General features: G+C 46.0%; 46 protein-coding genes (2 of these 46 only partly in view). 34 read left to right on the top strand and 12 right to left on the bottom strand.

Translation table 11 applies throughout. The annotated features are described in order from the left end of the window. The 21 genes from CPIN_RS23620 to CPIN_RS23525 all read left to right on the top strand — a co-directional run. Window positions 1-947: the 3' portion of a nucleotide sugar dehydrogenase gene (locus tag CPIN_RS23620; protein WP_012792366.1), read on the top strand. It extends 382 nt beyond the left edge of the window; 947 of the gene's 1,329 nt are visible here — the last part of the coding sequence; its start codon lies beyond the left edge, outside the window; its stop codon occupies window positions 945-947. Window positions 948-984: 37 nt separating this feature from the next. After that, window positions 985-2,136: a DegT/DnrJ/EryC1/StrS family aminotransferase gene (locus CPIN_RS23615; RefSeq protein WP_012792365.1), complete on the top strand. Its 1,152-nt coding sequence runs from the start codon at window positions 985-987 to the stop codon at window positions 2,134-2,136. Window positions 2,137-2,144: 8 nt separating this feature from the next. Further along, entirely contained in the window at window positions 2,145-2,717 is a 573-nt protein-coding gene (locus CPIN_RS23610; protein ID WP_012792364.1) for an acyltransferase, read from the top strand. A 1-nt stretch (window position 2,718) separates the two neighbouring features. Then, window positions 2,719-3,744 (top strand): Gfo/Idh/MocA family protein, encoded by a 1,026-nt coding sequence (locus tag CPIN_RS23605; protein ID WP_012792363.1) that lies wholly within the window; start codon window positions 2,719-2,721, stop codon window positions 3,742-3,744. A 33-nt stretch (window positions 3,745-3,777) separates the two neighbouring features. Beyond that, window positions 3,778-5,064, top strand: coding sequence for an oligosaccharide flippase family protein (locus tag CPIN_RS23600; protein WP_245552139.1), 1,287 nt, complete (start codon window positions 3,778-3,780; stop codon window positions 5,062-5,064). A gap of 7 nt (window positions 5,065-5,071) precedes the next feature. Continuing rightward, entirely contained in the window at window positions 5,072-6,382 is a 1,311-nt protein-coding gene (locus CPIN_RS23595) for an O-antigen polymerase (protein WP_012792361.1), read from the top strand. Next, on the top strand, window positions 6,382-7,449 hold the full coding sequence (gene wecB, locus CPIN_RS23590; protein WP_012792360.1) for a non-hydrolyzing UDP-N-acetylglucosamine 2-epimerase: 1,068 nt from the start codon (window positions 6,382-6,384) through the stop codon (window positions 7,447-7,449). Before CPIN_RS23595 ends, wecB (CPIN_RS23590) begins: the two co-directional genes overlap by 1 nt. Window positions 7,450-7,475: 26 nt before the next feature. Next, window positions 7,476-8,633: a glycosyltransferase family 4 protein gene (locus tag CPIN_RS23585; RefSeq protein ID WP_012792359.1), complete on the top strand. Its 1,158-nt coding sequence runs from the start codon at window positions 7,476-7,478 to the stop codon at window positions 8,631-8,633. 59 nt (window positions 8,634-8,692) lie between these two features. Then, window positions 8,693-10,183, top strand: coding sequence for a right-handed parallel beta-helix repeat-containing protein (locus CPIN_RS23580; protein ID WP_012792358.1), 1,491 nt, complete (start codon window positions 8,693-8,695; stop codon window positions 10,181-10,183). Window positions 10,184-10,224: 41 nt separating this feature from the next. Continuing rightward, entirely contained in the window at window positions 10,225-11,361 is a 1,137-nt protein-coding gene (locus CPIN_RS23575; RefSeq protein ID WP_012792357.1) for a glycosyltransferase, read from the top strand. A gap of 6 nt (window positions 11,362-11,367) precedes the next feature. Beyond that, complete coding sequence (locus tag CPIN_RS23570) at window positions 11,368-12,405, top strand: polysaccharide biosynthesis protein (RefSeq protein ID WP_012792356.1); 1,038 nt, start codon at window positions 11,368-11,370, stop codon at window positions 12,403-12,405. After that, entirely contained in the window at window positions 12,374-12,832 is a 459-nt protein-coding gene (locus CPIN_RS23565) for a cupin domain-containing protein (protein ID WP_012792355.1), read from the top strand. Before CPIN_RS23570 ends, CPIN_RS23565 begins: the two co-directional genes overlap by 32 nt. Further along, window positions 12,829-13,947 (top strand): polysaccharide biosynthesis C-terminal domain-containing protein, encoded by a 1,119-nt coding sequence (locus tag CPIN_RS23560; protein ID WP_012792354.1) that lies wholly within the window; start codon window positions 12,829-12,831, stop codon window positions 13,945-13,947. The genes CPIN_RS23565 and CPIN_RS23560 overlap by 4 nt, the downstream gene beginning before the upstream one ends. Window positions 13,948-13,970: 23 nt before the next feature. Next, on the top strand, window positions 13,971-15,122 hold the full coding sequence (gene wecB / locus CPIN_RS23555) for a non-hydrolyzing UDP-N-acetylglucosamine 2-epimerase (protein ID WP_012792353.1): 1,152 nt from the start codon (window positions 13,971-13,973) through the stop codon (window positions 15,120-15,122). A gap of 1 nt (window position 15,123) precedes the next feature. Beyond that, window positions 15,124-16,347 carry a glycosyltransferase family 4 protein gene (locus CPIN_RS23550; protein ID WP_012792352.1) on the top strand — a complete coding sequence of 408 codons (1,224 nt, stop codon included), beginning with the start codon at window positions 15,124-15,126 and terminating at the stop codon, window positions 16,345-16,347. Further along, entirely contained in the window at window positions 16,344-17,267 is a 924-nt protein-coding gene (locus CPIN_RS23545; protein WP_012792351.1) for an NAD-dependent epimerase/dehydratase family protein, read from the top strand. Before CPIN_RS23550 ends, CPIN_RS23545 begins: the two co-directional genes overlap by 4 nt. Then, window positions 17,264-18,226 (top strand): MraY family glycosyltransferase, encoded by a 963-nt coding sequence (locus tag CPIN_RS23540; RefSeq protein ID WP_012792350.1) that lies wholly within the window; start codon window positions 17,264-17,266, stop codon window positions 18,224-18,226. The genes CPIN_RS23545 and CPIN_RS23540 overlap by 4 nt, the downstream gene beginning before the upstream one ends. After that, window positions 18,227-18,772, top strand: coding sequence for an acetyltransferase (locus CPIN_RS23535; RefSeq protein WP_012792349.1), 546 nt, complete (start codon window positions 18,227-18,229; stop codon window positions 18,770-18,772). 42 nt (window positions 18,773-18,814) lie between these two features. After that, window positions 18,815-20,011, top strand: a complete 1,197-nt coding sequence (locus CPIN_RS23530; RefSeq protein ID WP_012792348.1) for an acyltransferase family protein — start codon at window positions 18,815-18,817, stop codon at window positions 20,009-20,011. Window positions 20,012-20,451: 440 nt separating this feature from the next. Then, window positions 20,452-20,589, top strand: coding sequence for an FkbM family methyltransferase (locus CPIN_RS39680; RefSeq protein ID WP_083781138.1), 138 nt, complete (start codon window positions 20,452-20,454; stop codon window positions 20,587-20,589). A gap of 536 nt (window positions 20,590-21,125) precedes the next feature. Next, window positions 21,126-22,574, top strand: a complete 1,449-nt coding sequence (locus CPIN_RS23525) for a T9SS type B sorting domain-containing protein (protein WP_187294683.1) — start codon at window positions 21,126-21,128, stop codon at window positions 22,572-22,574. A gap of 69 nt (window positions 22,575-22,643) precedes the next feature. On the opposite strand, the gene CPIN_RS23520 is transcribed toward CPIN_RS23525, so the two are convergent. Further along, complete coding sequence (locus CPIN_RS23520) at window positions 22,644-22,964, bottom strand: SWIB/MDM2 domain-containing protein (RefSeq protein WP_012792346.1); 321 nt, start codon at window positions 22,962-22,964, stop codon at window positions 22,644-22,646. A 282-nt stretch (window positions 22,965-23,246) separates the two neighbouring features. Here CPIN_RS23520 and CPIN_RS23515 point away from each other — a divergent pair, with 282 nt between their 5' ends. Then, window positions 23,247-23,657, top strand: coding sequence for a hypothetical protein (locus CPIN_RS23515; protein ID WP_148230627.1), 411 nt, complete (start codon window positions 23,247-23,249; stop codon window positions 23,655-23,657). Between the two features lie 55 nt (window positions 23,658-23,712). Next, window positions 23,713-24,480: a ThuA domain-containing protein gene (locus CPIN_RS23510; protein WP_012792344.1), complete on the top strand. Its 768-nt coding sequence runs from the start codon at window positions 23,713-23,715 to the stop codon at window positions 24,478-24,480. 500 nt (window positions 24,481-24,980) lie between these two features. Here the strand turns inward: CPIN_RS23510 and CPIN_RS23505 are convergent, their stop codons facing one another. Next, window positions 24,981-25,916 (bottom strand): hypothetical protein, encoded by a 936-nt coding sequence (locus CPIN_RS23505; RefSeq protein ID WP_148230626.1) that lies wholly within the window; start codon window positions 25,914-25,916, stop codon window positions 24,981-24,983. Between the two features lie 538 nt (window positions 25,917-26,454). Here CPIN_RS23505 and CPIN_RS36960 point away from each other — a divergent pair. After that, window positions 26,455-28,002 carry a sigma-54 interaction domain-containing protein gene (locus tag CPIN_RS36960; protein ID WP_012792341.1) on the top strand — a complete coding sequence of 516 codons (1,548 nt, stop codon included), beginning with the start codon at window positions 26,455-26,457 and terminating at the stop codon, window positions 28,000-28,002. Window positions 28,003-28,221: 219 nt separating this feature from the next. Here CPIN_RS36960 and CPIN_RS23495 read toward each other — a convergent pair whose 3' ends face one another. The 4 genes from CPIN_RS23495 to CPIN_RS23480 form a co-directional block, all read right to left on the bottom strand. Beyond that, on the bottom strand, window positions 28,222-28,911 hold the full coding sequence (locus CPIN_RS23495; RefSeq protein ID WP_012792339.1) for a response regulator transcription factor: 690 nt from the start codon (window positions 28,909-28,911) through the stop codon (window positions 28,222-28,224). Between the two features lie 873 nt (window positions 28,912-29,784). Further along, window positions 29,785-31,071, bottom strand: coding sequence for a nucleotide sugar dehydrogenase (locus CPIN_RS23490; RefSeq protein ID WP_012792338.1), 1,287 nt, complete (start codon window positions 31,069-31,071; stop codon window positions 29,785-29,787). A 10-nt stretch (window positions 31,072-31,081) separates the two neighbouring features. Then, window positions 31,082-31,849, bottom strand: a complete 768-nt coding sequence (locus CPIN_RS23485) for a tyrosine-protein phosphatase (RefSeq protein WP_012792337.1) — start codon at window positions 31,847-31,849, stop codon at window positions 31,082-31,084. 29 nt (window positions 31,850-31,878) lie between these two features. Then, on the bottom strand, window positions 31,879-32,358 hold the full coding sequence (locus CPIN_RS23480; protein WP_012792336.1) for a free L-methionine (R)-S-oxide reductase MsrC: 480 nt from the start codon (window positions 32,356-32,358) through the stop codon (window positions 31,879-31,881). 309 nt (window positions 32,359-32,667) lie between these two features. Between CPIN_RS23480 and idi the strand changes: the two genes are divergently transcribed. After that, entirely contained in the window at window positions 32,668-33,183 is a 516-nt protein-coding gene (idi, locus tag CPIN_RS23475; protein WP_012792335.1) for an isopentenyl-diphosphate Delta-isomerase, read from the top strand. Between the two features lie 37 nt (window positions 33,184-33,220). Continuing rightward, on the top strand, window positions 33,221-34,186 hold the full coding sequence (locus tag CPIN_RS23470) for a (-)-gamma-cadinene synthase (RefSeq protein ID WP_012792334.1): 966 nt from the start codon (window positions 33,221-33,223) through the stop codon (window positions 34,184-34,186). Between the two features lie 384 nt (window positions 34,187-34,570). Here the strand turns inward: CPIN_RS23470 and CPIN_RS23465 are convergent, their stop codons facing one another. Next, a complete protein-coding gene (locus CPIN_RS23465) occupies window positions 34,571-35,611 on the bottom strand; it encodes a hypothetical protein (RefSeq protein ID WP_012792333.1) in 1,041 nt (346 codons plus the stop codon). 137 nt (window positions 35,612-35,748) lie between these two features. Here CPIN_RS23465 and CPIN_RS23460 point away from each other — a divergent pair, with 137 nt between their 5' ends. Next, a complete protein-coding gene (locus CPIN_RS23460; RefSeq protein WP_012792332.1) occupies window positions 35,749-37,398 on the top strand; it encodes a sodium/sugar symporter in 1,650 nt (549 codons plus the stop codon). A 121-nt stretch (window positions 37,399-37,519) separates the two neighbouring features. Here CPIN_RS23460 and CPIN_RS23455 read toward each other — a convergent pair whose 3' ends face one another. Continuing rightward, window positions 37,520-37,717: a hypothetical protein gene (locus tag CPIN_RS23455; RefSeq protein WP_044219537.1), complete on the bottom strand. Its 198-nt coding sequence runs from the start codon at window positions 37,715-37,717 to the stop codon at window positions 37,520-37,522. A 128-nt stretch (window positions 37,718-37,845) separates the two neighbouring features. Here CPIN_RS23455 and CPIN_RS23450 point away from each other — a divergent pair, with 128 nt between their 5' ends. After that, the gene (locus CPIN_RS23450) at window positions 37,846-38,730 is read left to right on the top strand and encodes an inositol oxygenase family protein (RefSeq protein WP_012792331.1); all 885 of its coding nucleotides are present in this window, start codon (window positions 37,846-37,848) and stop codon (window positions 38,728-38,730) included. Window positions 38,731-38,809: 79 nt separating this feature from the next. Here CPIN_RS23450 and CPIN_RS23445 read toward each other — a convergent pair whose 3' ends face one another. Together CPIN_RS23445 and CPIN_RS23440 are read right to left on the bottom strand one after the other, a co-directional pair. Further along, complete coding sequence (locus CPIN_RS23445) at window positions 38,810-41,740, bottom strand: FAD-binding and (Fe-S)-binding domain-containing protein (RefSeq protein ID WP_012792330.1); 2,931 nt, start codon at window positions 41,738-41,740, stop codon at window positions 38,810-38,812. A 271-nt stretch (window positions 41,741-42,011) separates the two neighbouring features. Then, window positions 42,012-42,923: a DUF72 domain-containing protein gene (locus CPIN_RS23440; RefSeq protein ID WP_012792329.1), complete on the bottom strand. Its 912-nt coding sequence runs from the start codon at window positions 42,921-42,923 to the stop codon at window positions 42,012-42,014. A 308-nt stretch (window positions 42,924-43,231) separates the two neighbouring features. On the opposite strand from CPIN_RS23440, the gene CPIN_RS23435 reads away from it, so the two are divergent. The 3 genes from CPIN_RS23435 to bshC all read left to right on the top strand — a co-directional run bounded on the left by CPIN_RS23435 (window position 43,232) and on the right by bshC (window position 47,823). Beyond that, window positions 43,232-44,653: a glycogen synthase gene (locus tag CPIN_RS23435; RefSeq protein ID WP_012792328.1), complete on the top strand. Its 1,422-nt coding sequence runs from the start codon at window positions 43,232-43,234 to the stop codon at window positions 44,651-44,653. A 35-nt stretch (window positions 44,654-44,688) separates the two neighbouring features. Beyond that, a complete protein-coding gene (locus CPIN_RS23430) occupies window positions 44,689-45,960 on the top strand; it encodes a glucose-1-phosphate adenylyltransferase (protein ID WP_012792327.1) in 1,272 nt (423 codons plus the stop codon). Between the two features lie 267 nt (window positions 45,961-46,227). Continuing rightward, complete coding sequence (bshC, locus tag CPIN_RS23425) at window positions 46,228-47,823, top strand: bacillithiol biosynthesis cysteine-adding enzyme BshC (protein WP_012792326.1); 1,596 nt, start codon at window positions 46,228-46,230, stop codon at window positions 47,821-47,823. 166 nt (window positions 47,824-47,989) lie between these two features. On the opposite strand, the gene CPIN_RS23420 is transcribed toward bshC, so the two are convergent. Continuing rightward, window positions 47,990-50,230 (bottom strand): FUSC family protein, encoded by a 2,241-nt coding sequence (locus tag CPIN_RS23420; protein WP_012792325.1) that lies wholly within the window; start codon window positions 50,228-50,230, stop codon window positions 47,990-47,992. A gap of 400 nt (window positions 50,231-50,630) precedes the next feature. Between CPIN_RS23420 and smc the strand changes: the two genes are divergently transcribed. Both smc and CPIN_RS36955 read left to right on the top strand, forming a co-directional pair. Beyond that, a complete protein-coding gene (gene smc, locus CPIN_RS23415; RefSeq protein WP_012792324.1) occupies window positions 50,631-54,161 on the top strand; it encodes a chromosome segregation protein SMC in 3,531 nt (1,176 codons plus the stop codon). Between the two features lie 35 nt (window positions 54,162-54,196). Further along, window positions 54,197-54,595 carry a DUF4259 domain-containing protein gene (locus CPIN_RS36955; RefSeq protein WP_012792323.1) on the top strand — a complete coding sequence of 133 codons (399 nt, stop codon included), beginning with the start codon at window positions 54,197-54,199 and terminating at the stop codon, window positions 54,593-54,595. A 269-nt stretch (window positions 54,596-54,864) separates the two neighbouring features. Here CPIN_RS36955 and CPIN_RS23405 read toward each other — a convergent pair whose 3' ends face one another. Further along, a complete protein-coding gene (locus CPIN_RS23405; RefSeq protein ID WP_012792322.1) occupies window positions 54,865-56,127 on the bottom strand; it encodes a NupC/NupG family nucleoside CNT transporter in 1,263 nt (420 codons plus the stop codon). Window positions 56,128-56,319: 192 nt separating this feature from the next. Here CPIN_RS23405 and CPIN_RS23400 point away from each other — a divergent pair, with 192 nt between their 5' ends. Further along, on the top strand, window positions 56,320-57,671 hold the 5' portion of the coding sequence (locus tag CPIN_RS23400; protein WP_012792321.1) for a DUF7133 domain-containing protein. Its footprint extends 928 nt past the window's final position; the window shows 1,352 of its 2,280 coding nt (coding positions 1-1,352); the start codon lies at window positions 56,320-56,322; its stop codon lies off the right edge, out of view.

The following is a 57,671-nucleotide window of genomic DNA, read 5'->3' as shown; positions in this document are numbered from 1 at the left end:
TGCTTAAAGCGGGTGATATCGTGATTTATGAGTCCACTGTATACCCGGGTTGCACAGAAGAGGATTGTGTGCCGGTGCTGGAGAAAACCTCCGGACTGACATTCAACAAAGACTTCTTCGCCGGTTATTCTCCCGAAAGGATTAATCCGGGCGACAAGGTCAATACCCTGACCCGCATCAAAAAAGTGACCAGCGGGTCTACGCCGGAAATCGCAGAAAAAGTAGATGCATTGTATCGCTCCATCATTGAAGCCGGCACGCACAAGGCGTCCTCCATCAAAGTGGCGGAGGCATCCAAAGCCATCGAAAATGCGCAGCGTGACGTCAATATCTCTTTTGTCAACGAACTGGCACTCATCTTCGACCGTATCGGGATCGACACCAACGATGTCATCGAAGCGGCAGGTACAAAATGGAACTTCCTTAAATATAAACCCGGACTGGTAGGTGGTCACTGCATCGGCGTTGATCCTTACTACCTGGCGCATAAAGCACAGGCACTGGGCTATCATCCGCAGGTAATCCTGTCAGGCCGCAGGGTGAACGACAACGTCGGGAATTTTGTGGCCAATAAGGTGGTGAAGCTGATGATTGAGAAAGACCATAAAATCAAAGGCTCCCGGGCACTGATCATGGGAATCACCTTTAAGGAGAATTGTCCGGATGTACGCAATACCCGCGTAGTTGATATCTACGAAGAACTGAAACAGTTCGGCCTCGAAGTAGATATCTACGATCCCTGGGCAGATGTGGAGGAAGTTAGAAACGTATATGAAGTGGAAGTGCAGAACGAACTGGATCAGACGGTGAGCTATGACGCCATCATCGTAGCCGTTGCACATGATGAGTTCCTGACACTGGACTATGGGAAGATCAAAAGCGATAATGCCGTCATTTTCGATACGCGCTCCTGCCTGGACAGAAACCTGGTAGACGCCAGGCTATAACGGGTAAGTATTCAACAAATAAAATAAACAGCAGAATATGTTAAAAGCTGATATCATACAGGAAGCCATTCAGATGGTAGATCTGAAAGGACAATATCTGAAGATCAAATCAGATGTAGATAAAGCCATCCAGGAGTGCATAGATACTACTGCCTTTATTAACGGTCCACAGGTAAGTGCTTTTGCCACCAAACTGCAACAGTACCTGGACGTGGAAAAAGTAGTGACCTGCGGTAACGGTACAGATGCATTACAGATCGCTCTGATGACCCTCGGTCTTGAACCGGGTGATGAAGTGATCGTACCTGCATTCACCTATGTAGCCACCGCAGAGGTAATTGGTCTCTTACGACTGACACCTGTTATGGTAGAAGTAAACCCGCAGACTTTCACCGTTGATCCGGCTGAAATCGAAAAGGCCATCACGCCAAAGACCAAAGCCATCGTGCCGGTACATATTTATGGACAATGCGCCGATATGGATGCTATCATGGCCATTGCGGAAAAACATGGTCTGCATGTGATAGAAGACACGGCCCAGGCTATCGGTGCAGAGTATATCCACGCAGATGGCAGTCGCAGTAAAGCAGGTACTATCGGCACATTCGGTTGTACTTCCTTTTTCCCTTCAAAGAATCTGGGATGCTACGGAGACGGCGGCGCCATGTTCACCAATGATCCTGCACTGGCAGAAAAGGCGCATATGATCGCCAACCACGGACAAAAGAAACGATACTATCATACGTATATCGGCTGTAACTCCCGGCTGGATACTATCCAGGCAGCAGTACTGGGTGTGAAACTGGACTACCTGGATGATTATAACGAAGCCAGGAACAAGGCCGCTAACTTCTATGATGCTTTACTGGCAGACGTGGAAGGACTGATACTGCCTTATAGAAATCCATCCTCCACACACGTCTTTCATCAGTATACCATGCGTGTGAAAGAGGGCAGGAGAGATGAATTGCAGGCTTATCTGAAAAGCAATGGTATTCCATCCATGATTTATTACCCGGTGCCTTTGCATCAGCAGGAAGCTTTCAAAGGTGTCGGAAGAAGGATTGGTACGCTGGAACTGACAGAACAGTTGTGCAGCGATATCCTGTCTTTACCGATGCACACCGAACTGACAGATGAAGTACAGCTGACAATTAGCAATACGATAAAGGACTTTTTTAAACGATAAATTATCAGATGGGATTTTTTTCACACGAAACAGCCGTTATCGATGAAGGCTGTGAAATCGGAGACGGTACAAAGATCTGGCATTTCTCGCACGTGATGCCGAATTGTAAGATAGGAGAGAACTGTAACATCGGACAGAATGTAGTGGTTTCTCCGCATGTCGTATTGGGCAGAAACGTCAAAGTGCAGAACAATGTATCGATCTACGAAGGCGTCATCTGTGAAGATGATGTTTTTCTGGGGCCTTCCATGGTCTTCACCAACGTGATCAACCCCAGGAGTGCTATTGTTCGCAAATCAGAGTTCCGTAAGACACACGTCGGCAAAGGCGCTTCTGTAGGAGCCAACGCCACGATCGTATGCGGACATGATATCGGTGAATATGCTTTCATTGGAGCTGGTGCAGTGGTTACAAAGACAGTATTACCCTATGCACTGGTGGTAGGTAATCCGGCGAGACAGGTCGGCTGGATCAGCGAATACGGTCACCGGCTCGCTTTTAATGAGCAAAGTATTGCGGTCTGCCCGGAAAGCGGACAACAATATGAGCTAGTCAACAATGCCATAAAAAGGATAAAATAAAATGAGTGACAAAGTAAAATTTGCCGTAATCGGCTGTGGTCACATCGGCAAGCGACATGCAGAGATGATCTTCCGGAATGAGGAAGCTGAACTCGTCGCTTTAGTCGATAACAGTCCCAGACACACGCTGGGCATCGAGAAGTATCAGGTCCCATTTTTCTCCTCACTGGACGATCTGCTGTACTCTGAAGTAGCAGAAGGTCTCGATGTAATCAACATAGCCACCCCCAATGGCTATCATGCCAGACAGGCACTGCAATGTCTGGAAGCTAAAAAGAACATCGTCGTTGAAAAACCAATGGCGCTGAACAAGAAAGATGCAGAAAGTGTCATCTTCAAAGCCCTGCATGTACACAAGCACCTGTTTGCCGTAATGCAGAACCGTTACTCCCCGCCAACAGTTTGGATGAAACAGGTCATCGAACAGGGCGTACTGGGTAAAATCTACATGGTACAGATCAACTGTTACTGGAACAGGGATTCCCGCTATTATACGCCAAACAACTGGCATGGTACGAAAGAACTGGATGGCGGTACGCTGTTCACACAGTTCTCCCACTTCATCGATATCATGTACTGGCTGTTCGGAGACATCGAGAACATCAAAGCCAAATGCGCCAACTTCAGTCACAGAGGTGTGATCGATTTTGAAGACAGTGGTTTTGTGAACTTCAACTTTGTCAACGGTGGCATGGGATCGCTGAACTATTCCACTTCCATCTGGAATGAGAACCTGGAAAGTTCACTGACGGTGATCGCAGAAAAAGGTTCCATCAAGATTGGTGGTCAGTACATGGATAAAGTCGAGATCTGTAAGGTCAGAGACTATACCATGCCTACTTTACCGCCAACTAATCCGGGTAATGACTATGGTTCCTATAAAGGTTCTGCTGCCAATCACCATTACATCATCGAAAACGTGGTGGACGTGATGAAGGAGAGAGCTGCTATTACAACCAATGCGCTGGAAGGGTTGAAGGTAGTGGATATCATCGAGCGGATCTATGCCGCAGCGCAGCAATGCTAACAGGGTGTTAAAAACAAAAAGGACTTGAAAAGTGTGTCATTAAACGGTTATATATCCCGGGTCAGGAATTCGGTTTTTTTAAGGAATGTCTCTACACTGGCAGCAGGCACTGTATTGAGTCAGCTGATCATTTTCGGAGCTTCTCCTTTTCTGACAAGGATCTATAGCCCGGTAGATTTTGGTGTACTGGCGCTGTTTACCAGCGTCAGTATGCTGGCTGCCATCCTCAGTACCGGCAGGTATGAGCTGGCAATCGGCTTGCCTGAACAGGATGATGAAGCCATTAATGTAGTTGCGCTGACCGTGTTGAATTCATTCATCATGGCGCTGTTTTACGTCCTGCTGATTCTTGTATTAAGACAGAGCAGCTGGTCCGTATTACAATCATCCTCGCTGCTGCATCAGCCAGTCATATTCCTGGTGCCGGTCTACACCTTTATGACAGCCGCTTTTTCATCGCAGACCTACTGGAATCAACGGCGGAAGTCTTACAAGGAGATTTCCACCTCATTAGTGACACAGGCAGTCGTAGCTACCGCCATCAACATCATCCTGGGGCTTATCGGTTTAAGTGCCTGGGGCCTGATAGCGGGATTGCTGATGGGACAGCTGGGCGCCAATTTATTTCTGCTGGTGAAAATGATCCGGGAAAATAGTTTCCGGGGAGTAAAAGCCGCCAGGATCAAAGAAGTAGCCATACGCTTTGTCAACTTTCCGAAGTTCATGACATTCTCGGGCGTATTGCTCACCACTTCTCAACAGGTCGTGCCGATTATCTTTTCATTCCTTTTCAATGCGGTAGTAGTAGGTTTCTTTTCCCTGGCCAACAGGATGCTGCGGGTGCCCAATATCGTACTGACCACCTCCATCGGGAATGTGTTCAGGAACGATGCGATCGACAGCATCCGGGACAAGGGGAGTTGCGACCAGCTGTTTAAGGCGACGCTGCGTAAGCTGACCTTACTGTCGGTGCCTATTTACCTCGTGCTCTGGATCGTATCGCCTTTTTTGTTCGTGATCTTCTTTGGCAAAGACTGGGAGTCTTCCGGTTATTTCGCCAGGATCATCTGTATCATGCTGGCGCTTGATTTCATTGCAACGCCATTGAGCACTTTGTTCAATGTGATCGGCCGGCAGAAGGCATATATGCGCCTGCAACTGTGTAATACGGTGATCGGTGTCGGGGCATTATGGGCAGGTGCGAAGTTCTTTAACGACGCGTATATGTCTATCAGCCTGTTTACACTCAGTAACTGTGTGTTCAGCCTGGTAAGCATCTACATCACTTATCAGTACTCTAAAGAGCAATATAAAATCTGATCGCGCTATGGCGTTCTACATCTACGGTATCATATTATCTTTTGTAATCCTCGCTTATATTAAAGCGGGGGTCAGATTTTCTTTGTTTAATATCTACTTCGGATTGTTCTTACTCTTTTACGGTCCGGCATTCTTTATCTACAATGCTTCAGAGAAACTCTTTGAAAAGAATTATGCCATTACTTCCGTGAATATGCTCAGCTGTTTCGTTGTCGGATTCTTCGTCGGGAAGTTTTTATTCCGGGAAGTAAAAGGCAAAAAGCGCGTTGCACGCACAAATTATAATAACTGGACAGATTATCTGCCGGAAGAGAATGTGAAAATAAAACAGGGTCTGCTTTATTTTCTGCTGCTGCTCAGTGCCGCGATAATCGTTACCGGTCTCTTTTTTTATGGTGGTATCTCATCGCTGTTCACGTTGTTAAGCAATCCGTTGGCGGATGCAGAACTGGTCAAACAGTTACGGCAGGATTCGGGTGTCTCGGGATGGATCGCTCCGTTCTACGTGTATACAACTTCCGGTATTGGAAGGTTGCTGGCTTTCGTTTTTATTGGCCTGGCATTACGAAAGAAAAGTCCATTACAAGTCTTTGCCGCTTTTGCCTTTGCAATACTGCTGAGTATTTCTTATCTGGCCAATATGAGTAAGTCGTCTTTTATTGTGTTTTATTGCCAGCTCTTGTTTTTCATGATGCTGTTCTTTAACATCCGTATCAACTTTCGCAAGTCCCTGCTGTATGTTTCGCTCATTATTCCGTTGCTGATAGGCGTTTACCTGGTAGCGACAAACGCAGGTGATGCCGGTACGGCCCTGGATCTGATCGGGCATAGGATCTTTGTAGAACCAATTCGCGTATTACAGCTTTATCCCAAGTATTATCCGGATATCCTGCCATTTGCAAACGGAATGAATATCCGCCTGGTGCATGATTTCTTTTCGTCTGATAATTATGTGCCGGCACACGTGGCAGTTACCGGCGGACTGGAACACGCCTCCTTTAATGCGATGTTTATTGCAGATGCGTATGTAGACTTCTCCTATTTCGGCGTAGTGATACAATCCATCTTTGTAGGCTATCTGCTGTCGTACCTCGACTTCCTGTTATACCGCAAGAATAATTACCTGCAGAAAGCACTGATGTCGGCACTGTTGATCGGGATCTTTTCCATGATCAATTCGGGGCTGATTACGTCGCTGATAGGATTTGGTCTTGTTACGTTGCCGATACTGGCTTATTTCCTGCGCGACAGACGACGTCGCAGGATTTATATAGGCCCGTCTGACGTTGAATATACCGAACAGTTTAAAGTTATATAATGAAGATCGTTACCATTTTAGGGGCCAGACCGCAGTTCGTAAAGGCCGCCGTTGTGAGCAGGGAAATACTGAAAAATGCGGGTATCCGGGAAGTGATCATCCACACGGGCCAACATTATGATAAAAATATGTCGGATATCTTTTTTGAAGAAATGGAGATACCGTCGCCTGATTATAATCTGAACATAAATGGTTTGTCGCATGGCGCTATGACAGGTGAAATGCTGAAAGGGATCGAAAGCATCCTGCTCAGTGAAAAACCTGATTATGTGATGGTCTACGGTGATACAAATTCCACCATTGCCGGTGCGCTGGCAGCTAAAAAGATCCATATAAAAGTAGCGCATGTAGAAGCAGGTCTCCGCAGTTTCAATATCCGGATGCCGGAAGAGGTCAACCGGATACTGACAGACAGGATCTCTGATAAGTTGTACTGTCCGACGCAGACAGCCGTCGATAATCTCCTGCGGGAAGGCTATGCAGCACTGGACGGACAGATCCATAAAACCGGCGATGTGATGCTGGACGCAGCATTGTTCTATTCGCGGAAAGCAAAAGAAAAATCGGCCATCATAGACACACTCGGACTGGACAAATTTATACTCTGCACCATTCATCGTGCAGAAAATACCGATGATCTTGACAGATTACGATCCATCGTAAATGCTATTAACGAGATAGCCGGTAGTATCCGGGTTGTGGTACCCATTCACCCACGTACCCGGAATATACTGGCAAAGCATGATATCTCCGTCAACTTTGATATGATAGATCCGGTGGGATATTTTGATATGCTGAATCTGATCACGCATTGTAGTCTGGTCATGACAGACAGTGGCGGATTACAGAAAGAAGCCTTCTACTTTAAAAAGAACTGTGTAACACTCCGGGATGAAACGGAATGGGTGGAGCTGATAGACAATGGATTTGCGGTATGCGTAGGCAGCGATACCTGTAAAATCCTGGAAGCCTATCATGGTCTGTTACACAAAGACAATGACTTTTCCCTCGACCTGTATGGTAAAGGAGACGCTTCCGAAAAGATCGTAGCCGGATTATTTAACTAATTATTAAGTCACATAATACTGAACATATGAGGATCGTACACTTATGCAATTACTTCCAGCCGGAACTTGGCTACCAGGAATATTTTTTAGCAATTGAACATGCCAAGATGGGTCACGAAGTAACGGTGGTGACCTCCGAGCGATATTTCCCTTTCCCGGACTATGAGAATACGACAAAGCCGGTATTGGGCAACAGGATACATGAGCCAGGTGAATATGATTTAGAGGGTTACCGGGTGATCAAACTGCCTGTCGCATTCGAAGTCAGCAAGCGCGTATGGCTGAAAGGACTTGAAAGGGTACTGAGAAGACTCAGACCGGACCTGGTGGTGTGTCATGGTATCGGCAATTTCAATGCCCTCCGCGTATCAAGCTGGAAGAAAAGCATGGGCTTTAAACTGCTGGTGGATGACCACATGCTGATGTCGGAAGTGAACCGTTCCATCCTCGGAAAACTCTACTATAAGACCTTTAATTTCCAGAAAGTATATAAAAGTGCAGACCGGATCGTCGGTGTAGCAGATGAGTGCGTACAGTATATTGTCGACTTCTACCGTTACCCGAAATCCAGGGTAGAAATGATACCGCTGGGTGCAGATACAAACCTCTTCCGTTTTGAAAAGGAACAGGCGGCTGCCTTCAGAGAGCGTAACGGCATAGATCCAGACGCGATCGTCATTACCTACACCGGTAAACATACCTTCAAAAAGGCACCGCATTATACACTGATAGCGCTGGATCAGCTGAGGGACAAGCTTGGGGATAAAAAGATCGTGGCGCTATATGTAGGCAATATGGAGGCTAATTACAGGGAAGAGCTGGAATTGCACGCCGCTAAGGTGGCAGACAGGGTTAAGGTCATCATGCTGCCTGCCGTAACCAATAAAGAGCTGGTTGCCATCTATTCCGCCAGTGATATCGCTTCCTGGCCAAGACAGGGCTCTATGTCCATGATTGAGGCCTGTAGTTGTGGCGTACCCATCGTTTGCTGCGACTTCCTGACGGAGCGCTATAAGAACAATAATGGTATTGCCATCAGGGAAGATAACATGCAGGATCTCATTAATGCCTATGATCTCCTGATCAATAACGAAGCGGAAAGAAAAGCAATGGGTCAGCGTAGCAGGGAGCTCATCATGAATGAGATGTCCTGGAAAAGTATTGCAGAGCGCTATCTGGAATAGGCCTCAAACTTGCATTGGTAAGATGATATCTTTTTATTCTCGAATTAAATGATAATATCATGACTATCAGGATCCTGCAAGTGGCGTTTTGGCTGTTTTTCTCTCTTGTATGCGCCTCAGACGCCAGTAAGGTATACGCATTATCCGTCTACAAACCTGTGGCTATCGACGTCAGGGCACTTGGCGCCAAAGGCGACGGTACAACAGATGATAGTAAAGCGATTCAGCAGGCATTGAATCAGGCAGCAACGGCAAGTGACAAGATCGTGTCATTCCCCGCAGGGCAGTACCTGATCAGCCAGACGCTCCGGACGGCTGCTGCAGGTACACGGATGGTCTTCGCGAAAGGAGCATCACTCAAACTGGCCAATAATACCAATGGCGGTATCCTTATTCTGAATGATAACTGTAGTGTTGAAAACGCCACCTTGCAGGGAAATGGTCAGTCGGCCCCCGACCTGTATAAAGGCTACGGTATCGCCTTATCAGCGGTATCCAACAGTACCGTCAAGAACTGCATATTTACCGGTATCAGTGGCTTCAATATATTTCTGAACAGGAATGGTAATAAAGGATGTAACAAATGCGTGATTACAGGTAATACCATCAAATCGCCTGCATTATCACTCCCTAAAGGGTATGATGGCAGCGGTATCATGATCGGGTATTCCGGAACAGGCTATGCACATACAGACAATGAAGTCAGTAACAATACGATTGACGGCGCACAGACACTGGGACATGGTATTGCCGTCATGACCCATGGCTCCGGCAATAAGATCATTGGTAACACTATCAGTAATTGTCTGCGTTACGGGATCATTTCCTACGAGACCAGTTATGAAGATTCCACTTTATTCACGACTGCTATCATCAACAACACGGTCAGCAATATCGGCGCAAAAGACGGTACTACCAATAACATGGGAATGGGTATTTATGTCATGAAAACGCATGGCGCGATCGTGAAAGGGAATAAAGTGAGCAATACACTGATCAATTCAGATAATACGGAAACGCTGGGAAGGGGCGCTATTACAGTCAGTGGGGGCGTAGGTTGCACGGTTGAGAATAATACGATTACCAATTCCGGTAGGTATGGTATTGTGTGCATTTATGGCTTCAATACGTCCATCAGGAATAACAAGATACTCGGCGTAAAAGAATCGGGTATTTACATGCGGAATACCAATGGAAATGTGATCGAAGGCAATGAATTCAGGGATATCGCTAAACTGGCCATCCGCGGACAATTTGGTAATACCGGCAGACCCGCTTATTCCTCCAATGGTTTCCTGAAACGGTTCAGAAATATACCGACAGGCGAAAATATTCGTATTGCCAACAATAAATTTTATGGTACATCTACCAATGTCATCAACCTGGTAGGGGAAGATGATAAAACAAGCCAGGGATATAATAATCAGCTGAAAGACCTGGATATACAGGATAATCAGCTGATAGGGAATAAGAATACGATAGACAATTCCATCAAAGTATCAAATGTGGCGCCCGGTGGCAGCAGGATCATGAGGAACCGGAATAATTAGGAGCAGCGCAACGCCACGTATGAAAAACACATTAACTGACAATGAAATTATTCATTAATGCTGCAAACCTGAGATTCGGCGGTGGCAGGACCGTCGGGTTCAATATTATCAACTATTATTCATCACATCCTGCCGTATCATCGATGATCGTAACCGTACCGGCAGGCTGCGGTTATGAAAGATTCGCGGCCAACAAAAAAGTGAAACTGCTGATATATGATAAGATATACAATCACGCTGTATTGAAGATCATATCCAATTACCTGTTGCTGCCCTTGCGGGTCGCATTTACTGAGACCGACTTTGTTCTGAGTCTGGGCAATATCGCCATCCCCACAAGAAAGACGCAGTTTCTCCTGATACACCAGGCTTATGTGGCTTACCCGGAAAGTATTGTATGGAAAAGGATCAGGAAAAACGACAAACCTTTCTACCGGTATATCATGAATACGCTCCGGCTGATAAGGACTAATCTGCACTTCGCATCTATGCTGGGTGTACAGACGGAGTCCATGCGTTCACGTATGAGCCGTTTGTATAAATTTCCGGAAGAACGTATCGTCGTAATCCCGAATGCGGTCTCTTATACCAGTGGTATTGCACCGCCGCGAAGAAGAAGTGAGTCGGAAAAGGAAATTAAACTGCTTTTTATTGCCAAGTACTATCCGCATAAGAACTACGAGATATTATACGAAACAGGGAGACTGATCGCTGAAAGGAAATTGCCTATTAAGATCACGGTAACGATAGACCGCTCAGAAAATGAGGGTAGCAGGCGTTTCCTGGACACGATAGAAAAAATGGGATTGAGCCATATTATCGTCAATCATGGCAACGTTCCGCTGGAAGAGCTGGGGAGCGTGTACGCCACACAGGATGGACTGTTTCTGCCTACATTGCTGGAATCGTTCTCAGGATCTTACATTGAGGCTATGCACTTCCGCAAACTGATATTCACCAGTGATATGGACTTTGCTCATGAGGTGTGTCTTGACTCTGCTTACTACTTCGACCCCCATAATGCGGAAGATATTGTCAATAAGATTATGGACGCATTCAACGACCCCAATACAATGGATTATAAACTATGCCGCGGACAGGAGATACTGGAAAGTTCCAAGACCTGGGATGATATCGGAAAATTCATCGATGATAAATTTTTGAACTTAGCTAAATAACTACTCATGTTTAAAGATAAATGCCTGCTTATTACCGGTGGTACAGGTTCCTTCGGAAACGCTGTACTCAAAAGGTTTTTACATACAGATATCAGGGAAATCAGAATCTTCAGCCGTGATGAGAAAAAGCAGGACGATATGCGTAACCTGCTACGTAGCGATAAGGTGAAATTCTTTATGGGAGATGTCCGCGACTTCCGTAGTATCGATAATGCCATGGATGGTGTAGATTATGTATTCCATGCCGCTGCTTTGAAACAGGTACCTTCCTGTGAGTTCTATCCCATGGAGGCCGTGCGTACAAATGTACTGGGTACGGAGAATGTGGTAGAGGCAGCCATCAAACATAAAATAGAAAAGCTGATCTGTCTGGGTACAGACAAGGCAGTTTATCCCATCAACGCCATGGGTATTTCCAAAGCGATGATGGAAAAGGTGGCGATTTCTAAAGCCAGATTACACAACAAACCATTGATCACCTGTACCCGATACGGTAACGTAATGGCCAGCAGAGGTTCGGTGATTCCGTTGTTTATTTCGCAGATCAAGGCAGGCTTGCCATTAACCATTACCGATCCGAAAATGACACGTTTTATGATGTCATTGGATAATGCGGTGGAACTGGTACTCTTTGCCTATAAGAACGCTAATCCGGGTGATATCTTCGTACAGAAGGCGCCAGCATCTACCATCGGTCAGCTGGCCCGTGTGCTGATAGAACTGTTTGAATCCAGGAGTGAGATCAATGTGATCGGTACCCGTCACGGAGAAAAACTCTATGAGACATTACTGACCCGTGAAGAGTTTGGCAAGGCGGAAGATATGGGTGAATTTTATCGTATCGCTGCGGATGACAGGGATCTTAATTATGCGAAATATTTCTCCGAAGGAAATGAGCGCATAGCAGAGGCGCAGGACTATCATTCACACAATACATACCGTCTCTCAGACGAAGAACTGCGCGCTATGCTGCTGAAACTCGATTATGTACAGGAACAATTAAGTAATAGCCATGTCGGAGAAGGTGAATTATATAAAGGGTAATCAGTTCAGCGACCATCGGGGTTCGCTGCAATTTGTAAATGACTTCACCTTTCCGGATGTACAACGTTTTTACCAGATCACCCATCCGGATGCAGCGGTTATCCGTGCCTGGCAGGGGCACAAGATAGAAGAGAAGTTCTTTTATGTGGTGAAAGGACGCTTTGTGATCGCCTGGGTAGAAGTGGACGACTGGGAGCAGCCTTCATCCGATCTGCCGGCGGAACATGTTATACTTGAAGAAGGAACGCCGGCAGTGTTACACATCCCTGCCGGTTATGCCAATGGTATTAAAGCATTGGAACCGGGATCCGTACTGATGGTCTATTCAAATCTTAACCTGGAAGCATCTGCCGCTGACCGCTGGTCATTTGATCAGCACTTATGGTTTGACTGGCAGCAGGCAACTGCTCATATCACTACTGCATGAAAAGAATCGGTATTACAGGACAGTATGGATTTATCGGAAGCTATCTGTTCAACAGGATCAGTCTGCGGAAAGAAGAATTTGCACTGGTCCCTTTTAAACGGGAATATTTCGACAATGCCGGTGAACTGTCCGGTTGGGTGTCCCAATGCGACGTAATCGTTCACCTGGCAGCCATGAACCGTCATCCTGATCCGCAGGTGGTACATGATACCAATGTGGAACTGACCGCAAAACTGCTTGAAGCACTGAAATCGACACAGGCGGCTCCTCACGTGATCTTTTCTTCTTCCACACAGGAGGAACGGGAGAATCCCTACGGGCAATCAAAAAGGCAGGGCAGGGAGTTGCTGCGCGAATGGGCGGCGGAGATCCATGCACCGTTTACAGGGATGGTCATTCCTAACGTATTCGGGCCCTTTGGGAAGCCTTTTTACAATTCGGTGGTTGCTACCTTCTGTCACCAGTTATGTACCGGAGAACAGCCGCATATTGATAACGACGGACAGCTGAAACTGATCTATGTCGATGAACTGGCTGATCATATTATTGCTGCCATCAGAGAGGCTAAAAATGACCCTTTATGGCTGGTGCCGCATACTACGGAATGTTATGTCAGCGAGATACTGGAAAAGCTGGAATCTTACCGTGATCTTTACCTGGAAGAGGGGATCTTCCCCGCATTACCGGATAAGTTCAGCATACAGCTGTTCAATACCTTCCGCAGCTTTATTGATCATGCGTCCTATTTTCCTTATAAACTAAAGCAACATGCCGATAACAGGGGCGTATTCGTAGAAATGGTCAAACTCCAGCAGGGCGGACAGGTATCGTTTTCAACGACGGTACCGGAGATTACCCGGGGCAACCATTTTCATACCCGGAAGATTGAACGTTTCCTGGTCATCAAAGGCAAGGCGCTGATAGAGCTGCGGCAATACAATACGGATAAGGTACTAAGCTTTGAGCTCGATGGCGATACGCCTTCTTATGTGGACATGCCGGTATGGTATACCCATAACATCAAAAACATAGGCGCAGAAGAGCTATATACCGTATTCTGGATCAATGAGTTTTTTGATCCGCAGGACCCCGATACCTATTTCGAAGTCGTTTAAAAAGCATCGCGTATAAACCAGTTATGAGTAACACAATGAAGAAACTGAAAGTACTGACTGTTGTAGGAACCCGCCCGGAAATTATACGTTTGGCCAGAGTGCTGGCGAAACTGGATGAATCTGAAGCTATCGAACATGTGCTGGTGCATACGGGACAAAATTATGATTATGAGCTGAATCAGATCTTCTTTGAAGACCTGGGACTGCGTAAACCTGATCACTTCCTGGAAGCGGCAGGAAAGACTGCCACGGAAACAATCGGGCAGATCCTCATTAAGATCGATCCGGTACTGGAAGCAGAACAGCCGGATGCTTTTCTTGTACTGGGAGATACGAACAGCTGTCTTTGTGCTATCCCGGCCAAGAAAAGAAGGATCCCGATTTTTCATATGGAAGCGGGAAACCGCTGTTTTGATCAACGCGTACCGGAAGAGACAAACCGGAAGATCGTAGATCATATCAGCGATATCAACCTGACTTATTCCGATATCGCAAGAGAGTATCTGCTCCGGGAAGGATTGCCGCCGGACAGGGTGATAAAAACAGGTAGTCCGATGTACGAAGTGCTGCATCATTATCTGCCTAAAGTAAAACAATCAGGGATACTGACCACCCTGGAGTTGCAGGAACAACAATACTTTGTGGTGTCTGCACACAGGGAAGAGAATATTAATTCAGACAGGAATTTCGATCACCTGGTGACGACGTTAAATGGTATTGCAAAGCAGTTTGGTCAACCGGTGATCGTCTCTGCCCATCCGCGCACCAGGAAGATGATTGATGCAAAGGGCGTGACTTTTGATCCTTTGGTAAGATTGATGAAACCCATGGGACTGAGTGATTATATCGCTTTGCAGTTACATGCAAAAGCGGTGTTGTCAGACAGTGGCACGATATCCGAAGAGTCGTCTATCCTGAATTTTCCCGCGTTGAACATCCGGGAAGCGCATGAACGTCCGGAAGCAATGGAAGAGGCTTCTGTGATGATGGTGGGACTGAATCCGGAGCGGATTATGCAGGGACTGGTAGAGCTGGCGTCACAGCGAAGAGGGACGGAACGCACCTTGCGGGAAGTGGGGGATTACAGCATGCCGAATGTATCAGATAAAGTGGTGAGAATTATTCTGTCTTATACTGATTATGTAAACAGGGTTGTATGGAGCAAAAATCAGTGATATGACCAGGGAGAAAACATTTTGGGTGGTAACGGAATTGTTTTTCCCGGAGGAGACCTCGACTGCTTATATCATGACCAAGATCAGTGAGCAGGTAGCGGGGAAACGAAAGGTACATGTGCTTTGCGGACCGGCTGCTTATCAGCAGTCTAAGATAATGGCAGATGCCCAGCGATTAGAGAATATCGAGATTACCCGGGTAAAGGCGGGCAATCTCAATAAGGATAAACTTTTACAAAGGGCCTTGCGGCTGGTGCTGATCAGTCTGCGCCTGGCTTTTGCCTTATTTCGCAAGGCGAAGAGGGGAGATGATGTATTGCTGGTAACGAATCCGGCGCCGCTTTTACTGCTGGCGGCACGTATCTGTCGCTGGAAGGGGCTGCGTTGTTATACCATCGTACATGATGTTTTTCCGGAGAACCTGGTGGTAGCGAAGCTGGTAAAACCAGGGAGTCTGCCTTACCGGTTCCTGAAAAGCATATTTAACGCCGCATACAGTCGTATGACGGTGTTATTGGTGTTGGGAAGGGATATGAAGGCACTTTTTGAAGAAAAGATGGCTAAATATTCGTATCGGCCATTGATTCATATCATTGAGAACTGGGCGGATATCGAGATTATCAGTCCGCAGGATAAAATGGGCAACGGGCTTGTACAAGACCTGCACATCGGCGAAAAGATCATCTTTCAGTTCGCCGGCAATCTGGGGCGTGTACAGGGCTTACAGGAGCTATTTGCCATTATCAGAGAGGTGCGGAACCCTTTGCTGCATTTTATGTTTATCGGGGAGGGCGCTTCGAAAAAAGAGTTACAGGCTTATGTAGAAGCGCATCAGCTGACAAATGTGAGCATACTGGATTCTTTTCCGAGAAGTAAGCAACAGCAGTTTCTGAACGCTTCGGATATTGGCATTGTGTCCTTGCAGGATGGTATGGTAGGATTGGGAGTGCCATCCAAATCATACAATATTCTGGCGGCGGGTAAACCGATTCTTTATATTGGCGACCGTAGCGGGGAAATAGGGCAGATGGTAGAAGAACATGGGGTAGGCTGGTGTTTTCAGTTGACCGACAAAGAGGGGCTGCTGCACTTCTTTAACAGCTTTTCCAAAGCGTCAGTTGCCGAGCTGGAAACGAAGGGCGCACGTGCCCGTAGCCTGGCGGTAAATGTATATTCCAAAGAGCGTATCCTGGACAAGTATGCGCAAATACTCACAGTAACATGAAAGCATCTTTGCTATTAACCGGCGCTTCCGGTTTTCTGGGCACGGAGATCCTGCATACACTACGATCTGAATACGAAGTAACAACTATAGGCCGTAATGGTCCTGAATACGGACAGACGAGTCATATGAAGATGGATCTTTCCAGGGAGAAAACAAGAGAACTGCCGGCGTGTGAGGTGGTGGTGCATTGTGCCGGGAAGGCGCATGTAGTACCCGCTTCACCAGAGGAGGCAGACGAGTTTTATAAAGTGAATTTATATGGTACGGTGCATCTGTGCGAGTCACTGGAGGCATCGGATGCCATTCCTGTTTATTTTGTGTTTATCAGTACTGTTGCGGTGTATGGCGTCGATGAAGGAGTGCTGATCAATGAACAGCATCCCTTGAATGGCGATACGCCTTATGCAAGAAGTAAGATCCAGGCAGAGCATTACCTGACGGAATGGTGTGGCCAGCGGGATGTACAGCTATTGATATTAAGGTTGCCGCTGATTGCTGGTCCGGAGCCACCAGGCAACCTGGGCGCTATGATACGCGGCATTGCTTCCGGCAGGTACCTGAGCATTGGAGATGCAGCGGCACGCAAGAGCGTTGTATGGGCCGGAGATGTAGCAGCTGTGATACCAGTAGCGATGAAGGAGGGAGGGGTGTATAATCTGACAGATGGGTATCATCCAAGTTTCAGGGAACTGGAAACCTGTATCGCGACAGCGCTAAAGAAAAAAGTTCCTTCTGCCATACCGATGGGAATGGCAAAAATGATTGCGGGTGTGGGGAATCTGTTGGGAAAGCGAGCGCCGGTAAACAGTGATAAACTACGTAAAATTACTTCCACATTGACCTTTGACGACGGGAAAGCAAGACGTGCATTCAACTGGCAGCCTTCCCGGGTTATTGATAAGTTATCGTCTGTATTATGATGTATTTAGCGACTGCTGTATTATTTTTTGTGTTATTACCTGTTTATTTCAGAATAGCGGACAGGTATAATATCATTGACAAACCCAACGAGCGGAGTTCGCATAAGAACGTCACAATCCGGGGCGGAGGGATTGTGTTTATCATGGCGGCACTGGTAGTGCTATGTACGCATTTTACCGCCTTCTGGCTGCCGGTAACAGGCATTCTGGTTATCGGACTGATAAGTTTCCTGGATGACATTTATACGCTGCCCAATAAGGTGCGGCTGTTGTTTCATATGGTGGCGGTTACGCTGTTGTTTTTGTACCTGCAGGTGATGTCATTGTCTGTATTGGTGATCATTCCATTGTATATACTGGTGATCGGTATTATTAATGCGTACAATTTTATGGATGGCATCAATGGTATTACGGGACTGTATAGTCTGGTGATATTAGGAGGTCTGCAATATGTAAATGTATACCAGGTATCGTTTATTGAAGCGGATATGATATGGATCCCGATGATTGCCTGTGTGGTCTTTTTGTTTTTTAATTTCCGCGTAAAGGCAGTTTGTTTTGCAGGCGATGTGGGCAGTGTGACGATTGCCTTCTGGATTGTGGCATTGTTGCTGGACCTGATCCTAACTACAGGCAACTGGATGTATATATTGTTTCTTGCTGTGTATGGAGTAGATTCTATTCTTACAATCGTGCACAGATTAATTTTGCAACAAAACATTTTCAGGGCACACCGGCTGCATTTCTATCAGATACTGGCGAACGAACAAAAAGTCCCTCACCTGGTCATATCAACTGTTTATGCTGCGTTACAGGCATTGATTATTGTACTGGTGTTGCACATGCCTTTAAATATAGATCGGATGTGGCTGGAAGGCATACTGATACTGTTGCCCTTGGTGACGACCTATATTATTTTAAAAGGACGGCTGATGCAACCACGTTTAAACGGAAAATAAATGGATAACTGTCTTATTTATGGCACGGGAGGACATGCATTGACAGTAGAATCGCTGGCGGTGAAAAATAATTATGAGGTTGCTGCTTTCTTTGATGATAATGCGAATATCGATCACACATACAGACAAAAGGCGGTCGTGCCGTATGATGTTGGATGGTTGCCTGATTGTCCGCTGGTCGTTGCAGTCGGTAATAACGCAGTAAGAAAAAAAATTGTTTCATTTGTAGCACATAAATATTGTACATTTATTGACAACGCCGCTTTTATCACCCATGATGTGCGTATCGGAGAAGGTACAGTAGTAATGCCTGGCGCGATTGTACAGGCAGGCGTAAATATCGGACGGCATGTTATCCTCAACATCGGTTGTGCCGTAGATCATGAAGCTTCAATCGGCGATTTTGCACATATTGGCCCCAGATGTTATATCGGTGGTGGAGCGGTTATCGGTGAAGGTGTTACGATTGGCGCCGGCGCTGTAGTTATGAGAAACGTTAAAATTGAAGACTGGACGAATATTCCTCCCCTCAGTGTTATTACCTGACATAGCCATTATTACCTCGTAACCAATATTCTTAAAATAATCATGCAACCCTCATCAATTTTTAACCGGATCACGTCTAACGGAAAATTTGTTCCGGAAGTAGACGGTTTACGTTTTATTGCAGTATTTGCCGTTGTGATAGCTCATATTGACGGCTTTTTTGTTGATAAGGTAGAAGAGCTTTTACATCAGAAGGATAAGTGGCTATCCCTTTTTGATTACATGCTGCAGGGAGGTGGCATAGGTGTTTCGTTGTTTTTTGTTATCAGCGGCTATATACTTGGGCTGCCATTTGCCAATCAATATCTTGGCGATGGAAAGAAGGTGGTTTTGCGTTCGTATTTTGTCAGGAGACTGACGCGTCTGGAGCCACCGTACATGTTATGTATGATTATGCTTTTCGCTGTATTGGTGTATGTTTTACATAAGTATACTTTCAGCGAGTTATTACCGAGTCTTCTGGCATCGTTGACTTATACGCATAATCTTTTCTGGGACAGGTACACTCTACCACTTGTTAATGGAGTGGCCTGGAGTTTGGAAGTGGAAGTACAGTTTTATATTATGGCGCCGTTGCTCGCTAGATTGTTTTTACTGCCGGCTGCAAAACGGAGAACTATTATTTTGCTGATATGTGTATTAATGATTTCAGTAAGAAGTGTTTATCAGTTGCCGTACCGTACGATTGTAGATTCTATCCAGTATTTCCTGACAGGTTTTCTACTCGCAGATCTGAAAGTAACTAATACGGTTCTGCCGCTTAATAAGTCATGGGTATGGGCAATAGGAATACCGGCTTTAATGCTGGTCTTTATATTGAAGATGATGCTGCCTAATAATGATCCTGATCTGGTATTAAATATGGGGCTGTTTATAGTCATTGCTATTTTTAACTATCTGTGTTTGTTTCATGGCTTTATCAATGGCTTTCTGACCAACAGGATTATTTTCACAATCGGAGGTATGTGCTATTCCATTTATCTGTTACATACGGCTATTATTTCTGCGTTTGGCAGCAAGTTCATTAATGGCTTCTTTTTTGACTCAATATATCTGAATCTGGCGTTATTCAATGTATTACAGCTTTGCCTGATTATGGCGATATCAGCTGTTTACTTTCTGCTAATAGAGCGACCTTGCATGGACAAACACTGGCCACAAAAGCTGTTCGCATTTTTCAGAGGCCGCTCTACAGTTTCATGGAAGACCATTCCTTATTTGCTCAGACCGAGGAAATGATTTTACAGACGGGACAATAGAAGCTATTTATAACATCCCCGCATACTGATTAGAATAAAAGGATTATTTAAGATCATGCAAGACGCGTGGCAGATGCGTTCCGGCAAAGCGCCCTAAGACGCGTATACAGTTAAAAGTTCCGTATGAAAAACATTGGTCTGAATAAGAAGGATGACTGATACGGTCGGGGCATATCGGCGCAGACAGTATTGTGTATGCTGTAGGATTGGTAACGATATTACGTTTGATCTTTCTGTGATCGAATAAATATGGCGTGCGTGTCTATGCGTTTGATCCGACACCGTACGTAAAAGGTTGGTTGCAGGAGCAGCTGTTACCGGCGGAGTTCTTTTATCAGGAAGTCGCCTTATCTGACAGTGACGGTTATATGAATTTTACAAGCCGGAGCATCCTGATCACATTCTCATTCTGTTGTAGCGATTGATAAGGAGAACGCATACGTGGGAGTGCCTTCAAAGCGTTTAAAGACGATCATGCAGGAATTAGGGCATGATCATATTGTTATACTAAACATAGATATTGAAGGAGCAGAATATGCTGTAATAAAGATATTTTAGGATCAGGCATAAAAATTGGACCATCCCTGATCGAATTCCATCATTTTTTGAAAACGTTGCTGTTGCTGATACAGAGAAATCCATCGCATTACTGAACGAGCATCATTACCATATCTTTTATATTTCACCACTTGGATAGAAATATTCATTAATGCGTACTCAACAATAAAACCATATTCTTATATGAGACATTAACCGATTCGCCAATAGCCTTATTTTATTGATTGTCAACAATGTGATACAGTATTATGCACTGTAATGATATTTAATTTTTCCATCAAATTAAATATTATTACAAATTATAATTATTTACATATCTTTAAGCCTGCCGGGTTTAGTTTATCGCTTGGATAAACCCGTTGTTGATACTATTTGAATCACCTGACTATTTCGATCCTATGAACAAGCCGGAGTGTTTATGTCTGCGGGGTACTGCAGTCATTAGGCATGCCTGTGGCCTATTACTGTGTTTAAGTTTCTTATTTACTGGCCTTAATCAGGTACATGCCCAGGATATCGAGCTGGGAAATCCGTCAATGGAATCTCCTTTATTAGCGCCGCTGCCGCCAGCGCCATGGAAGCGTTTTGAGCAGTCGCCCGATGTGCAGCCTGGGTGGGTGGGGGTGAATACACCACCTATGGACGGAAACACATATATCGGGATGATTGCCGGGGCGGTCTGGTCTGAGCGACTGGCGCAGGAACTGGTAACGCCGTTGCGGGCTAACAGATCGTATACTATTTCGTTCGGACTCGCCTTTCCTGAACGGTATTTTTCTGCTCCCATGTGTTATGGCGGAATGGTCATCTATGGCGCTAACGCACCCGGTGAGAAAGGGGATGTTTTATGGCAGTCCGGTATTTTTACGCATAAAGAATGGCGTACTTATAAGGCGACATTCACACCGGAGAAGGACTATAAATATTTTGTATTCGGTCCTTACCGGGATAGCACCTGCAAGCAGATGTATTCGGCAGTGCTCGTAGATAATTTCTCACCTTATATTTCGGAAGTGCCCCGTATATCAGCAACAGCACGTAACACCTGTAAAGGTCAGCAGGAGGGCCAGGTATCTGTGGATGTAACAGCGGGTACAGGACCTTATCAGTATCACTGGGAACCGGGAGGATATAAAGATTCAGTCGTGTCGCATCTGGATAAAGGAAATTACCGCGTGACGGTTACGAGCGCCAGTGGCGCCAATGCTTCACAGGAAGTAATGGTAGGCGAGTATGAGATGACGGCGGATGTTCAGTCAGCTGAATTACGTTGTTATGGCGACAAGGGGAAGATCACTATTATAACAGCTGGGGGAGAAAATCCGTATTTGTTTAGTATGAATGGTGGTGCTACTTATCAAAAAAGTGCGGTGTTTGAAAATCTGCAACCAGGTAATTATGATCTGGCAGTAAAAGATGTATTTAGTTGTGTGTTGAAAATAAAACAATTTAATATACCGGCAATAGAGCGGATGGAAGTGCAGTCCGTCAGAACCGGTGCTGCCAGTTGTAGTAATGTAAAAGACGGAAAACTGGAATTCACAGTAACAGGAGGTACGCGGCCGTATACCTATGAAGTATCTGGTGTGCCGCCAGGTCCGGATAGTATTATTGTGCCGTTAGAGTCAGGTGAATATACTTATCGTATCACGGATCAGCATCATTGTGAGATCAGGGGGAGTACGAATGTGTCGAGAGAGAGTCGTGAATGCGCGGTATTGATGCCAAACGCATTTAGTCCGAATGGAGACGGCATGAATGACATTTTCCGTGCAAAGATACATGATGCGGTGAGTGATTTCAGGATGACGGTATATGGAAGATGGGGACAGCTGATTTTTGAATGCCGTAATCCGGATACAGGATGGGACGGTACGCAGAAAGGAGCAGGTGTGCCGGCCGGAAGTTATTTGTGGGTAGTGACTTATACGGATAGTAAGCAACAGGCCATGCAGCAGCAGGGAACCTTGATGCTGGTGAGATAAAAAAAAGATTGCCGCTTTACGGCGGCAATCTGAAAATATCACTTTGCTGAGTAAGGTAACGAGGTTAACTTATTTAACGTGCTGATTCATTTCTTTGGCCAGTTCGAACATAGAGATCTGGTCTTTACCGTTGAATACTTTCTTCAGTTTTTCATCTGCGTTGATCAGGCGTTTATTCTGGGCATCCTGCAGATTGTGTTCTTTAATGTAATCCCAGATCTTTTTAGTGATCTCTGTTCTTGGCAGCGGATCACTACCGATAACTGCTGCCAGATCTGCGCTTGGAGTCAGTGGGGCTTTCAATCCTTTGCCACCGCCTTCTTTTGCAGGAGCTGCTTTTGTAGTGGTTTTTGCTGCTGGTTTTGCTGTCGTTTGTTTTGAAGTAGGCATTGTAAACCTTTTTTATGATTGTAATACCCACGCAACACCAAATACTATGCCCCAATTAGGGGAATCAGGAATTAGGCAATTAAGAATTAAGAATTTAGCCACTAATATTGTCATGATTCTTAGTTTTAAATGTTAATTATACCTTTGTTGCATTAGTTAAAGCGTATTTGCTCCTGTCACATGACTACCTCTGCCAATCGCCTGTTAATACTGAATGATAATACCCCTATGTACCAGCTTGTGGGCCTTATTTTCTTAGCGGGCGCACCAATCCTCATATTTATGGAAATAGACCTGCCCTGGAATCTGTTTGCCATACTAGCCTGGGCTTTGCTGTCATTTTTCTGTATTGAATTTACCCGTAAATCTTATTCGGTGTACTTTGAGAACGGAGAGGTGATCGTGTATAATCTGTTCAATATGAAAGGGAAACGTTTCTGTATACAGGACTTCGACAAGGTGACTTTCAGTCAGCGACGCTTGCAGATACCGGGTATTTACCGGTTTTTGATCAATTTTAAAGATGGCAGGAAGTTTAATTTTGCAGTAGGCGACGGAACAATTCAATTGAATGGTCCAATGGGTGCTTTTAATAGTGAGGCGGAGATCCTGGCGCATGTCAATGGCCTGATCCGGGCTTTTATAGCGGGTAATCAGGATGTTCCGGCAAGACCCTTCGCCGGCAGGTCCTGACGTTAGTATTATTAGGATAGAAGTATTATTTTAGGATGAATATATCTTCATCGTTATGTACCTGCGTTCTTTTCTCTCCATTCCCGTTATTATAATCCTTGGTTCTTTACTGGCATTACAACCTGCAAAACCCCGTTTCCGCGTATTAGCACTGTCGGAAAACGGTGGTCATCATCTTGCATATTCTAAAGCGGCGAAAGTCTGGCTGGACAAACTGGCGGCTGACAGCAATTTCGCGATCGATTACATTGAAAACACAGACAAAATAGATAGTGCGTATTTGTCTAATTATCAGTTGTTTATTCAACTGGATTATCCCCCGTATGCCTGGAAGGAACCGGCGGTAAAGGCATTTGAGCAGTATGTGAACGAGGGGAGGGGTGGATGGATCGGGTTTCACCATGCGACTTTGCTGGGTGAATTTGACGGTTATGGTCTGTGGAACTGGTTTTACCAGTTTATGGGGCAGATTCGTTTCAAAGATTATATAGCAAACTTTGCGGCGGGCGACGTACATGTAGAAGACGCTTCCCATCCTGTATTTAAGGGTGTTCCCCCGGTTTTTAATGTAAAAACGGAGGAGTGGTATATTTACGACCGGGATCCGCGTCCGAACGTACATGTATTGGCGAACGTCGATGAGCATTCTTATGTGCCGGCATCGTCAAAAACAATGGGCGATCATCCGGTTATCTGGACTAACCCGGCTTATAAGGCGAGGAATATCTACATTTTTATGGGTCATTCTCCCGATCTTTTTGAGAATATAGCTTACAAGACCCTCTTCAGAAATGCCATTTTTTGGGCTGTAAAGAAAAAATAGGGTGAAAATTCTGTCATGAGATTGTCAGAATTTTACGTTTTTCGGCAAATCTATACGGAATAGCGACTTTTTTTCCGGGGCTAAAAATCATACTAATAATGTATTGACTCTAGTTGTCACCAAACGGTTGCATATACCGAAAAGGTTCAAATTCCCTGTAAACGTGGTAAAAAAATACAATGCATATTCGCGCAGACAAAATACTGTATGTTTATACATCCAACAAACGTGTCACCCTGTAGCGGAAATATGAATCAACAATAAATTTTCGTTAACCAAGGATTAACAACTTTCTAATTAGCAAAGTCTTAATATTGCATTAACAATCCGTGTGAGGGTAGCCCCAGTTGCCAAATAGGATTCGACAACTGGGGTTAACAAACAATGGATGAAAGACCGGCTTTCCATTCATGGTTGGCCGTTTTCTTTTGTATAAATCTCCTCTGCATAAAAAAAGAGCGTTCTTTAAGAACGCTCTTTTTATTTTAGGTCTGTTCTATTCAGACAGCCACAGATAAGGGCTGCAAGAGTTTCCTGGATCGTGCGTCGCGACAGTCTGCTTCGCCGTAAGAGATTTGCCAGGTTTTAAAACCGGGATATAACTCCGGACTGAAGGCCTTACATGCAAACAAAACTTCCGGTCTTCCCGCAAGTCCTTCGAGTTGCATATACTGCATCCCCAAAGTTTTTCCCAACATCACTGCTTCGTGTAGCAGGATCCGTAATGGTGCATCAAAGAGAAAGTTCTCGTGCGTAGCGGCCAGGTGGAACTGCATCAGGTCATTGCAGAAGGTGAGCAGGGCGCCGGCGGCGGTTTGTGTACCCTGAGCGGCCAGTAGCAGACTGCTGTCAAAGCCTCCGGGGCGCAACATTTGTCTGAACCAGGCTTTATCATAGTGATCCGCAGCGCCATTATTCAGAGGGGAGATATTACGACGGAAGATTTCTCCGAAAGAATCGACATCCTGGATAGCGACGGCCTGGCGTACGGTATATCCTTTCCGTTTGAGCAGGGTTACTTCATTGGCAAAATTGTCCCCATAATGTTCCTGACGCATGTCGGGACCATCACTCACATTGATCAGCATACTTTCCGGATTTTTCCGTAGTACGCCGAGTCCGAGCGGTTTAAAATTTTTATGGATTAAAGGATGTAACTGAACAGATACACTTATGATCGTATGCTGTTCAAGAAAAACCTTCAACACACTTTCAAAGCGTTCCTGCATGCCGCTGTTAAGCGATGCAAAATTGGTACTGCAGATGGGACCTGCATAACTGTAAAGGGCATACTGACGTTTACCGTCAGCTTCACCTTCATGTTTTCTGATAACGGGCAACGCAATGAATTCGGTTTCTTCTTCATAGACAAGCAGCAGCGGCTCGCCATCAGCGGCCGTACTGTGATAGTGCCAGGTATGATTGAAGTCGGACATGTGGGCGTTTTTGACAAAACGATCCCACCGTCGGTTATCATAAATGGTCACAACATTAAAGGACATCATCTAACTAAAAATTGATTTTTCAATAAAGGATCTAAAAACGTACCGGCAAAATGTCCAGATGGTTTTAAAATGGTATTCGGATGGTTAATCAGGTTTCTTATGCTATTTACAATATGGTTTTTAACGATATAGTTAACCGGGGTTACCAAGGACTCCTAACTGCACCATTATTGTGGTATCCTTTTTGTTAGCTGCCCGTAGGTATTCATGACAATCATCAAATGCTATGAAAAGCCAACGATAACGGAGTAAATTCCCATTTTCCTGTCCCCCCATAGTTAGCCTTTAAAGACTCAACCACTATGCCAGTAGGGTAATTATTTGTAAACCAACCATATGGAGCATTTTTCAATCGAAATTATGCTCCAATATATTGGAGAACTCTAACCGCATACACGAAATACTGGAGTTGTTGCCCCGGAGACAGCGATGTCACCGGGAATTCTATTCATGTAATAGTTATGGAACTATGGATTTGTTAGCGTTGATAGAACTGTTATTACCGGAAGGGACATTGCCGGAAATACAGTCTGAGAATGGACATGTAGACTGGAGAGGAGCAATCGGGTCGATCAGGAATGAAAATGATCTTTTTGCATTTATTCATACTGTGTTGCGTCCTTACCTGCATACGATCTCTGTATTGATTGGTATCGCTGACGGAAATGGGACGATCAGTCGCTGGTGCCACAAAACAGAGGGGTTAACCTTACTGCCGCTACCTCAGAAGGTAAGCGAGCATTTTATGCAGGACAATATTTCAGGGGTACTGGAGATGTATGCGCCTGACAGAAGGTCAGCTTTACAGACGACTCTTTTCAATAGTGGGGTGCGGGAGATGCTGATACTGCCTTTGCGTAACCATACCAATAGCTTTGGTTTTTTATGTCTGCTGGCTAAACATCATAATACCTTCCCCAAATCATTGCAGATCTCCGTGAAACGTTACGCCGGACTGCTTTCTGCCGCCACCCTGAAACTGATGTTGCTGGACGCCTTGCCGCAATGGTTGCAGGAGGAGGATATGGGCGGTGACGGCGCTGAACTGCTATTGTATAATGATCTGCTGCCGGCGAAGCTGGTCAGTGGGATCGCTTTACGTCCGGTGATACAACAGGTCAGGCAGGTCGCGCCTACAGATGCGACGGTGCTGCTGACCGGAGAAACGGGCACTGGTAAGGAGCTATTTGCAGAGGCCATCCACCTTTCTTCTATGCGCAGGCAGAAAGCCTTCGTCAAAATCAATTGTGCCGCATTGCCACCCCAGCTCATAGAGTCGGAGTTGTTCGGTCATGAGAAAGGGGCATTTACAGGCGCTATTCACCGCCGTATCGGCAAATTTGAGATGGCGGAAGGCGGTACCCTTTTCCTCGATGAAATCGGCGAATTACCCCTTGATATGCAGGCGAAACTACTGCGTGTGATCCAGGAGAAGGAAATTGAACGTATCGGAGGGACGGAGACCATTCCCGTCAATGTGCGTATTATTGCGGCCACCAACAGGACATTGGAAGAAGAAGTGAGACAGGGGCGTTTCCGTCAGGACCTGTATTACCGTTTATACGTATTTCCCATACACCTGCCGGCCCTGCGGGAGCGCAGGGAAGACATTCCATTGTTGTTACAGCATTTTGCCCGCAATGCCGCTATGAAGTATGGAAAACCCATACGGCATATTGCATCCGGATCCGTGCTGGCACTGATGGATTATACCTGGCCGGGAAATATCCGGGAAATGGAACACATGGTAGAACGCGCAGTTATTTCAAGTGACGAACCACAGATTACCATCGCTGTTCCCGGAAACCGAAAAGCATTGGAGGCAGATGGTAATAGTCTGTCGCCGTTGCTTACGCTGGCGGAAACAGAACGGCAGACCATTATCAGGGCGCTTCGTTATTCCAATGGCAGGATCAGAGGTCCGCAGGGCGCTGCAGATCTTCTGGATATCAAACCTACCACGCTGGAAGCGCGGATGAAAAAGCTGGGTATTGTGAAGGAACATGTTGTGCGCTAAACATAGTTCAGACCCCAAACCTTTATCATCGTCCGGTGTAAGTGGGTATTGCACAGCGGATGTATCATGCGTTAAACATTGTCTACGCGTTACCTGTCTTGTCATACATCGGGCCATGCTTTAAATAACGTTTCCATACTGGTCTTTACAAGCAGGCACACATCCGCCACACCGGATACGGAAATGGCATAACCGGACATCATAAAGATTTTGTACTGACTATTGTCTGCTTAACACACCGCCATAACCGATCGCAAATTTTACCAGTGCATTTGGTCCTGAAAGCTGGAGCTTTTTAGTAATGTTATGCCGGTGGTTGTCTACCGTGCGTACACTAATGCATTTGTAGGATGCAATGTCCCTGCTGCTCATTCCCCTGGCGATCATATCCAGGATTTTCGCTTCTGTTTTACTCAGGCGCTCATTGATAGGATTTTTACCTTCCACGTGTAGTTGACGGATCAGCGTTTCGCGTGGTTGCATGGTCTCGCGGATATGCTGATATCTGTTGAGCCGGGATTGTATGCTCTTGATCAATTCATCACCGGTGAAGGGGAAGACCAGGAAATCATCCGCACCAAGGTTCATACCTTTCCTGATATTAGACGCGACATGTAGTCGGTTAAACAGAATAAAGGGCAGGTGTTTCATGGATGGATCGTCCCGCAATGAGATCAGGAACTGGTAGCCCGAAGTATCGGCTACTAATACGTCACACAGGATCAGGTCAGGTAACTGGCGGTTGGCAATATCAATAGCTTCAGCCACAGTATTAGTCGCCACGACATCATACGTAGGCAGCAGCAATTGACGGAACTTCCGGAGAATAGCAGCGTCTCCTGTTACCAGCAGGATTCTTGAATGGGGGGCCTCCTGTAGGGCGGAGGCAGCCGGATAAGGTGTATTCATGGTACATGGTTTATCCCCTAAAATCAGCCGCTTATAGCTGTTTTTTGAGAATCTTGGTTATTAGGTTAATACTTCGCCTTTTAATGGTTAATAAATTGGCGGGCTTTTAGGCCGGACATGACAAGGTTATAATAGAACAATAACAAGTAGTGAGGCTTTGGAAGAAAGATATGGGATTTTTTTTCTCTGTATTGCAAAAGCAGCGTACTGAAGTAAAGGTAAGGAAATTATTACAACTAATTGATTTTGTATATAAAAAAGAGAATATCGTTTTGAGAAACGTTAAATTATTGGTTAGGAGTACTGGCGATGATCTTGGAGGTGCATGAATGTGCAGGTTTTGGTTTGTAATTGCAGTTGCAGTCATTGTTTTCAGGGTTAGGTCTTACGCTTCGGTTTCAGATGGGACGACTGGATGACGCTCTTTGAAGTTCCTATGCATGGGGCTTGGATGGTCGTGTTTGGCTTTTGAATATCTGTTTAACCCGTATCAAGCGGATGGACATACTTCAAGAGCTAAGGCCAGGGTCTCCATCTGAAATCCTTCGCTGTGACCGGGCTGTCTCCATCCAATGACGCTATGTGCGGATAATGCTTTTCGTAGAAAGTGCTATTCCTGTAATTGATGATATAGTGTGAAGTACAATAACAATCAGTATATGGCAGAGTAAGAGCATTAGTATTCAGCCACTCTTACTTAAACGACAGGCATTATCAGCGGAGGGGTTGAGGTAGAGACAAAGGGCCTTAGCCCGGCGTCCCACCTCAACCCGCAGCAGACCGTCCAATATTTAACATAATCCGCTAAACCCACTTGAAACAAAAAAGCGTCCACCATCGGCAGACGCTTTTTCAATATAATTACAGTTCGCTTTACAGTCTTCCATCCACCAAATCCCTGTCTATACAAGCTTTGGTATCAAAAATAACCGCATTACTGCTGCCAAATTTTTTAAAGTCGAAGCTCAGAAATTCCCGGTGTGCCACCGCAATCACCATGGCGTCAAAGACTTCCGTTCCTTCCAGTTTAGTGACAGTAGGCACGCCATATTCTTTTTTCACTTCCTCCGGATCTGCCCATGGATCATACACCGTAACATCAAGTCCGTATTGCTTCAATTCATGGTAAATGTCAACAACACGCGTATTCCGGACATCAGGACAATTCTCCTTAAATGTGATTCCCATGATCAGGGCATGAGCGCCCTTAATCTTATGATCTTTTTCGATCATGAGTTTAACCACCTTACTGGCTACGAAGTAACCCATCTGGTCATTGACGCGTCTGCCGGAGAGAATAACCTGTGGATGGTATCCTAATGACTCGGCTTTATGTGCCAGGTAATAAGGATCTACACCGATACAGTGTCCACCGACCAGACCGGGTTTATATTTCAAAAAGTTCCATTTAGTAGCGGCTGCTTCGATGACATCGTTGGTATCGATACCGATACGGTCGAAGATCAGGGCCAGTTCATTCACAAAGGAAATATTGACGTCGCGTTGCGCATTTTCGATGGCTTTGGAGGCTTCTGCTACTTTAATGCTGGGGGCTTTATGCGTACCGGCAGTGATGATGGAAGCGTATAGTTCGTCGATACGGGTTGCTATTTCCGGAGTGGAGCCGCTGGTTACTTTTTTGATCTTTGTGAGGGTATTGACTTTATCACCGGGGTTAATCCTTTCGGGCGAATAACCTACAAAAAAGTCCTGGTTGTAACGTAGGCCGGAATGTGCTTCCAGTACAGGTACGCAGTCATCTTCTGTACATCCCGGATATACGGTGGATTCATAAATAACGATATCACCTGGTTTGAGTACGGTGCCCAGCATGGCGGAGGCGCCCAGCAGGAAGGTGAGATCGGGTGATTTGAACTGGTCTATGGGAGTGGGAACGGTAACGATGTATATCTGACAGGCTTTCAGGTCATTTTTATCGGAAGAAAGCTGTAGTCCGCCGGAGACGGAGGCGTCTGTATTGGCTCCTTGTTTCAGTACTTCGCGGAGGGCATCTATGTCGGCTTCACGGGTTTTATCCTGTTCGTTGCACAGTTCATGGACGCGCGCAGCGTTGATATCAAAGCCCAGCACTTTATACTTTCTGGCAAACTCAATTGCAAGGGGGAGGCCCACATAGCCTAAGCCGATAACTGCTATCATGTCGTATTGGTTACTTTATCACCTGTGCGGCGGTCGTCAGCGTCTTATTTTTAAAAGGATAGTTCTCAAGCAGTTTTACCAGCTTTTTGTCTTTCGCAATAGCTTTGATGGCTTGCAGATGTTTATCATGATGCAGGTCTGTACCGATAAAATCGACCAGTTCCTCTTCGATTAGCCATTCGGCGGCTTTTTGGATATGCCGGCCATAATAACCTGCGAGGGAGAGAAGATTGACCTGGAGGTAGCAACCCCGCTGTTTGAAGGTCCTGTATTCTTCTGTTTCCTGGTGATAGTAGTTATAACGCTCCGGATGTGCCAGGATGGGGCGGTAGCCCTGAGCGGATAGTTCGAATAGCCACTGATGCAGCTGTGGGGGCGCACACATGAAGGAGATTTCCACCAGCAGCAGTTCACCGTTGAGGGTGAGCAGGCGGGAAGATTTCATGAGTTCTTCAAAGTATTCGTCCATGTAGTATTCAGCGGCATGGTGGAAGCTAACGGCAGACCCTTTCGCCAGTAATGCTTCTTTTACGGTCTGGAAAGGTGCGCTGAGTGTTTCAGCGGAATTCGGATAGCGGTCTATAATGATATGCGGACTGGTAATCACCTTCTGGATGCCCAGTTCGTGCAGTGTTTCAATGAAACGGACAGAGGTTTCAACATCCTGTACGCCATCGTCTACTCCCGGCACCAGGTGAGAATGGATGTCGGTTTCTATTCCGGCGAGGAACGGAATGTTCGCATTAGTTGTATCGGACTTCTTGCGGAAAAAAAACATAATTGGTTTATGGGTCTGGTATAATGAAGTTATGCGCCAAAATCGAGGGACGCTACTATCTCTTCAAGAAACTGCTGATCTGTTTCATCGAAATGATTGAGTAGTTCGCTGTCGACATCTAATACACCAATAACCACGCCATTACGGATAACAGGAACTACTATTTCTGATTTGGACAGACTGCTGCAGGCGATATGTCCGGGGAAAGCTTCTACATCAGGGACGATGAGTGTTTTTGCTTCTGCCCAGCTGGTACCGCAAACGCCGCGTCCTTTTTTGATGCGGGTGCAGGCTACAGGTCCCTGGAAGGGTGCCAGTACCAGTTCATCACCTTTTACAAGATAAAATCCAACCCAGAACCAGTTGAACTGTTCTTTCAGTGCTCCTACGGTGTTGGCCAGGTTGGCGATGAGGTCGGGTTCACCCGTCACCAGTGCTTTTATCTGCGGAATAATAGATTGATATTCTGCTGTCTTGTCTCCTTTAACGATGCTCAGATCTTCTGCCATAACTGCAAATATATGAAACTTGGAGGGAGCTATGCAAAACGGCTGCAGGGAGAGATAAAATGAACAAACGGAAAAGATAAAATGAACAAATAAATGCGTAATTTAATGCTGTAAGTTTTAACCCACCGCTGCCGTCAGCAATATCCCTATTGAAAATCCATCAACCAGAATTTTTAAACGTTACATTAAAAGACACCTGTTATGATGACTAATCACTCTCCTCCGGGCGACGGTTCGTTGCTGCTATAAGGGTGCTTATACCTGCCGGAATTCGTTTACATAAATTATGAACCATATATTTGTCATTGTATGAAAGCACAGGTAATATTGGTGAATGAACGCGACGAGGAGACAGGATTGATGGAAAAAATGGAAGCACACGAGAAAGGCCTGCTCCACAGAGCTTTTTCCGTGTTTATTATGAATGATCAGGGCGAAATGCTGTTACAACAGCGGGCGCTCGATAAATATCATTCCGGCGGTTTATGGACGAACGCCTGCTGTAGCCACCCCTTACCGGGTGAAACAGTGGAAGCGGCCACTCATCGCCGTCTTTCGGAAGAAATGGGATTTGACTGTCCCTTGCGTGAGCTATTCCAGTTTACTTACCGTACAGAATTTGACAATGGTCTGATTGAGCATGAGTACGACCATGTATGGGTGGGTGTCTATAACGGAGCGATCAACCCGGATCCAGGGGAGGTACATGCGTTTCATTATTTACCGGTAGAAGAAATTGACCGGCAGCTAACAGCAAACCCTCAGCAGTTCACCAGCTGGTTCAGGCTGGCCTTTTCCAGAGTTATAGACAAATTAAGGGAATGACCTCCCTTTAACCCAAACCCTCTTAACCCACTTTACTATGCCAACGATCACCTTGCCTCGGATAATTTATCCGTTCCCCTCTCTTATTAACCAATTTGTAACAGCAGCACACGAGCAAAACCGTCAATGGGTAGCCGATTTTGGCTTTATCACAACGCCCGAAGCTATGGCCCGTTTTGACAGGTCCCGTTTTGCCTGGTTAGCCGCAAGGGCATTTCCTCATGCCGGTTTTCATGAACTGTGTACCATCGCCAACTTCAACACCTGGCTGTTTATGCTGGATGACCAGTGTGATGAAGCACAACTGGGAAAGAAAGCCGTTTACCTGGAACATGTTACAGACGGCTTCATGAACATACTGAAACATAATACACCCGTTGACACCGTGCTGGGAAGAAGTTTCACCGACATCTGGGAACGTATGCAAGCCCTCGGCGATACCGCCTGGCAGACACGTTTCATCAGAAGTATGGAGGAATATTTTACTTCCTGCCACTGGGAGGCCGGCAACAGAGCGGCGGATATCGTTCCTACCGTCGCAGAATATGTCACCATGCGCCCTTACACCGGTGCATTGTTCGCCGATGTGGAAGCCATCGAGATCATAGAAAAAGTGTATCTGCCTGCCCACATCCTCCAACACTTTATCGTACAGCGTCTGGTACTCGCCTGCAATAACATCGTATGCTGGGCCAATGACATCTTCTCCTGCGCTAAAGAAGCCAGACAGGGAGATGTACATAATCTCGTACTGGTACTACAGCATGAACGTAACAGCACCTTGCAGGAAGCTGTCAACGAGACCGCCAGGATGCATAATGAAGAGGTAAAACTGTTTACCGCCCTCGAAAAACTGCTGCCTTCCTTTGGCGCGGAAATGGATAGGGAACTGGAGCGGTTTATGGCAGTGCTTCGCTCCTGGATTACAGCAAATTATGACTGGAGTTATCATGATACCGGAAGGTACCAGGTGAAAGAGGTGGAAGTAGTGATCAATTCCTGATTCAACGTTGGAACGCAGCAAAGATCAGCGAGATGATGTCCGGAAGCATTGTAAATAGTAGCTATCAGGCGCGGAAATAGGCAGTCATGACTGATGATGGATGCAGGATTGGACAGTAAAAATCACATTACACAACGACTGGAATTACGCTAATAACAGATGCCAGGTAGCAGGCATTAATCTGCGAAGCAAAGATTGAACGCTGTAAAGATAAGCATGAATGATGACCAGGCTTTTAAACAACTATCAGTCAAAATCAGCACTCATTCTTCAATCAGTAATGACAGCAATAACAACCGGATTGTATTGACAACCGCTGCGCATTTCATTTATTAAAATAGTAAGGGCGTCTGCTATCAGCGGACGCCCTTACTATTTTAATTTTCAATTCTTTCCCGACCTGGCCTTCAATCTTCTCTCCAGCAATTTCCCCAGCCACCAGAAAGAAAGTGCCAGTACCGTAAAAAACACACCTTTATGTGTACGGTCCCATAAATATTCAAAATATCGAGTGTACAGATTAAGCAGCAGAAACAACACCGCCATATCCCTGACCATCGTATCATGAGCCTTGATACCCCATACAAGCACAAGTACACATAAAACGGTAAATGCGCCTACCCACCAGAGTAAGCTGACCTGCCTGACCTGCTGCCATTCATCCCAGGAAGCACTATTACCAAAAATAGAGATCATCCAGCCGGATAAAAGCAATAGCAACCAGCTGCCCACCCACGTAATGTGTTTCACCTGTTTGTATAAACGGTTATTGCGGAAAATCCAGTGGATACCTACCATAATAACCGCCAGCAATATCATGCGGCAGGGCAGGTTCATGCCAAGGAAAAAGGCTTTGTCATCTGAAATATAGTAGGTGAGCTTGACATAAGCAGGTATCAGACATAACAGCGTAGCCGTCCACATCAGCCGGGAAGACAGCAATATACCCAATATTCCGTATGCCGCCGTGGCCAGCAGCCAGAAGACGCCATAATTGCCATTCAGGTACTGAAGGGTCTTGCCCAGGTATACCACGCTGACGCCGACACTTAAAACAGGGAGTAGCCAGAATAATTCCCTGTTCAGGGAGTAGTCCGGATTGCGTTGCTGACGGCGGTAACCATTGAAACAAAGAAATACCGTCAGTGCCGCAAAAAGGGTAGCAATAATGCCATCTGTCAGGGAGAATTTCAACCGTAATACCTCAATCCATTTTTCATCCAGTACCAGCGAACCGAAAGCCATCAGCGCACAGGAAATGGCGGCAATGAAAATGTAGAGTGTTACCACCTGCCAGTCACCTTGACGTATACGCCAGGTCTCTTTCAGGCGGGTGGCCTGTTCCGGGGTTATAAGGTTTTCGGATTCCCATTGCCGCACCGCCTTCTGCAGGAGGTGGGCTTCCTTTTTATCAACTTCTAACATACAGGGTAAATATAACGTAAAAACAATGCGGACTATTGAAATAATGTTTTATTAAGTATCTTGACCCGCTTTTTCAATTATCAAACTTAGTGCTAGGGTCTGAAAACAGCTTGTGAACGGGCCTTTAAATCCCTGATATGAATCAATCAGCTGATACACACCACTTAGGTAGCCTGGACTACCTCGTGTTTTTTATCTATTTTATTATTGTCGCCGGCTTCGGCTACTATATTTTTCAGCGTAAAAGATCCAAAACGGCAAGTACGAAGGACTTTTTCCTGGCAGAAGGCTCCCTGACATGGTGGGCGATCGGGGCCTCCCTGATTGCTTCCAATATCTCGGCAGAACATTTTATCGGACAGTCCGGTTCCGGTTTTGCCCTTGGTCTGGCCATCTCTTCCTATGAGTGGATCGCTGCAGCTACCCTGATCATCGTAGCCATCTTCTTCATCCCGATCTACCTGAAAAACAAGATCTACACCATGCCCCAGTTCCTCCTGGAACGGTACAACGCCACGGTGAGTACAATCATGGCCATTTTCTGGCTGGTGGTGTACGTACTCGTCAACCTGACCTCTATCGTGTACCTGGGGGCACTGGCGATTACAGCTATTTCGGGTATACCGTTCTTCTGGTGTATCATCGGGTTGGCCATCTTTGCCCTGTTAGTGACCCTGGGAGGTATGAAGGTGATCGGTTATACCGACGTGATACAGGTATTTGTCCTGATCGTAGGCGGTCTGGCTACTACTTACCTCGCACTGCAAATGGTGTCTAATCACTTCGGTTACGGTGACAATATCCTCAAAGGACTAGCTATCGTACATGAGCGCGCAGACACGCATTTCCATATGATCTTCTCTTCGGATCACCCATATTATAAAGACCTGCCGGGCCTCTCCGTGATCGTTGGTGGTATGTGGATCAACAATCTCAACTATTGGGGATGTAACCAGTATATCATTCAGCGTGCCCTGGGTGCGGATCTGAAAACTGCCCGTAATGGTATCCTGTTTGCCGCTTTCCTGAAACTGCTGATTCCGCTGATTGCGGTAATCCCAGGTATTACGGCTTATGTACTGTTCAAGGAAGGCGTATTTAACGACGAACTCAGAAACGCTGCCGGTGTGGTAAAGCCTGACCTGGCATACCCGACCCTCATGAACCTGTTGCCGGTAGGTCTGAAAGGACTGGCCTTTGCAGCACTGACTGCCGCTATTGTGGCATCATTGGCGGGTAAACTGAACAGTATCTCTACCATCTTCTCACTCGATATCTATCACCGTTATTTTAACAAGCAGGCAAGTGAAAAACACCTGGTAAGAGTAGGCCGTGTGGCTGTAATCGTATCAATGGTGATCGCCTGTATCGTAGCGCCTGCACTGACGACGCTTGATCAGGCTTACCAGTTCATCCAGGACTGTGTAGGATACATTTCTCCTGGTATCCTGGCCATATTCCTGCTGGGTTTCTTCTGGAGACGTACCACTTCTCTGGCCGCATTACTGGCAGCAATACTGACTATTCCATTGTCAGCTATTCTGAACTTCCTGCCTACCTGGACCAAAGGCGCATTCCCGGAATATCCTTTCCTGGATCGTATGTCCATCGTATTTGTATTCCTGGTAGCACTGATGATAATCGTTACATTGCTGGATAAGCGTAGTAAAGATCAGAAGCGCATTATCGTGATCGATCCGGCGTTGTTCCGCACTACACCAGTGTTTATCGCAGGTAGCGTGATCATTACAGCCATCCTGATCGTATTGTACACCGTGTTCTGGTAAGTATATCATCTACGGTATAAATAGTAAGAGGGTCTCCGTCATTGGCAGAGGCCCTCTTACTATTTATACTGTAGTATCCCTTAGATGTGAGGGTAGGTAAGTGTTTCTGACGGAGCTGATGTTATTTCACCAGGCTCACAGCCTTACCCGCATTGATCTGACCATAACCAAAATAAGGATCTTTACCAGGTGCGCCATAATCATCTGCTGACTTACGCAATACGACATCTACCGGTACGGAATTCGTCCAGGGTTGCCAACGCGAATACCTATTATAAGTAGAAATCAGGTGACTGCTATGCAGGATAATTATATCCACAGCGCAGATCTTCGCAACATTCCGGCGCTCAGCATGTCCATTAAAAATGGAATTTGCGGAAATCGATTGAAATTTGTAAATTAGGATAGCAGACGATCTTTATTTCTCCATTTCAATTTCCACGAATTATGAGCGCAAACACCTTTTCCAACGAAGAATTAAATCCTTTGCAGAGTATAGAGCAATGGGAAGACGACGTATTGCTGCGCTATCCTGAGCCAGCAGTTCCGGAAACGGCAAAATCCAAAGAAGAATACAGAAACTATGACAATCCTGGACGGGATACCGTCAGGGAATTCTACCGCCTGAACCATCATCACCAGACGTATGACTTCGTTCAGCAGAAGAAAAAGGAGTTCCTGAGCTTCAGTCGTAAAGAAACACCGGTGTGGGGTGCAATGGAGTTTTTGAACACCCTGGTGGATGACTCAGATCCGGATATCGAACTGGACCAGTTGCAGCATCTCCTGCAGACTGCAGAAGCGATCAGGGCGGATGGTCATCCGGACTGGTTTGTGCTGACAGGCTTTATCCATGATATGGGAAAAGTGCTCTGTCTGTTTGGAGAGCCACAATGGGCCGTAGTGGGAGATACCTTCCCCGTAGGCTGTCAGTTCTCTGATAAAATTGTTTATCCTGAATTCTTTGCTGACAATCCGGATGCAAAGGATGAAAGATATAATACCAAATATGGTATTTATAGTCCGAACTGCGGACTCAATCAGGTAGACCTCTCCTGGGGACATGATGAATATCTGTACCAGATGATGAAAGACTATCTGCCGGAACCGGCGCTCTACATGATCCGTTATCACTCTTTCTATGCACAGCATAGAGAAGAAGCATACGATCACCTGATGAACGATCATGACCGAGAGATGTTTGACTGGGTAAGGAAATTCAACCCGTACGATCTCTATTCAAAGAGCCCGAAACCACCCGTAATCAGCGAATTAAAGCCATACTATGAAAGTCTGATAGCAAAATACCTTCCTGACACCATCAGGTTGTAATTGCTTTTAGCTGTGTTTAAATTAAAAGGCTATCCGCCAAATGGAGGATAGCCCTTTTTTATTTTTGTATTACATTAGTTTAAACCAATGCCTCGTACAGGATTTCTACCGGGTGCTGAGATTTACGGCCGGTACCATCTTTTACCTGGTGCCTGCAACTTGTACCCGGCGCCGCAATGATCGTTTCTTCCGCCGCATTTCTTACCGCCGGGAATAATACCATTTCGCCGATCTCCATAGAAAGGTCATAGTGCTCTTTCTCATATCCGAAGGAACCCGCCATACCGCAACATCCTGAAGGGATGATCTCAACAGAATAGTTAGCCGGCAGTGACAGAATATTTTTACTGTGCAGCGGGGTAGATAACGCTTTCTGCTGACAATGCCCATGCAGTTTGATCTGTCTTTTCTCTGTAGTGAAGAGCGTTGCCGGGATATTACCCGCAGCTGCCTCACGACTCAGGAATTCATCGATCAGGAATACATTCGGCGACAGTTGCTTCGCCTTTGCTCTCAGTTCTTCTCTTACCAGGTCCGGATATTCATCCCGAAAACTCAGGATCGCAGATGGTTCAACGCCTAATAAAGGCACCTGGTCATTAATCACGTCACTGAAGATACGCACGTTCTCTTCTGCAAAGTTGCGCGCTTTACGCAGCAAACCTTTGGACATCCAGGCACGTGCACTTTCAGGATGCTCGATCATCTTCACATCATAGCCAAGACGGTGCAGCAGTTTAACAGCTTTGATACCGATATGCGTATCGTTAAAGTTGGTGAACTCATCGCAGAACAGATATACCTGTTTCTTCGTAGCAGGTACTGTACTTTTCTCCTTCGGCCACTGCTTTTTGAACCAGCTTCTCAGCGTGGTGGATTGCAGTTCAGGCAGAGAACGTTTGATCGCAAAACCGGAAGTCTTTTTGATCAGGTTACTGGTCAGTGGTGTATTTACCATCCAGTTGTAAATGCCCGGTGCGATTGTAGCCAGACCATTCAGACGGGTGAAATTACTGATCAGTTTTGCCCTGAAAGGAACGCCGTTGGCATCATGATAATGTTGCAGGAATTCCATTTTCAGTTTGGCCATATCTACGTTGGATGGACATTCTGACTTACAGCCTTTACAAGCCAGACAGAGGTCCAGTACTTCATAGATCTCTTTATGATCGAAACGGTTCTCTTTCGTAGAATTGGTCAGGAACTCACGCAGGATATTCGCTCTTGCGCGGGTGGTATCTTTTTCATTGCGGGTCGCCATGTAACTCGGACACATGGTACCACCGCTTTTTTCTGTTTTACGACAGTCGCCCGAGCCATTACACTGCTCTGCATGCTGGAGAATGGTCTGCTCGGGGAAATGGAAGATCGTTTTCAGCTCCGGCGCTTTTTGTCCGGGGGTATAACGCAGCATACTGTTCATGCTTGGCGTATCAACGATCTTATTCGGGTTGAAGATATTCTCCGGATCCCAGGTATATTTAAGGTCACGCAGCAGGGTGTAGTTCTTATCGCCGATCATCTGGCGGATGAACTCTCCACGCAGACGGCCGTCACCATGTTCACCACTGAGGGAACCATTATATTTCTTTACGAGTGTTGCGATCTCTTCGGCGATCTTTCTGAAGAGCAGATTACCTTCTTCCGTTTTCAGGTTGATGATAGGACGGAGGTGGATTTCACCGCTACCGGCATGTGCATAGTGTACAGCGTGAAGATCATATTGTTTCAGGATATCGTTGAAATCGCGGATATAAGCCGGAAGATCGTCAATATCGATCGCAGTATCCTCGATAACAGGGACTGCTTTTTCATCACCAGGGAGGTTACTGAGCAACCCAAGACCTGCTTTACGCAGTGTCCAGATCTTTTTAGTGTCGTCTCCAAACAGCAGCGGGAAATGGTAACCCAGTCCGGCAGCCTGCAATTCGGCAATCAGCTGATTGGCTATCTCGGTAATCCCGTCACGGGTATCACGGCAGAATTCCACCACGAGGATCGCACCCGGATCTCCCTGTACAAAGAAGCGGTTTTTGCTTTGTTCAATATTATCCTTGGTACATTCCAGGATGAAATGGTCAATAAGTTCGCTGGCGCTCGGCTTATATTTCATTGCGATAATATTGGCACGCAGCGATTCATCCACAGTATTGAAGTGGATACAAACCAGCCCGGTTTCTTTGGGTGGCAGTGGAGAAACGTTCAGTTTGATCTCTGTCAGGAAAGCGAGGGTACCTTCAGATCCGGCGATCAGTTTACAGAAGTTGAAGTCTTCTTTACCGGCAGTGAAAGGAGCTGTTTCCAGCAGCAAATCAACAGCGTAACCGGTGTTGCGACGGGTGATGCTGGGTTTTGGAAACTCCCGGCGGATCTCTTCCTGGTTACTATGGTTCCCCAGCAGGGTACGTACCTGGCGGTAAACGGTGGTCTCCAGACTATTATCATTTCTCTCACAACGGGCATGGAACTCGTCAGCAGAAATGCTATTGAAAACAACGTCCGAGCCGTCGCTAAGGATCGCTTTAACTTCCAGCAGGTGTTCGCGGGTACTACCGTACACAACGGAGTTGGATCCGCAGGAATTATTACCGACCATCCCACCGATCATGGCACGGTTGGCAGTAGAAGTTTCTGGTCCGAAGTAAAAGCCATAGGGTTTCAGGAACATATTCAATTCATCCCTGATTACACCTGGCTGTACCCTTACCCAGTGTTCTTCCGTATTGATTTCCAGTATTTTCGTGAAAGTTCTCGAAACATCTACTATAATCCCGTTACCTACTACCTGTCCGGCGAGAGAGGTACCGGCGGTACGTGGGATGAGTGAGGTTTTATTGGCGCGCGCAAAGGCGATCAATGTCTTGATGTCCTGTTCATGTGCCGGGATGGCTACTGCCAGTGGCATTTCCCTGTAAGCAGATGCATCGGTCGCGTACAGCGTACGCATTGTATCATCATCGTATAGAGTACCCGTCAGGTCACGGGCCAAACCCCTGAGCTTATCTCGCATAATTATTTAAACTTCCCTTTTCAGACAGTAAAAGTAACATTTAGATAACCTAAATACAAGGAGGGGCCGGGAAATTAGAAATTGACGAAAGCGGATGGTAATTAAAAAAAAAAATTAAGAATTAACAATTACTAGAGATATCGCCGTCGGCGCAGAAACATTCTTTCTACCAATGAGACACGGAGTTTTTCAACTTTTGCGATAAAGCGCACAATTTGCCACATAGTAATAGCCGCAGATTCTTAGTTTTTAATTGTTAATTTATAATTATTCAATTGAAGAGTCCCTTTATCTGTTCAACAAAGACAGGCTTCTGTAATTCAATATCACATATCCCTTTGAACTTGTCTACCATATAAACGGTCAGCTCAGGCGAGTAAGCCTCATCATGCATATGCATAAAGAAATACAGTTCCTGCAAGCCGTGCTGTAACCAGTCATGGATACGGTTGACCCAGTCGTCGATACGGACGTAGTCGGTAGGATGGAGGCTATTGCCAACATACCGGATAAATGCCTTACGGATGGGCATGTACATATGTGCGCAATCCCTTCTGCCGGCAGTATCCGTAATGACAGCACCGACGTTTAGCTTCTTTAAAGTGCTGAACAATTCCTCCCGGATCTTATCATCGCTGAACCATTCCGTGTGTCTTACTTCAAGGAAGAACTGCAGATCTGTGGGCAGGCTCTCCAGGTATTTAAAGAGATTATCTTTCCGTTTAGGGGAATATTTATCGCTTACCTGGAGAAAGATAGGGCCGAGGTGTTCACCAAAGGCCAGTACTCCTTCCAGGAAGGAGGTGGTTTGCGGACCTGCATCCACGAGGTTGCTGAAGTGACTGATCGATTGCGGTACTTTGGGGCAGAACTTGAAGTGTTTGCCGGTTGCCCGCGCATCCCATTTTGCGATGGCTTCTGGTCCATAGATCTTATAATGGGTCGCATTGAGCTCGATACTATTGTAATGATGTACGTATTCGTCGAGGAAGTTGGCTTCTTTGGTGCCCTTAGGATAAATCTTGCCGATCCATTCCTTACGTCCCCATTTGGCGCAGCCAAGATAGATCTTCGGCTTTTTAAGTGCTTTCCCTTTGAGTACCGCTCTATTAAACGCCGGTTCAGCAGGCAGTTTGAAATCTATTTCGTCCAGCAGCGCCGGATCAACACGACCAAAATCCATGTGAATTGAAGCTTTCTCCGAAGGTAATGCATTATGCAGTTATATCGCGTATTCCGCGTTCCGGGGTTTCTCTGCCCCAGTTGGGGGTATAATGGGACAAGGAGGAGAAAACCTAACAGTAACGGGCAAATAAAAAAGGAATAGGATTATTTGCTGATATATAAGGGGATTGGTTTAAATTACGCTGGACTTAGGGACTAGAATGAATAGCTTGTTATATGATAGGTGCCTCAAATAAAGTTTGGACAATCCTTTGTAATATGCTTTTTCCAAGGTAATTTAAAAGAAACAGTTTTTAATTCTTTAGCATGGAGATTTTACACGTTAGCGCGGAATGTTACCCTATAGCAAAAGTAGGAGGTCTGGCAGATGTGGTAGGGGCATTGCCCAAGTACCAGTTCCAGGCGGGGCATATAGCCAAGGTCGTGATGCCCGCTTACAATACCCGTTTTTTTCATTCACAGGAATTTGAACTGGTACACCAGGGAGGCTGCTGGCTGGGACATAGCTGGCACCATTTCAACGTATGGAGAGAGGTGACAAACCTGCTGGGTTTTGACCTTTATCTGGTTGATATTCCAGGTCTGCTGGATACGGAAAGAGTATACGGTTACTACAATGATACGGACCGTTTCCTCACTTTCCAGATAGCAGTACTGGACTGGTTAAATGAGTGGCAGGATCATCCTGATGTCGTACATGTACACGATCATCATACCGCACTCATACCCTTCATGATGACCCATTCCTACAAGTATGAGCGTCTGAGAAACATTGCCACCGTTTTAACAATTCATAATGCACAATACCAGGGTCAGTTTGGCTGGGACAGGCTGTATCAGCTGCCAGGCTTTGATCTCTGGAAAGCTGGTCTGCTGGGCTGGGAAGGTGCTATCAATCCATTGGCTGCCGGTATCAAATGTGCATGGAGATTTACGACGGTATCACCGAGTTACCTGGAAGAAATGTATACCGGAGCTGCCGGACTGGAAGCCCTGATGAACTATGAGAAAGGCAAGGCGATCGGTATATTGAATGGTATAGATACTAAGGTATGGGACCCTGCAACGGACCCGATGTTACCTTTCAACTACGATCAAAAGACGTTTGTAAAAGCAAAACGTGAAATAAAGCAACAACTTTGTGAGCAATATAACCTCGATCCTTCACTCCCGTTGATATCTTTCATCGGTCGCCTGGTGGGGGAGAAAGGAGCGGACCTGCTGCCTGAAATCATTGGCAGGTCTATCTTTGAACAAAAACAGCAGCTGAATTTTCTATTGCTGGGAAGTGGAGATCCACATGTGGAATGGTCATTGCAACAAACAAAATTACTGACGGCAGCAAACTTTAATGTGCAGTTCGGATACGACGAGGCGCTGTCTCACAGAATTTATGCAGGTAGTGATTTTCTGCTGATGCCAAGCCGGGTAGAGCCTTGCGGATTGAACCAGATGTACGCATTGCGTTATGGTACAGTGCCCATTGTACGTAGTGTGGGTGGATTAAAAGATACAGTTACAGACTTTGGTGAACCCGGTGGTTTTGGTATCCGTTTTATCCATGCAGCAGCATGGGATGCCTGCAACGCGGTTGGCCGTGCTGTTGAACTATACAGTGATACTGCACAATTGCAGGGTATCATCAAAACCATGATGCAGCTTGATCATTCATGGGATAGTGCAGCTGATGAATATCTGCAATTATACAGCTCAATCGTAGTCCGCTGACTAAACCCAAAAACTGAAACAAAGAATCGTAATATATGTCTAACGCAGTTATCTCCCTTATCTTAGGTGGCGGATCAGGTACCCGCTTGTACCCCCTTACGCGTAAGCGTTCTAAGCCAGCCGTACCCGTTGCCGGTAAATACCGCCTCGTGGATATTCCCATTTCGAATTGCCTGAATGCTGACATGAACCGCATTTTTGTGCTGACACAGTTTAACTCCGCGTCGTTAAACAAGCATATCAAAAATACTTATCATTTCAGCCATTTCAGTAAGGCGTTCGTAGACATCCTGGCTGCCGAACAGACACCTGACAATCCAACCTGGTACCAGGGCACCGCGGATGCCGTACGCCAGTGTCTGCATCATATTGACAATTATGAATTTGAATATATACTGATCCTTTCTGGTGACCAGCTGTATCAGATGGACTTCCGCGAAATGTTACAGCATCATATAGAAAGCCAGGCAGAAGTATCTATTGCCACCATTCCGGTGAATGCAAAAGATGCGTCTGACTTTGGTATCCTCAAGACCGACAATACTGGTCTGATCACTTCATTCACCGAAAAACCCAAACAAGACGTCCTGGCGCCATGGGCTTCTCCCGTAAGTGACGAAATGCAGTCAGAAGGCAGAGTCTACCTGGCCAGCATGGGTATCTATATCTTCAGCAGACAAACCCTGTATGACCTGCTGAATGGTCAGGAATCGTCTACCGACTTCGGTAAGGAACTGATCCCTTACGCAATCAATGCCGATATGAAGGTGGTTAGCTACCAGTATACCGGTTACTGGACGGATATCGGAAACATCAGCTCATTCTGGGAAGCAAACCTCGGACTGACCGACGAGATTCCTAAATTCAACCTCTTCGACGAATCACATATTATATATTCCCGCGCACGTATGCTGCCGCCGGCTAAGATTTCCGGTACCATGAAAAATACCATCATCTCTGATGGTAGTATCATCCTGGATAGTCAGTTGGAGCGTTGTGTAGTAGGTATCAGAACCCGTATCGGCAGAAACTCTGTTATTACCAATAGCTATGTGATGGGGGCCGATTATTACCAGACCCTTGAGGACCTGGAAAAAGCAAAAGGTAAAGGACATCCGCCGATGGGTATCGGTGACAATTGTGTGATCAATAATGCGATCATTGATAAGAACTGTAGCATCGGTAACAATGTTCGTATCAATGTAGGTGATCCGCTGCCGGATGGCGACCATGAAAAGTATGCCGTAAAAGACGGTATAGTGGTGATCAAGAATGGCATGGTATTACCGGATGGCTTTGTAATCTAGACCAATTTGGAATTAGGAATTAAGAATGGAAATGCAGCGGAGATGGGCGGAGACTAGTGCAGATGAATAAGCATTATATATGACTGATTATTACTTTCTGAATAGTGAGAGGCGCTTCATACATCGGAGCGCCTCTTTATTTTTAAATTCCTAATTCTTAATTTCTAATCCCTAATTATAATTGATTTTCGCCATTCGTAATTACTAATTGACGATTCTCGATTCATTCCATACCTTCGTGCATCTAAAAGAATCCGAGCGTAGCGTATGGAGCAACCTGTAAGTCGAATCCCGTATTGTAAGACGGGGTATTTCAATCAATTGGTAACAGATTTTCTGGCCGAGCATCCTAATCTTCGTCCCTTTTACAAATATTCGCCTGTAAAGCCTGATTTTGAGGCCGCTATACAAGCTAAGAAGGCTTTCCCCCAGCAAAGGGAGGTACTGGTAGCAGCCCTGCAGGAACAATATAAAGAACTGGAAATCAACGATAAGGTTCGAGAAAATATTGAAAGCCTGCTGGATCAGCAGACCTTCACCATCACCACCGCACACCAGCCCAACATCTTCACCGGTTATTTATACTTCGCCTATAAGATATTGCAAACCATAAAGTTAGCTGATCAGCTCAGGTCGGAGTATCCAAAGTATAACTTTGTGCCTGTCTACTATATGGGTAGTGAAGATGCCGACCTGGATGAACTGGGACATGTTTACATTGATGGTAAGACGATCAACTGGCCAACGGCGCAACAGGGAGCAGTAGGTCGTATGCAACCGGAAGGATTTGAGGACCTGATCGCAGCGGTGAAAAAAGCCCTGGGATACGGCCCTTATGCCGATGAACTGATCGCCCTTTTAGAAAAGGCGTATCTCGGACATAAGAATATCCAGGAAGCAACGCTTTACCTGGTAAACGAACTGTTTGGCAGATACGGACTGGTGATACTGGTACCGGATTCTCCGAAACTGAAGCAGCTCTACGTACCGGTGATGCGGGACGAGCTGTTTCACCAGCGTTCCTTTGATATCGTTAATGAGACCATAGCAAAGCTATCTAAGCATCATAAAGTACAGGCGAATCCCCGTGAGATCAACCTGTTCTATCTGACTGAAACCTCCCGTGAACGCATCGTGAAAGTGGGCGATATCTGGAAAGTATTGCACCTGCCGGTAGAGTTTACAGCAGCACAATTGGAAAAGGAACTGGAAGAATATCCGGAGCGCTTTAGTCCGAATGTAATCCTGCGTGGTATGCTCCAGGAAACAATCCTCCCAAATATCGCCTTTATTGGCGGCGGCGGTGAGATTGCTTACTGGCTGGAATTACAGCAGTTGTTCGAACACTATAAAGTGCCTTACCCGGTGTTGCTGTTGCGTAACTCTTTCCTGTTGACAGATGCTAATTCTCAGCAACGTTTACAGAAACTGGGCCTATCTGTTACCGATCTGTTTGAAGATCCGGAAGAACTGATCACCCGTTTCGTACAGGAACATACGAATGCAGCCCTGGTGCTGAAAGATGAATATACGGCCATCGAGAAACTGTTTGACGACCTGGTACTAAAAGCAGGAAGTATTGATGTAACACTGGAAGCAAGTGTAGGCGCTGAACGTACAAGAGCAGTAAAATCAATCGGTAAACTGGAGCATAAGTTCCTGCGGGCAGAGAAGAAGAAATTCACCTGGCAGTCGGAGCAGATCCGTACCCTGAAGTCCAGGCTTTTCCCGGCAAATTCCTTACAGGAAAGAAAGGAAAACTTTATGCCGTGGTATGTAACAATGGGACCTGCGTTCTTTGATCTGATATTGGAGAAAATGGACCCCCTGTCAGATCAGTTCGGGATTATTTATCAGGATTAATCAAAAGGTGATAGCATTGTAAATGCCTTTATTACATATAAAAAAAGCGGCGATGGGACAACCCATCGCCGCTTTTTTTATATGAATGAGTTATAATTGTCTTTTCTTCATTAATTGTATAACTACTATAAAGCGCTTCATTAAACGGTGAAAGCGCCTTTTCTTTCTATGGATGTTTAATTGTTTTATCAATCGTTTTCTTCATGTCTTTCAGCAGCGAGAACATCGCATTTAACTGATCGCGGACCATCTTCGTTTCCAGCATATCTTCCCTCACAGGGGTTTCTCCTTTGCCATCATTGATCTCCTGTTGTCTGAGCTGATACAGCTTTTCCAGTTCAATATCCAGCGTTTCCAATGCCTCCATATTGGTCGGCGGCGGTGTAGTTTTTGTTGCCGGATCATCTATCAAACCGACAATACAGCTGAAATGCTGCTGCAGATAATTATTGAGCAGTTTATATTCCGGTTTAGGATAATGTACCCCATGCAGCATCCCATAGTTGGCCATCGCCGCAATGTGCGACATCAGGGAGTGGTTCAGCACCACAAAATGATAAACTTCAGAACCATGTATCTGTTTGCTTTTAGGTTCTGAGAGCATACGCTGAAAGGCTGACATAAGGTTAGCGGCACTGACGTTGGTGTCTTTTCTCGCCAGTTTATAATCGTTCATTACAAACTCCCTGTCGGTATACAGGCGCATTACATGATCCAGGTAACGGGCATTATCTTTTACCATCTTGCTCATGTGACTGGGCAGATAGTTGTGTTCCCAGCTGGGCCACAACAGTAAACTGGCCAGGAAGGCGATGCTGACGCCGATGAAGGTATCCAGTACACGCAGTTCAGCATTCTGCAGGTGCGCAGGGTGCAGGAAATGCAAAAGGAATATGACAAATGGTGTTACAAAGAAGACACTGAGCGTATACTGCTGGGTCATAAAACTATAAGCTCCAAGGATACAGATCAGCATCAGGATAAAAATGACGGTAGTATTGGCCGTGAGGTATAATACGGCGGCGGCAAAAAGTGCGCCGGTGATCGTGCCGATAATACGCTGATAGCTTCTGGCCTTACTGATACCGAAACCCGGTTTCAGGATGACGACGATGGTCAGCAGTATCCAGTATACCCTGTCCAGGTGGAATACCTGTCCAAGTAAATAGCCGGTGACGGCAGCGATGCTGACACGTAATGCGTGACGGAAGATATGCGATTCAAAGGTCAGGTTGTTTACCAGCGGTTCTACGTCGTAGCGGTTGCGGGTGGTAAAGCTGGCCAGTTGTAAACGGGGATCGATCACTTCGTCTTTTACCCTTTCCAGTCTGGTGAGGCGGTGCAGGTTATATATACGCTGTGTCATGTCCTGCAGGTTGTGCAGGATATTGGTGAGCGTAAGCAGTTTGGTACGCTCTTTCAGGGTCGGCATCGTTTTACGGATATCGGCTATGGCATGTTGTACCTTATCTATTTCATGACGAAGGTTAGCACGGGGAAGGGATCTTTGTCCGGCGGCCACCGCTGTGGCAATCAGCTCCAGTTCGCCGGTAAACTCCTGGATCAGCGTATGGAATTTTTCCAGGATATCCATACTGCCAAAATCATTGTGGAGGGCCAGATAGTCGGTCTGGGAGGCCATAATCTGTTCCTGGAGGTCCACAATATCCATAAAGATCAGCACCATGCTTTTATTGATACTGGTAGAGCCTTGCTGAGCGGAACGGCGTTTGAGCAGCAGTTCGCGTACGGCTTCCTGCTTTTCACTGACGATCACCTGCTGAGCCAGTACGGACTTATAGATCTCGTCAAAGTTCTTATGAGCGTCTTTGGCATAGAAGCCGGCTCTTTCTTCAAGGTAGTGGGCCGTTTCCATGATACATTCCGCAAGGGTCTGCTGTACGCTGAGGTAGGGCCGTATCTGCCAGAGCAGGAGGGCGAGGAAGCCGTACCAGATGCTGCCACCCAGAATGACCAGGCAGTGCAGGAAGGCTTCTGCTGGTCCTACGGGGTTTTCACCGAGGATAGAAACCATTACCAGCATACAGGCGATGCCGATGTTGCCGCCACGGTTACCGTAGACCAGCAGCATCCCATTGGCAAAACAACAGGCCAGTATCCAGCCGGTCATCAATAATGGGTAGGGTGAGATCAGAGAAGTGCCCAGGGCGGTCAGGAAGATAAAGGCGATGGCAGTCAGAATGCCATTGCGTTTATGCAACGCGGTACCAGGTACGTCTGACAGGGCCGTAGCCAACGCGCCCAGCGAGGCTACTATACCCATTGGCAGGTCGCCCATCATGGAAAATACGATAGAAGGCACTACCACACTAATGGTCGTACGTAAACCGGTACTGAAATGATAACTATAGATGAAATTCCTGACTTCCTGAATCCAATGCCGCATCTGGAAATTTTGATATATGCAAAGTTATTTAAATCGCTGATACGCAAAAAGAATGCTGTTACCCGGTTACAGCACAATGCTGTTTACGTTATTCCGGTAAAATATGCGCCTATAACGACACTGGTGGCCGATTGTATGCAATAATGCCCAGCTTTCGGGCCGCAATTTATGCACAACTGTGTATAATTAAATTTTTACCGGGACATGGTTGTCTGATAAATTACTGTTTTCTTTGGAAAATTAAAGATAACCTTACCGGAATAAAATCCTGATAATCAGAAAAAGGAGATAAATAATCCGGTAAAAATGCATTATTATAGTATTATAAGGTAAATCCTGGCTAGAATTAAGAGAAATCATAGTTATCTTTGACGGCTTAAAAAAACAAAGCGAAGCAATTGTGCGTTTAAAAACATTAGAAATCAAAGGCTTCAAAAGCTTTGCTGACAAAACCGTATTACACTTCGACGAAGGGGTAACAGGGGTTATAGGCCCCAACGGCTGCGGCAAAAGTAATATTATCGACTCCATCCGCTGGGTGATCGGGGAGCATAAGATCAGTAATCTCCGTTCGGAGAATCAGTCTGGTCTTGTGTTTAATGGCTCCAAAACACGCTCGGCCAGTGGTATGGCTGAAGTGAGTCTGACGTTTGAGAACACCCGCAATGTACTGCCAACCGAGTTTACCACCGTTACCATTACCCGTAAGTTTTACAAGAACGGCGATAGTGAATATCGCCTGAACGATGTGGCCTGCCGCCTCAAAGATATCCATAACCTGTTTATGGATACCGGTGTCAGCACGGATTCGTATGCCATCATCGAACTGGGTATGGTGGATGATATTATTAAAGATAAAGAGAACAGCCGCCGGCGTATGCTGGAACAGGCCGCAGGTATCTCCATTTACAAAACCCGTAAAAAGGAAGCCAAATCCAAACTGGAGGCAACCGAAGGAGACCTGAACCGTATTGAGGACCTGCTCTTTGAAATCAACAACAACTTAAAAACCCTGGAAGCCCAGGCCCGTAAGGCGGAACGCTTCTATGAGGTGAAGAAAGAATACCGCGAAGTCAGTATCGAGCTCGCGAAAGCCGCCCTGGAAGGATTCAATGTCACTTTTAAAGAACTGACAGATGAACAACAGGCGGAAAGCGACAAGAAACTCGCTCTGGAAACAGAGATAACTGCTGCCGAAGCCAGTGTGGAAGAAGATAAGCTGCATTTCGTAGCGAAAGAAAGAGAGCTGCAGGTATTGCAGAAATCTTTCAACGAACTCGTTTCTACCATCCGTACCAAGGAGAATGATAAGAACCTGGCCAGCCAGCAGCTCACTTACCTGAAGGAAAGAGAGCGCAATATCAGCCAGTTCCTGTCCAACGCAGAAGGGCAATTACAAGGACTCACAGATTCAATCTCTTTTACCTCCACACAGGTAGAGGAGGAGCAGGAAGCTTTTGAGACTTTGCAGGACCAGCTGGAAGGCTTGCAGGATATGGTGGAAGAAAAGAAAGAAGTCTTCAACCAGAAAAAACTGTCCCTGGAAAACCAGCGTCGCGATCAGCAACAATGGCAACGCCAGCAGTTTGAGGCTGAAAAGAAAGTAGCGGTGGCAGATACTTCCGTGCAAAACCTCCAGCGCAGCATTCAGCAGTTGCAGGAAGAAAAAGCCGGACGTCTGCAACAGATCACCCAACTGGAAGAAGAGAAGGTGATATTGCACGAAACCCTGCAGGATCAGAAAGCCGATCTGGAAGATATGATCGCTTTCCAGGAAGAAACGAAAGGAAAAATACTGGCGACCCAGGGAGAGATAGAAGGGCTGCGTGACAGACTCGTGGACGAGAACCGTACCCTGGACCAGAAGAAGAACGAATATGACCTCCTAAAATCGCTCGTGGACAGCCTTGAAGGTTATCCAGAGAGTATCAAATTCCTGAAAAAGAATACGGAGTGGAACAATGCGGCTCCTATCCTCAGTGATATCTTTTTCTGTAAGGAAGAATATCGTACCTGCGTAGAAAACCTGCTTGAACCTTATCTCAACTACTATGTTGTAAATAACGCGGCAGAAGCTATTCAGGCAATCCGTTTGCTCGATACCAACAAAAAGGGTAAAGCCAACTTCTTTATTCTCGATCAGTTCCATCAGCAGAACGGTCATCCGGCTGCGCCTCCGGGTTCCATTCCGGCGCTTGAAGTCGTAGAACTGGAAGAACGTTATAAAGGATTGGGGAATTATCTGCTTGGGAAAGTATTCATTGCAGATGATATCAGCATCTTGGAGTTCGACCAGCTGGCAGACCAGGATGTACTCGTCATTGAAAAGAGTGGCAGAATGAATCGTGGTCGGTACAGTTTTAGCGGTGGATCCGTCGGATTATTCGAAGGAAAGAAACTGGGCCGTGCCAAAAACCTGGAGAAACTGGATGAAGAGATCAAAGCGCTGGAAGAAGTAGTTGCTTCCCTGCGTCATCAGATCCAGGAGAAACACAACCAGGTACTCGGATATAACACACAGTTGAACGAGAATAAGATCAATGCTGCCCGCGAGAAGATCAACCAGTTAAATAATCAGGTGTTCGGATTGCAGAACCGTATTGAAAACTTCCGTCAACTTGTTGAATCAGGGGACAAGCGACTGCTGGAAATGCAGGATTCTCTTGAGGCAAACCAGGACAGTATTAAAGGTGTAAGGGAAGAACTGGAAGAGCTGAACGAAAAGGTATTCGCTTTGCAGGATAGTATTGTGGCAGCGGAAAAAGCAGCCGCCGACGCAGAGCAACAGTTTAACCAGGCGAATGTGCAGTTCAATAATCAGAACCTGCAACATACCCGTCAGCAGAGTAAAGTACAGGCTTTGAGGCAGGAACTGGATTTTAAACGCAAGCAATTGTCTGATCTGCATACCCAGATCACCAGTAATAAGTCCCAGCTGGAAGACGCTGTAGCCAATATCGCTGCAGCAGAAGAAAAGCTGGGAACAGCGGAAGATGGTCTGATTGACCTGTTCCGCAAAAAGGAAGAAGAAGAGAAAGAGCTGAACGAAAAGGACCAGGAATATTACAACTTCCGTAACCAGTTGCAGGAAAAAGAAACGACACTCCGCGCACGTCAACGTGCAAAAGAACAGCTGGAGCAGTCGCTGACAGTGATTAAGGATAAGGTGAATGAGCTTAAATTGCAACTGGCATCCATGAAGGAAAGGTTGAGCGTAGAGTTTAAAGTGAATCTGGATGAGATTATCGATGAACAGCGTAGTTCTGCTTTACCGGTAGATGAACTGCAGGGTAGTGCCGAAAGACTCAAGAAGCGACTGGAGAACATGGGTGAGATCAACCCGACAGCTATCGAGGCTTACCAGGAAATGAAGAAACGTTACGAGTTCATTCTGGAACAAAAGACGGATCTGGTAACTGCGAAAGAGTCCCTGATGGCAACGATCCAGGAAGTAGAAGCGACAGCTAACCAAAAATTCCTCGATACGTTCAACCAGGTAAAGGAAAACTTCGTACGTGTATTCAAGGCATTGTTCACCGAAGAAGACCAGTGTGATATGATATTGAATGATCCCGAGAACCTGGCAGATACAGGTATCGAGATTATTGCCAAACCTAAGGGTAAACGTCCGGCTGCCATTACACAGCTGAGTGGAGGAGAAAAGACACTGACAGCTACAGCACTGCTGTTTGCTATTTACCTGATCAAACCGGCGCCATTCTGTATCCTCGATGAGGTGGATGCTCCGCTGGACGATGCCAACGTAGGTAAATTCACAAACATGATCCGTAAGTTCTCTGACAATTCCCAGTTCATCATTGTAACGCATAACAAGCAGACAATGGCAGCTGTGGATGTGATCTACGGGGTAACCATGCAGGAACCAGGCGTAAGCAAACTGGTACCTGTGGATTTCAGAAGTCTTAACTAAGTTAATCAATAAAGCAAACCAAAAAATTACATATCATGGGCACATGGGGTACCAGAAACTTCGAAAATGATGGCTCTCAAGATTGGGTATTTGAAATGATGGACAACAAAGATGGCGGCATGGTAGCCGACACTTTGCAGTTCTCACTGGCCAAAGATGGTGTACTGGATACATCAGAATGTGAAGACGCACTGGCGGCTGCAGAGGTTGTAGCAGCACTATCCGGCAGAGCGAGTGACGATTTCCCTGAAGATCCGCTGGATCATCTGGATTCACTGAACCTGCTGGCTACTCCGGCACTCCGTAAACTGGCTATTTCTGTAGTAGAAAAGATCAGGACTACATCTGAAATGAAAGAAGTAAGAACTGAAGAAGGACAATACGAAAGCTGGGATGCTGTAATAGCTGACTTGCTGAAGAGATTGAATTTCTAAGTTCTGGCTGACTAAGACTATAAAAGAGCTCCGCCTTATCATCTTACCGGTGTCCGGTAGAAGATAAGGCGGATTTTTGTGTCAATTAGGAATTAGGAATTAAGAATTAGGAATTCCTGTGGGATGTGAGTGCTGGGGATATATTAATGGCTGGTGGAAAGAAAGATTAATTACGAATTACGACGTTCTGAATAAAAAAAGCGTCGACCATTTACGGGACGCTCTTTTATATAATAATTCTTAATTGATAATTCCTAATTCTTAATTGATTAGATAAGTATGCCGGCAATCGTCGCCGACAGATAAGATGCCAGGGTTCCGCAGAAGAGTGCTTTCAACCCAAGAGAAGCAAGGTCGGCACGTCTTTCTGGTGCAAGTACACCAATACCACCGATCTGCATACCTACACTGCTGAAGTTGGCGAAACCACAAACTGCAATACTCACGATCAGCAAACCTCTTTCTGATACGACAGGGATCGTTTTATCTGTCAGGTTCTTGAATGCGATGAACTCGTTGATGGTCAGTTTCTGTCCCAGGAGGGTCGCTACACTGTTCACATCCTGGTTAGGAACGCCCATCGCCCAGGCTACCGGGTAAAAGATCTTTCCAAAGATCCAGTTCAGACTCAGGTCAAACGGCAGGTGACACAACTGACCTACTTTCAGCAATCCCCAGTCGAGGAAGGCGATCAGTGCAATGAACCCGATGATCATCGCGATCACGTTCATGGCTATTTTAAAACCATCGCCCGCACCATGCGTGATGGCATCAATTACATTCACATACTGGCTTTTTACTTCCAGTTTTACTTTTCCCATCGTCTGAGATTCTTCTGTTTCCGGGAACACGATCTTGGAGATCACCAGTGCACCCGGCGCAGCCATCAGACTTGCCGTGATCAGCATAGGAGCGAGGTCCAGACCAGCGGCTGCACCCATATTGGAGTATACCACCAGGATCCCGCCGGCAATACAGGCCAGACTACCACTCATAGACGCCAGCAGTTCACTGCGGGTCATATAAGGGAGATATGGTCTGATCATCACCTGCGCTTCAATCTGTCCCACAAAGGCACTGGCCACATTACTCAGGGCTTCTGCGCCACTCACACGCATGATGACGTTCATCGCTCTCGCGATGACAGCCACAATCCGCTGCATGATACCAAAGTGATAAAGGATAGCCACCAGGCAACATACTAATATGATAGCGGCGGTGATATTAAAGGCAAATACGAAACCTCCGTTCAGGTAGTTGACAATAGTACCAGGTTTGGATTCTACAGCAATACCTCCATATACGAAAGCAGCGCCCTGACGTGCAAAATCTTCCAGTTTACCCATGGCCTTACCCACGCCCTGAAAGAATCGAAAAACGAATCCTACTTTAAAAATGAGCAGGGCGATCAGCACCTGCAAGCCGATTCCGCTGAACACCAGCCGGAAATTGATCTTCTTTTTATTGTTCGAAACTAAGTAAGCCAGTCCGAGGATAAGGATTATCCCGATAAGTCCTTGGAAACGTCCCATAAGCGCGATAAAAGTGGTTGTAAAGAGCGAAAATAGCGATAAATTGGGAAATATGGCTACATAGTATATATAGCAGTTTATTTAATCTATCGGTGACGGCAACATTTTAAAACACGTTTATGCCGCTTATCCGCCTTATGTCCGCTAATTCCCAATTAATTTCTATTTTGGTCTTTACAATCGATTACAATAATGCGTTACAGGTTTTATCTTATTGGACTAAGTCTATGGTTAGCAGCGTGTAATAGTGGCGGCGACAAAAAGACTGGCTCTTCCTCCGACTCACTGACTATCAGGGAAAAATACGCAACATCTCCCGTATCAGATGCAAAAACAGCAATCTCGCAAATGGCCGTCGAAAAAGGGCTGGAGGTGCAGCTGGTAGCTGCAGAGCCGCTGGTAACCGTACCTGTTGCCATGACCTTCGACGAAAAAGGACGTATGTGGGTAGTAGAAATGACCGGTTATATGCCTGACACAGTGGGTACCGGTGAAGATATTCCTAACGGTAAAATAGTGATACTGGAAGATACCAACCAGGATGGGGTGGCTGATAAACGCACGGTATTTATAGATTCTCTTGTGTTGCCAAGAGCCATCTGCCTGGTGGAGAACGGGATACTGATCGCTGAACCGCCTAAATTGTCCTTTATCGAAATTAACAATGACAAACCTGGCAAACGAACCCTGGTAGATGATAAATATACAGAAGGGGGAAATGTGGAGCATCAGCCCAACGGACTGTTGCGTGCTATGGACAACTGGATCTACAACGCGAAATCAGATAAGCGCTACCGTAAGGTGGGGAATAAATGGGTAAAGGAGCTGACGCATTTCCGTGGACAGTGGGGTATTTCTCAGGATAATTACGGCCGCCTGTTCTATAATAATAACTCGGAGAACGTACTGGGAGATTATTTCCCTGCGGGTCTGGGGGCACATAACCCGCAACAGAAAAATGTATCCGGTTATGACGAGAAGATCGTGGCGGACAACCGTGTATACCCGGCAAGGGCTACTACAGGGGTAAACCGTGGTTATATGAAAGGTACCCTGAATGATAGTCTGCGCCTGGTAAATATGACAGCGGCTTGTAGTCCGCTGGTATACAGAGGCGCTTTACTCGGCAAAGCATACGATAATAATATATTCGTGGCCGAACCTTCCGGTAACCTGATCAAGCGCAACATCATCAAAGACAGCGGTTACATCGTAAAAGGACAACAGGCCTATGCACACCAGGAATTCCTGACCAGTACCGACGAACGTTTCAGACCGGTAAGCCTGTATGATGGTCCGGACGGCTCATTGTATGTACTCGATATGTACAGGGGGATCATCCAGCATAAGACTTACCTCACGCCTTACTTAAAGAACGAGATTAAAAGCCGTAACCTGACAAATCCCTTGAACTGCGGACGTATCTACCGGATCGTTCCGGCAGGCACACATCCCAGGGCCACGATTATTGAAAATGATCCAGCCCATCTGCTGGCTTTATTAAGTAACCCTAATGGCTGGTTAAGAGATAAGGCGCAACAGAT

This window comes from Chitinophaga pinensis DSM 2588, from assembly GCF_000024005.1.
Taxonomy (GTDB): domain Bacteria; phylum Bacteroidota; class Bacteroidia; order Chitinophagales; family Chitinophagaceae; genus Chitinophaga; species Chitinophaga pinensis.
Note: the sequence above shows the minus strand (reverse complement) of the source record. Positions and strands in the feature narration are given on the sequence as shown.

Bases quoted from the DNA above. Each gene is read 5' to 3' on its own strand.
- CPIN_RS23615 (WP_012792365.1), top strand. From the start codon at position 985: ATGTTAAAAGCTGATATCATACAGGAAGCCATTCAGATGGTAGATCTG.
- CPIN_RS23610 (WP_012792364.1), top strand. From the start codon at position 2,145: ATGGGATTTTTTTCACACGAAACAGCCGTTATCGATGAAGGCTGTGAA.
- CPIN_RS23605 (WP_012792363.1), top strand. From the start codon at position 2,719: ATGAGTGACAAAGTAAAATTTGCCGTAATCGGCTGTGGTCACATCGGC.
- CPIN_RS23595 (WP_012792361.1), top strand. From the start codon at position 5,072: ATGGCGTTCTACATCTACGGTATCATATTATCTTTTGTAATCCTCGCT.
- wecB (WP_012792360.1), top strand. From the start codon at position 6,382: ATGAAGATCGTTACCATTTTAGGGGCCAGACCGCAGTTCGTAAAGGCC.
- CPIN_RS23585 (WP_012792359.1), top strand. From the start codon at position 7,476: ATGAGGATCGTACACTTATGCAATTACTTCCAGCCGGAACTTGGCTAC.
- CPIN_RS23580 (WP_012792358.1), top strand. From the start codon at position 8,693: ATGACTATCAGGATCCTGCAAGTGGCGTTTTGGCTGTTTTTCTCTCTT.
- CPIN_RS23575 (WP_012792357.1), top strand. From the start codon at position 10,225: ATGAAATTATTCATTAATGCTGCAAACCTGAGATTCGGCGGTGGCAGG.
- CPIN_RS23570 (WP_012792356.1), top strand. From the start codon at position 11,368: ATGTTTAAAGATAAATGCCTGCTTATTACCGGTGGTACAGGTTCCTTC.
- CPIN_RS23565 (WP_012792355.1), top strand. From the start codon at position 12,374: ATGTCGGAGAAGGTGAATTATATAAAGGGTAATCAGTTCAGCGACCAT.
- CPIN_RS23560 (WP_012792354.1), top strand. From the start codon at position 12,829: ATGAAAAGAATCGGTATTACAGGACAGTATGGATTTATCGGAAGCTAT.
- wecB (WP_012792353.1), top strand. From the start codon at position 13,971: ATGAGTAACACAATGAAGAAACTGAAAGTACTGACTGTTGTAGGAACC.
- CPIN_RS23550 (WP_012792352.1), top strand. From the start codon at position 15,124: ATGACCAGGGAGAAAACATTTTGGGTGGTAACGGAATTGTTTTTCCCG.
- CPIN_RS23545 (WP_012792351.1), top strand. From the start codon at position 16,344: ATGAAAGCATCTTTGCTATTAACCGGCGCTTCCGGTTTTCTGGGCACG.
- CPIN_RS23540 (WP_012792350.1), top strand. From the start codon at position 17,264: ATGATGTATTTAGCGACTGCTGTATTATTTTTTGTGTTATTACCTGTT.
- CPIN_RS23535 (WP_012792349.1), top strand. From the start codon at position 18,227: ATGGATAACTGTCTTATTTATGGCACGGGAGGACATGCATTGACAGTA.
- CPIN_RS23530 (WP_012792348.1), top strand. From the start codon at position 18,815: ATGCAACCCTCATCAATTTTTAACCGGATCACGTCTAACGGAAAATTT.
- CPIN_RS23525 (WP_187294683.1), top strand. From the start codon at position 21,126: ATGGAATCTCCTTTATTAGCGCCGCTGCCGCCAGCGCCATGGAAGCGT.
- CPIN_RS23520 (WP_012792346.1), bottom strand. From the start codon at position 22,964: ATGCCTACTTCAAAACAAACGACAGCAAAACCAGCAGCAAAAACCACT.
- CPIN_RS23515 (WP_148230627.1), top strand. From the start codon at position 23,247: ATGGAAATAGACCTGCCCTGGAATCTGTTTGCCATACTAGCCTGGGCT.
- CPIN_RS23510 (WP_012792344.1), top strand. From the start codon at position 23,713: ATGTACCTGCGTTCTTTTCTCTCCATTCCCGTTATTATAATCCTTGGT.
- CPIN_RS23505 (WP_148230626.1), bottom strand. From the start codon at position 25,916: ATGTCCGACTTCAATCATACCTGGCACTATCACAGTACGGCCGCTGAT.
- CPIN_RS36960 (WP_012792341.1), top strand. From the start codon at position 26,455: ATGGATTTGTTAGCGTTGATAGAACTGTTATTACCGGAAGGGACATTG.
- CPIN_RS23495 (WP_012792339.1), bottom strand. From the start codon at position 28,911: ATGAATACACCTTATCCGGCTGCCTCCGCCCTACAGGAGGCCCCCCAT.
- CPIN_RS23490 (WP_012792338.1), bottom strand. From the start codon at position 31,071: ATGATAGCAGTTATCGGCTTAGGCTATGTGGGCCTCCCCCTTGCAATT.
- CPIN_RS23485 (WP_012792337.1), bottom strand. From the start codon at position 31,849: ATGTTTTTTTTCCGCAAGAAGTCCGATACAACTAATGCGAACATTCCG.
- CPIN_RS23480 (WP_012792336.1), bottom strand. From the start codon at position 32,358: ATGGCAGAAGATCTGAGCATCGTTAAAGGAGACAAGACAGCAGAATAT.
- idi (WP_012792335.1), top strand. From the start codon at position 32,668: ATGAAAGCACAGGTAATATTGGTGAATGAACGCGACGAGGAGACAGGA.
- CPIN_RS23470 (WP_012792334.1), top strand. From the start codon at position 33,221: ATGCCAACGATCACCTTGCCTCGGATAATTTATCCGTTCCCCTCTCTT.
- CPIN_RS23465 (WP_012792333.1), bottom strand. From the start codon at position 35,611: ATGTTAGAAGTTGATAAAAAGGAAGCCCACCTCCTGCAGAAGGCGGTG.
- CPIN_RS23460 (WP_012792332.1), top strand. From the start codon at position 35,749: ATGAATCAATCAGCTGATACACACCACTTAGGTAGCCTGGACTACCTC.
- CPIN_RS23450 (WP_012792331.1), top strand. From the start codon at position 37,846: ATGAGCGCAAACACCTTTTCCAACGAAGAATTAAATCCTTTGCAGAGT.
- CPIN_RS23445 (WP_012792330.1), bottom strand. From the start codon at position 41,740: ATGCGAGATAAGCTCAGGGGTTTGGCCCGTGACCTGACGGGTACTCTA.
- CPIN_RS23440 (WP_012792329.1), bottom strand. From the start codon at position 42,923: ATGGATTTTGGTCGTGTTGATCCGGCGCTGCTGGACGAAATAGATTTC.
- CPIN_RS23435 (WP_012792328.1), top strand. From the start codon at position 43,232: ATGGAGATTTTACACGTTAGCGCGGAATGTTACCCTATAGCAAAAGTA.
- CPIN_RS23430 (WP_012792327.1), top strand. From the start codon at position 44,689: ATGTCTAACGCAGTTATCTCCCTTATCTTAGGTGGCGGATCAGGTACC.
- bshC (WP_012792326.1), top strand. From the start codon at position 46,228: ATGGAGCAACCTGTAAGTCGAATCCCGTATTGTAAGACGGGGTATTTC.
- CPIN_RS23420 (WP_012792325.1), bottom strand. From the start codon at position 50,230: ATGCGGCATTGGATTCAGGAAGTCAGGAATTTCATCTATAGTTATCAT.
- CPIN_RS36955 (WP_012792323.1), top strand. From the start codon at position 54,197: ATGGGCACATGGGGTACCAGAAACTTCGAAAATGATGGCTCTCAAGAT.
- CPIN_RS23405 (WP_012792322.1), bottom strand. From the start codon at position 56,127: ATGGGACGTTTCCAAGGACTTATCGGGATAATCCTTATCCTCGGACTG.